Genomic DNA, 56,486 nt, shown 5'->3' with positions numbered 1-56,486 from the left:
CATCGGGGGTGTCGGGCAGCATCAAAAAGATGATGTCGGCTTTTTGCGCCACTTCCTTGGCGCTCGCGCAGGGCTTGCCACCGGCTTGCACCAGAGCTTCGGGCACATCGCCCTTGGTGTTCAGGTAAACAGTGTGACCCGCAGCTAGCAGGTGGCCTGCCATAGGGTTGCCCATGATGCCGAGGCCGATAAATCCGAGAGTAGTCATAGTGTTAAAGACAAGTAGTTAAGGAGAGTGGGCGGCAGAGTGTTCTGCGAAAGTCAAGGTGGAGCCCGAAGGGCGGGGGACATGGAGCAGAGCGCTCTGCCGCCCAGGCCCCGTATTTGCAGACCCGTATGCAGACAGATCTGCAGAAGCTTTAGCCGAGGTAGCGGTCCCGCAAAGCCTGCGTAGCATTGCGGAACAGGCCCAGATCGCTGCCCACAGCCACAAAGGTCGCGCCCATTTCCATGTAGCGGCGCGCGTCAGCTTCCACGGGAGCGAGGATGCCGGTGGGCTTGCCTTGGGCTTTGGCCTGTGCAAACACACTGGCAATGGCTTCTTGCACCTCCGGGTGGTTGGCGTTGCCCAGGTGCCCATAGCCAGCAGCGAGGTCAGACGGACCTACAAAAATGCAATCCACACCGGGTACGGCGGCAATCTCAGCAGTGGCCGTCACGGCTTGCCGGCTCTCAATTTGGACCGCCACACACATGTGCTGGTTGGCTTCCTGAAAGTAATTGGCCACTGTGCCGTATCGGTTGCTGCGCTGCGCGACGGACACACCACGCATGCCCTCAGGCGGGTAGCGTGTGGCGGCCACGGCCTGGCGGGCTTCTTCTGCGGTCTCCACGAAAGGCACGAGAAAGTTGTAGAAGCCGGCATCCAGCAGACGCTTGATCTCTATGGCGTTGTTGCTGGTGGGACGCACGAACGGAGCACTCACACTGTCCTTCAGCGCCATGAGTTGAGGCACAAAAGTGATGACATCGTTGGGCGAGTGTTCGCCGTCCAGCAGGATCCAGTCAAACCCGGCGACACCCAGCACTTCGGTGCTGATGGCGCTGGCCAGGGATGCCCAGCAGCCGATCAGGCGTTTGCCGGCCAGCAGGTCTTTTTTGAACTGGTTGGGGAAAGGGCGGTAAGGGGTGGGGTAGCTCATGGCAGGCCTCGGTGGATTCGGGGGTCAGGTAATAGGTGCCGGGTTGAACAGCACGAGGGAGTTGTGCAACTTCCAGTGTTCAGCCCAGGTTTTTTTGCGGCCGCTGGCGACCTCCAACATCAGGCGGAAGAGTTCCCAGCCCATGTCTTCAATCGTGGCTTCGCCATCGGCAATGCGGCCGGCGTTCACATCCATCAGGTCATGCCAGCGCCGGGCCAGATCGGTGCGTGTGGCGACCTTGATGACGGGCACTTCGGCCAGTCCGTAGGGGGTACCCCGGCCGGTGGTGAACACATGCAGGTTCATGCCGGCAGCCAGTTGCAGCGTGCCGCAGATAAAGTCGCTGGCCGGAGTGGCTGCGTAGTGCAAGCCCTTGTGCTGCAGCTTCTCGCCGGGCGACAACACACCGCTGATAGGCGCGGTGCCGGACTTGATGATGGAGCCCATGGCTTTTTCCACGATATTGGAAAGGCCGCCGGCTTTGTTGCCTGGGGTGGTGTTGGCACTGCGGTCGGCTTGGCCGCGGCCCAGATAGGCGTCGTACCAGGCCATCTCACGGGCCATAGCATCAGCAATTTCCGGGCTGGTGGCGCGGGCGGTCATCTGCTCGATGGCGTCCCGCACTTCGGTGGTTTCGGAGAACATGACGGTCGCACCGGCGCGTACCAGCAAGTCGGTGCAATAGCCCACGGCGGGGTTGGCAGTCACACCCGAGAAGGCGTCGCTGCCACCGCACTGCACGCCAACCACCAGCTCACTGGCTGGGATGGTTTCGCGGCGACGCGCGTTCAGCCGCTCCAGGTGCGGCACCGCAGAGGCCAGGACCGAATCAATCATGCTCATGAAGCCGACGTGCTTGTCGGCTTGCAAGCACACCACATCCAGCGCTTCGTTGGCTTGCAGGGGGATGGCGCCTGGCGGTAACAAGCGCTCCGGTTGCAGCTTTTCGCAGCCCAGACTGACCACCATCACTTCACCACCGAAGTTGGGGTTCTTCGAAATGTTGCGCAGGGTCCGTATGGGAATGATGGCATCCGGTGCATCAATGGCGACACCGCATCCATAGCTGTGCTCCAGGCCAATGACATCGTCCACATTCGGGTAGCGCGGGAGCAGCTGCTCTTTGATGCGTTGCACGGCAAAGTCCACCACGCCAGCCACGCATTGCACGGTGGTCGTGATGGCCAGAATGTTCCGGGTGCCCACGGTACCATCCGCATTGCGGTAACCCTCGAAGGTGAAGCCGGTGAGCGGCTCGGCATTCCATGCCTGCGCAGTCGCCTTGGGCAGGTTATCGAGTGCCCGCGCTTCGGGCATGTGGAGCAAACGCTCATGCACCCAGGCACCGGCAGGTATGTCCTTGAGCGCATATCCGATAGGTACGTTGTAGCGCAGCACGGCGGCGTCTTTGGCAATCGCGGTTAAAGCCACCTTGTGGCCCTGGGGCACGCGGTCCACCAGAGTCACGCCGTCGGGCAGAACGGAGCCGACTGGAAGGCCGCCGTCGTTGACCACTATGGCCACGTTGTCCGCCGCGTGCATGCGAATGCTGCGCGGCAAATCCGGTGGAGATGAAGGGTTCGAACTCATGAAGGCTTCAGTCGGCTTTGATGTTGCGAGCGCTGATCAGCTTCTGCCAGCGGACATATTCGGCAGCCTGGTAGCTGGCAAATTGCTCGGGTGTGTTGAGTACCAGTTCAAATCCCAGCTCCAGCAACTTGGGGGCTACGGCAGGGTCTTTGATAGAGGCCACAATGGCATCGAACATTCGCTTCTTGATGTCAGCGGGCAGGCCTTTGGGTGCTGCCACCGCTTGCCAGGAGTTGACGTTGGCTTCCTTGACACCGCTTTCCTCCAGGGTGGGAACCTCGGGCAGCAATGGGGAGCGTTTGGAACTGGTAATCGCAAGTGCGCGCAGCTTGCCGGCCTTGATCTGGGGTAGCGCCGTGTTGATGTTCATGAACGAACAATCCACCTGATTGCCCAGCAGGTCGGTCATCACCGGGCCGCCACCTTTGTAGGGGACATGCACCCCACTGGTACCGGTCTGTTGCCAGAACAACTCAGCGGTCAGATGGTCGCTGCTGCCGTTGCCGGAAGAGGCAAAGCTCATCTTGTCGGGGTTGGCCTTCAGGTAGCTGATCACTTCCGACACCGACTTGCGCGCGGAGACCGCAGGCACCACCAGCACATTGGGCGCTTGCGCCACGATGGTGATGGGGTCCAGGTCTTTGAGGGCGTCGTAGTTCGCTTTGATCAGGTGCGGGGCAATCACGAACGGCCCGAGAGACGACACCAGAAAGGTGTAGCCATCCGCCGGCGCGCGCGCGACCTGTGCTGCGCCTATGGTGCCGGTGGCCCCTGCCTTGTTGTCCACGATGAAGGTAAAGCCCGGGCCCATCTTCTCGGCCAGCTTGGTCGACAATGCCCGCGCAATCAGGTCGGTAGATCCGCCGGGAGGGAATGGAACCACCAGAGTGATGGGTTTGGCCGGCCAGGTGTCAGCCCGACTCCAGGTAGGAGACGTGGCGGCCACTGCCAGCCCGGCTTGCAGAATTTGTCGACGTTGCATGGTGTGCTTTCAGTGGTGTGTTCAGCGGCCCAACACGAAGTTGGGGAGCCACAAGGAGAACGCCGGGACGTAGGTGACCAGCATCATGCAAGCCAGCAGGGCGCCGTAAAACGGCAAGATGGATCGCATGACCTGCCCTATCGAAATGCCACCGATGGCGCAGCCCACCGCCTGGGTTGTCCCCACGGGAGGTGTGTTCAGACCGAGTGCGCAGTTGAGGAGCATCACCACACCGAATTGGGTAGGGTCCATGCCGAATTTCTGGGCAATCGGCAGGAAGATGGGCGTGCAGATCAGCAGCGTGGGCGCCATGTCCAGAAAAGTACCCAGCACGAACAACGCGATGTTGATCATCAGGAAAATCATCCAGGGGCTCTGTGTAATGGTTCCCATCAATTCGCCGGTGCGCTCGGGCACGTCATACATCGCCAGGAAGTAACCGAAAGCGCTGGAAATTCCGATCAGGAACAACACCACACCCGTCGTCTTGCTGGCTTTTGCACAGGACTTGATGAAGTCATTCCACGACAAAGACCGGTAAGCAACTGTAGTGATCAGCAGCGCCCAAAGCACGGCAGTGGCCGCTGACTCGGTTGCTGTGAACACACCCGACAAGATGCCTACCAGGATGATGACGACGATCAGCAGGCCCGGCAGTGCCGCCACAAAACTGTTGAAAACCTCACCCCAGCCCGGGAAGACACCACGCGTGGGGTAGCCGCGCTTGATGGCCACACCGTAGGCAGCCAAAAGGTTCAGCACGGTCAGCAACAGGGCGGGCACCACGCAGGCGAGCATCATGTTCAGCACGCTCACCGATGCGATGCCGGCAGTAGCCAGGGTGTACAAAATCAGGTTGTGGCTGGTAGGCATCAAGGCTCCGACCAGCGAGGCGTGGGTGGTCACGTTCACCGCGTAATCGGTGTCGTAGCCTTCCTTCTTCATCAGGGGAATCATCACGGAGCCCATGGCAGACACGTCGGCCACGGGAGAGCCGGCTACACCGCCGAACAAGGTACAGCCCAACACGTTGGACATGCCCAGGCCTCCCCGCACATGGCCGACCAGGCTGTTGGCAAAGCGCACGATGCGCTGGGCAATGCCGCCATGCAGCATCAACTCACCGGCAAAGATGAAGAACGGAATAGCCAGGAAGGAGAACACCTGCATGCCTCCCACCATTTTCTGGAACACCACAGCGACCGGCAAACCGGCGGTGATGATGGTGGCGACAGAAGAGAGGCCGACTGCGAAACCTACCGGCACGCCGATGATCAACAGCAAGCCGAAGCTCACACCTAAAACAATCAGTTCCATGCCGGCACCACTTCCTTGCCCTGCAGCAGGGCGATCACATGTTCAATCGAAAAAAGCACCACCAGCACGCCGGCGATGATGAGTGGCACATAGTCCATGCTGGAGGGAATGGGCAGCATGGGTTTCTGGTCGTTCCACTTGAGGGCGGCCCAGATGTAGCCGTTGTAGGCCATCAGTGCGCCGAAGATTCCCACCAGAGCGTGGATCACAATTTCCAGCTTCAAGCGCAGGCCTTCAGGGAGCAGGCTGATGATGGAGTCCATACCGATGTGACCGGCGTCGCGTACGCCGACGGCTACGCCGAGCGCGGTGATATAGAGCACGAGCAGCAGGGCCAATGCCTCTGCCCAAGTGGGCGTGTCGTTGAATACATAGCGCCCCACCACCTGGTATTGCACGCAGGCGATGAGCACGATGAGGCCGGCCACCGCAAGCATCAGACTGAGCTTGGATAGCGTGGCACAGAAGCGGGTGTACATGGTGAGCTCCGGTGAAGAATGAAAACCTCCCGGCCGTCAGGCCGGGAGGTGGTGCAGACGCGAATTACTTCGTGTCTTGCACAGCCTTCACGAGGCGCTTGAGGTCAGGCGTGTTGGCAAACTTGTCGTACACAGGTGCCATGACGTCCTGGAAGGATTTTTTGTCCACTTCCACGAACTCGGTCCCGGCCGCTTTCACCATGTCGAATTCTTTCTTCTCATAAGCAGCCCATGCCTGGCGGTTGAAAGGCACAGAGGCTTTGGCAGCAGCGCGGATCTGGTCTTGTTCAGCCTTGGGCAGCTTGTCGAAGTTCACTTTGGAGAACAACAGCACTTCAGGAGCCATGGAGTGTTCGGTCTTGTTGTAGTACTTGGCTGCTTCGAAGTGACGGAAGCCGGAACCGTAGGAGGGGTAGTTGTTTTCAGCTGCGTCCACCAGGCCCGTCTTCAGTGCCGTCAGCACTTCGCCGGCAGGCATGGGGGTGGGGTTGGCACCCATGGCACCAGCCACGGCGACCCACAGGTCAGACTGTTGCACGCGGATCTTCATGCCCTTGGTGTCAGCAATGGTCTTGACGGGCTTCTTGCTGTAAATGGAGCGGGAGCCGGAGTCGTAGTAGGCCAGCAGCACAAAGCCTGCAGCTTCGCAGTCCTTGGCGATCTCTTCACCGATGGGGCCGTCCAGCACTTTGTGCAGGTGATCCACTGAGCGGAACAGGAAAGGCAGCACAGGGATGTTGGTCTTGGGGCACACCGAGTTCATCGGGCTGATGTTTACGCGCACCATGTCCAGCGCGCCGATCTTCACCTGGTCGATGGTTTCTTTCTCGGTGCCCAAAGCGCCCTTGTTGAATACCTTGATGCTGTTTTTGCCGCCGGAAGCCTTCTTGAGCTCTTCACTCATGAACTTCACCGCGGTGACGGTGGGGTAGTCATCCGAGTTGTGGATGTCGGCGGACTTGAATTCCGCAGCGTGCGCTGCGAGGCTCAATGCAGTGACTGCAGCGGCCAGGACGGTAGGTACCAGTTTCATGTTGTCTCCTCTATGGGATTGGTTGGGGGTTAACGGACGGGAAAACGGGAAAACAAAGGTTCAGGCAGGCCCTGTACGCCTGGCTCCAAGACCAGCAAGGCGCCGTCAAGCGTGGCATCGAAGCCGGGTGCCGGGCTGGCAGGGCGGATGGACGTGACAAACAAGTGGCGGAGTTCCGGGCCGCCGAACGCGCACATGGCCGGTTTGCTGACCGGTACGGCGATGGACTGCAGCAATTCGCCTTGGGGGCTGAAGCGGTGGATCCGGCCTGCGTCGTTGCCGCAGATCCAATAGCAGCCTTCTGCATCCACAGCCGCACCATCAGGCCGGCCGGGCAGGGCTTGCATATCGACCCAGGCGGCTTGAGGGCCCCAGGTGCCAGTGGCAGCGTCGAAGGAGTGCTTCCAGATTTGTTGGCGACTGGGGTGCGAATCGGACAAATAGGCGGTGGTGCCATCGGGGCTGAAGGCCATGCCGTTGGGGGTGATGTAGCCCCCCAGCACCGGGCCGCGCAAGCCGCGCTCGTCCAGACCATAGATACCACCGGCAGGGCTGGCAAGCCCCATGTCGCGGACCATGGTGCCCGCCCAGAAGCGGCCTTGAGGGTCGCAACGGCCATCATTGAAGCGCATGCTTGTCTGCGGATGGTTCACGCTGGCCAACAGGCTGACGTGTGCCACTGGCGGTTCACTCAAGGTGACTTCGAAAATGCCAGTCTCCATGGCCGCTATCAGGGTGCCGCGGTTGCTCATGGCGATGCAGCCCACGCGTTCCGGCAACGTCCACGTGCTTTGGTGGCGATTGACCCAGTTCAACCGGTGAATGAACGGGCCCTCAATGTCGACCCAGTAAATGCATTGGTTGGCTTCCGACCAAACGGGGCTTTCGCCCACTTTGTCTCGGCTGATGCTGATGGCCTCTACGGCTGGGGTGTGGACAGACACGAAAGCCTCAGGCTGACTTTTTGGCGGGCAAGTGGGCGGTCATTGGCTCGCCCTGGAACAGGAAGCCGCCGCCTTGATAAATCACGGCCGGATCAGTCACATCGGGTTCGGGTGTCCGGGCGTAGACAGCCTCGCGGAACGGGTCAGAGCTGTCCTGCGGCACGTAGCCCACGTGGCGGGCCGCGCTGTTGTCGTACCAAGTGACCGCGTTATCCGACATGCCGAAAATCGCGGTGTGGCCCAGTACGGGGGTGGTCAGGCATGCAGTTACCAGGCGGTGCAGGTCGTCAAAGCTCAGCCAGCTCGCCAGCATTCGGCGGTCGCGTGGTTCGGCAAATGAGGAGCCGATGCGTACGCAGGCCGTCTCAATCCCGTAGCGGTCAAAGTACATGCGGGAGAGGTCTTCACCAAAGGCCTTGCTCACGCCATACAGGCTGTCCGGACGGGCAGGGTGGTTCAGGGTGATGGTTTCACTTTGCTTGTAGTAGCCGGTCACGTGGTTGGAACTGGCGAACACCACACGCTTCACGCCATGTTTACGTGCTGCTTCGTACAAGTTGTAAACGCCCAAGATGTTGGCTTGCAGAATGGGCTCGAAAGGGCCTTCCACGGATATGCCGCCGAAATGCACGATGGCGTTCACGCCCTTCACCATGGCGTCCACGGCTGCGGCGTCTGCCAGGTCTGCCAGCATCACTTCTTCACCAGTGCGAGCGGGGCCGAAATCGCTCCGGTCGGAGAGCCGCAAGACCTCGCAATTGGCCTTCAAACGATCGCGCATTGCAGTGCCCAAGCCGCCTGCGGCGCCGGTCATCAGCAAAGTGTGGTGTACTTTGATTGTCATGAAATAGAGAGCTGAATTGTCAGTTGTATGTTGTCTGATGTGTTAAATTGTGGTCATCGTCTCAGACCGCGTCAAGGACTTTTCCATGGACCTAGTGCAAACCCCTAGAACAATTGCAGCGTCAAGCGCAACACCGGAGTCGGCCGATGCATTGCGCCCGCGCCGCTCCAAGGGCCTGGTGAATGAGGTGGTCGAAAGTTTGGCTGCCAGCATCCGCGAAGGCGCCATCAAACCCGGCGACAAATTGCCCACCGAGTCGGAAATCATGGGCCGTTTTGAGGTCAGTCGCACTGTGGTGCGTGAAGCCATTTCGCGCCTGCAAGCCAACCGTCTGGTGGAGACCCGCCACGGTGTAGGCACCTTTGCACTCGCACCGCAAAGCAGTGGGAATTTCCAGATCGCCGATGTGGATTTCGCCACCGTCGCCGATGTGATTGCCCTGCTGGAGCTGCGGATTTCTTTGGAAACCGAAGCGGCGGGCCTGGCGGCACAACGCCGTACCGAAGCCAATTTGCAGGCCATGCAGGCCATGCTGGATGCGTTCCAGAAGTCGATCGAAGAAGACTCGGATGCGGTGCCTTCCGACTTCAGTTTCCACATGGAAGTTGCCAAGTCCACGGGTAACCGCCATTTCGCCGACCTGATGACTTACCTGGGCACCATGATCATTCCGCGTACCCGCATCAACACCGCGAGCAGTGCGCCGGAAGGGCGCTTGGCTTACCTGCAGCGGGTACATGGCGAACACGAATACATCTTCAATGCCATCCGCAATCAGGACGCGGATGCGGCCCGCGCCGCCATGCGAACCCACCTTGCTAACAGCAAGGACCGCTTGAGAAAGTCGCAGGTTGATACGGTTTAGTTGTATGATGTCCTATATGTAGGGGCGCCACCCATCCTTCCATTTAGAGCGCCCCGCTAAGGAGATTGACCATGACCCCGTCTGAAAAACCCTCTGTGCGCGGCGCCCCTGTGGTGACTGCGCTACGCGTCATTCCGGTTGCCGGACATGACGGCATGCTGATGAACCTGAGCGGTGCCCATGCACCTTTCTTTACCCGCAACATCGTCATCCTGACCGACAGTAGCGGCAACACCGGTGTGGGCGAAGTGCCCGGCGGCGAGAAGATCCGCCAGACGCTGGAAGATGCTGCCTCCTTGGTAGTGGGTCAATCCATCGGCAACTACAACGCCATCCTGAACCGCATGCGCGAAGCCTTTGCTGCCCGAGATAGCGAGGGTCGTGGCCTGCAGACTTTTGACCTGCGCGTGGCGATTCACGCAGTGACCGCCGTGGAAAGTGCATTGCTCGATTTGCTGGGCAAATTCCTGGGTGTTCCGGTGGCGGCCTTGCTAGGCGATGGCCAACAACGCAGCAGCGTCGCGGTGCTGGGCTACCTGTTCTATGTGGGCGACCGCCAACAGACCGATTTGCCCTACATCAGCGAGCCGGATCAGGCAGATGACTGGAAGCGCCTGCGCCACGAAAAAGCCATGGATGCAGACGGCGTGGTGCGCTTGGCAGAGGCCGCTTTTGCGCGCTATGGCTTTCAGGACTTCAAGCTCAAGGGCGGTGTGCTGCGCGGCGAAGAAGAAGTGGAGGCCATCCGCGCCTTGCATGCCCGCTTCCCGCAAGCCCGCATCACCCTGGACCCGAACGGTGGATGGCTGTTGAATGACGCGGTGCGCCTGTGCCGCGACTTGCATGGCGTGATGGCTTACGCCGAAGACCCTTGTGGTGCAGAAGGCGTGTTCTCCGGCCGCGAAGTCGTGGCCGAGTTCCGCCGCGCCACTGGCCTGCCCACTGCCACCAACATGATTGCCACCGACTGGCGAGAGCTGGCCCATTCGCTGGCCTTGCAGTCGGTGGACATTCCTTTGGCCGACCCGCATTTCTGGACCATGCAGGGCTCCGTGCGGGTGGCGCAGGTCTGCCAGACCTGGGGCCTGACTTGGGGTTCGCATTCCAACAACCACTTTGACGTGTCGCTGGCCATGTTCACCCATGTGGCAGCCGCTGCACCGGGCAAGGTCACCGCCATTGATACGCACTGGATCTGGCAGGACGGCCAGCGCCTCACCACAGACCCGCTGCAGATTGTGGGCGGGCAGATTACGGTGCCCACCACACCCGGTTTGGGTGTGGAGCTGGACATGGTCGAAGTGGAAAAAGCCCACCAGCTCTACTTGCAGCACGGCCTGGGCGCACGTAATGATGCGATGGCCATGCAGTACCTGATCCCCGGCTGGAAATTCGACCCCAAGCGCCCCTGCCTCGTGCGTTGAGGCTTGAATTGGCCTCTGGCGCCCGTCGATATTGCGCGAGCAGCTCCTATTTCAGGAGCAAACTCGCGCTATTGCCTTTAGCTACTGCGCAGGTGAGGTCAATGGACTGCAGCCGCTGCCAGCTGCAGCGCCAGCCGGTTGTGGCGCTCCATCAGCGGGCCAAGGTCTACCGTTTCCAAGTGACCCTCGCGCACCACCACCTTGCCGTTGACGACCGTGTAGTCCGCCTGCGGACTGGCACACAGCAGCAGGCTGCCGACAGGGTCGTGCACCGCGCCACCGGCAAAGCCCAGCGTATCCAGATCAAACAGCACCAGGTCCGCACACATGCCCACCGCCAAGTGGCCGATGTCCTTGCGGCCCAGTACTTGCGCGCCGCCCCGGGTGGCTACGCTCAGGGCATCCCGGGCCGTCATCTCGGCCGGGCCCAAATCGCAGCCGAAGAAGGTGCGGCGTTCGCCAGTGGGCAACACACGCTCTTCGGGTGGCTGCATGGCGCGGCCCACGCGGGCCAGCAGCAGGGCCTGGCGGGCCTCGTTCACCATGTGGGCCGCGTCATTGCTGGCGCTGCCGTCCACACCCAGGCCTACCGGCACGCCGGCGTTCAGCATTTTGCGTATCGGCGCAATACCGCTGGCCAGTCGCATATTGCTGCACGGGCAGTGCGCCACGCCGGTGCGGCTGGCGGCAAAGAGGCTGATGCCCTCGTCGTCCAGCTTCACGCAGTGGGCGTGCCACACGTCCTCACCCAGCCAGCCCAGGTCCTGGGCGTATTGGGTGGGGGTGCAGCCGAACTTTTCGCGGCTGTAGGCCAGGTCGTGGTCGTTTTCCGCCAGGTGGGTGTGCAGGCGTACTCCCTGACCCTTGAAGTTGCGGGCCAGCAGGGCGGCTTCGCGCATCAGTTCGCGGCTCACGCTGAACGGGGAGCAGGGCGCCAGCGCCACATTCAGCATGGAGCCCCAGCTCGCATCGTGGTGCTGCTCGATCAGCCGTTGGCTTTCTTTGAGAATGAAGTCTTCTTGTTCTACCACCCGGTCCGGAGGCAGGCCGCCTTGGCTCTGGCCCACGCTCATGCTGCCGCGGGTGGCTACGAAGCGCATGCCGATCTCGGCAGCCGCGCCAATGCTGTCGTCCAGCCGAACGCCGTTGGGATAGATGTAGAGGTGGTCGCTGCTGGTGGTGCAGCCGCTCATCAGCAGTTCGGCCATGGCGATCTGGGTGCTCACTTGCACCATCTCGGGCGTCAGCCCGGCCCAGATGGGATACAGCCCGCGCAGCCAGCCGAACAGCTCTGCGTTTTGCACACCGGGTATGGCCCGCGTAAGGCTCTGGTACATGTGGTGGTGGGTGTTCACCAGACCGGGGGTGACCAGATGGCGCTGAGCGTCAATCACCTCATCGGCCTCAAGTGCATGCGGCGGCAGGTCGGCCATAGCGCCAATGAAAGCGATGCGGTTACCCTCGATATAAATCGAAGCGTTGCGCAGCTTGGTGGAGTGTGCCGGGTCAGCGTGGTCGAAAGTGGCCGAATCGAATGTGGCGATGGCGCGCGCGTTGTGGATCAGCAAAGTGCCCATGAATGTGTTTCTCCGTCAAACAAGTCTCCCACCGGCAAAGGTGGCTCCTGTCGAGGCCGAATCCCGCTGGCAGGCCAGATTGGCTGCCAGAGGCGAGCACCACGTTGCCGAGCATCCCGGGCTGTGCTGTTGCGCAGTGCGCCCCTGAATTTTGCCCCATTTACTTTTGCATCAAGCGATGAACATGCCAAGTACTGAAACCCATCCCCAAGCCCCTGCGCATTTCTCTGACATTGCCCCGCGCGAGTTGCTGAGCCAGCTGTACTGGGCCGCAGTGCGCCAGGCGCTACCCGCGCATACGCTCAACCACTACCTGCCTGAGCCGCCCAAGGGGCGCACGCTGGTGCTGGGCGCAGGCAAAGCCGGTGGCTCCATGGCCCATGCGCTGGACGCGCTGTGGCCCCAAGACCTGCCAATGTCGGGTCTGGTCGTTACCCGCTACGACCACACCCCGCCGCTACCGGCAGACGCAGCTCCAGCCCGCATAGAAGTGGTGGAAGCCGCCCACCCGGTGCCTGACGCTGCCGGCTTGGCCGCAGCCCAACGCATCTTGGCCTTGACCCAAGGGCTCACCGAGGACGATTTGGTGATTTGCCTCATCTCCGGTGGCGGCTCTTCCTTGCTCACGCTGCCTGCGCAGTGGGAGGTGGACGGCGTGCAGGGCGGCATCAGCCTGGAGCTCAAGCAGCGCATCAACAAGCTCTTGCTGGAGAGCGGCGCCAGCATTCAGGAGATGAACTGCGTGCGCAAGCACCTGTCCGCCATCAAGGGCGGTCGCTTGGCCGCAGCCTGCTACCCCGCCAAAGTGGTGACGCTGCTGATCAGTGATGTACCGGGCGACGACCCCAGCGTCATCGCCAGCGGCCCCACGGTGCCGGATCCCACCACCTGTGCGGACGCGCTATCAATTTTGAAGCGCCTCGCGCAGGATGCATCAGCGCTGGAGGCCGATTTCGTTCTCAAAGCGCTGGAGTCCGGTGTATTGGAAACCCCCAAGCCCGGCGATGCCGTGTTTGCCAACAACACGGTGCACCTGATCGCCGCGCCCCAGCAGTCGCTCGAAGCTGCTGCCGATCTGGCCCGCAGCATGGGCCTGCATGCCTACATCCTCAGCGATGAGCTCGAAGGCGAGTCCCGCGAAGTGGGCAAGGTGCATGCCGCCTTGGCCCGCACCGCGGCGCTCAAACCTGCTTCGGCTGTGCAACCCTTTGCCAAGCCTTGTGTGATTCTGAGCGGCGGCGAAACGACGGTCAACGTGCGCCCGCGTCGAGAGGGCGCAGCAAAAGGTCGCGGCGGACGGGCCGGTGAGTTCTGCATGGGGCTGGCTCTCGGGCTGCAAGCGCAGCCCAAGGTGTGGGCGCTGGCCGCCGACACCGATGGCATTGACGGGGTAGAAGACAACGCCGGTGCGCTGGTCGCCCCGGACACCCTGGCGCGCGCAGCGGCAGCCGGCGTTTCCCTGAGCGACTGCCTGGACCGCAATGACGCGGTGGGCTTCTTCCAGCCGCTGGGGGACCTGTTCACCACCGGCCCCACGCATACCAATGTGAACGACTTCCGGGCGATTCTGGTGTTGTAAACGGCGCAAGCCCTGCGGTCGGGCACGCGAAAGTTTGATCTGTCTCAAGGCGGCGCCTGCCGACGGCGGGCACAGTGAAGTCCATGTTGGCACCTGTACCTACCGCAATTCAATCGCTTTTGACCCACAGCAACCCCGAGCGCCGGGTCGCTGGCAGCGTGTTGCTGCGGCGTGGCGACACGACTGCCGCAGCCTGGTATCTGGAAAGCGGGCGCGTCATCTTTGGAATCAGCGGTACCCCGGGCAACCGGGATGAACTGCTGGAGCACCAGCTCGGCCAGATGCAAGGGCCCGGTTGGGTAGACCCCACGGCCGCCGTGCTGGAAATGCCGGCTGCCATGGATGTGGTGGCCCAGACCGATGTGGTGCTGCGCCGCATTCCCATGGCGGATTTTCAAGCGGCGTTGGCCGCCAACCGCCAACTCAGCACCACCATGCTCACGGGCGTGGCGCAGGCGCACCGCGAGCAAACCGAGCTGGCAGTGAGCCGCTTGGCCAAGGGCGCCGAGGCGCGTTGTGCTGAATGGCTGCTGCAACATGCCGAATCGAACGACAAAGGCGGTTGTGCGGTGCAGCTGCAACAGCGCAAACGCCTGATTGCCGCCCAGCTCGGCATCGCACCTGAGACGCTGTCCCGCGTGCTGCGCCACCTGCGGGAGCGCAGCCTCATCAGCGGCTCAGGCCGTACGGTGAATCTGGTCGACCCCGGCGGTTTGCGTTCGCTGGCCGGGGTGTAGTTCCACCCTGTAGGCGCTCAGTCCTTGAGCGCTTTCAACACATTCTCAGCCGTGGCCGGCGCCGTGAGTTGCACGGCGGCACCCGGGCCTTTGGCTTGGGCTACCGCATCGCGCAAAGCTTCAAACACGCTGATACCCAGCATGAAAGGCGGCTCGCCTACCGCCTTGCTGCCGAACACGTTGTCTTCGCGGTTGGGTTCGTGCCAGAGGTCCACCTTGAAGTGTTCCGGCACATCCGCCGCGGTGGGGATTTTGTAGGTGCTGGGCGCGTGGGTGCTGAGGTAACCCTTGTCGTTCCAGACCAGTTGCTCCGTGGTAAGCCAGCCCATGCCCTGCACAAAGGCGCCTTCAATTTGCCCCACGTCGATAGCGGGGTTGATGCTGCGGCCCACGTCGTGGAGGATGTCCACTTTGAGTACCTTGCTCTCGCCGGTGAGGGTGTCGATCACCACTTCGGTGCACGCTGCACCATAAGCGAAATAGTAGAAGGGCCGGCCCGTCAGCGTCGTCTTGTCGTAGTGGATCTTGGGCGTGCGGTAAAAGCCGTCGCTCCAGAGCTGAATGCGGTTGGCATAGGCCATTTTCACCACGTCGTCGAAGCTGCGGGTGGTGGTGGGCGAGAACACTTCTCCATGCTTGAAGCGCACGGCCCCTGCGCCGCAACCATCGAGCCCGGCCACAAAGGCGGCCAGGTTGTCGCGCACATTGCGGGCTGCAAACTGGGCCGCGCGGCCGTTCAGGTCGGTACCCGCACTGGCCGCAGTGGCCGAAGCATTGGGCACTTTGCTGGTGTCACTGGCGGTGCTGAGCACCCGGGTGAAGGGAATGCCCAATTCGTCCGCCACGATCTGGGCGACCTTGGTATTCAGGCCCTGACCCATCTCGGCGCCGCCATGGTTCACCTGCACGCTTCCGTCGGTGTACACATGCACCAGCGCGCCAGCTTGGTTAAACAGCGTCGCCGTAAAGCTGATGCCGAACTTGACCGGCGTGATGGCGATGCCGCGCTTGAGCACCGGGCTGGTCTGGTTCCATGCCGAAATGGCCTCTACCCGCCGTCGATACTGCGCGGACAGCTCCAATTTTGATAGCAAAGGCTGGAGGATGTTGTCCTCCACCTTCATCTGGTAGTGGGTGGTGTCGCGGCGGATGGGATTGGCGGTATCAGTGCCGGGGATGGCCTCATCGCTGTACAGGTTGCGCATGCGCACATCCAGCGGGTCCATCTGCAAGGCACGGGCAATGTCGCCCATGACGGCTTCAATCAGCACCACGCCCTGCGGGCCGCCGAAGCCACGGAAGGCGGTGTGGCTCTGGGTGTTGGTTTTGCAGCGGTAGGAGGTGATGTCCACATCCTGCAGGTAGTAGGCATTGTCGGTGTGGAAGATGGCGCGGTCCGCCACCGGGCCGGACAGGTCGGCGCTGAAGCCGCAGTTGACCGCCATTTGCAATTTGAGGGCGGTCAGGCGGCCGGTATCGTCAAAGCCCACGCTGTATTCGTACGCAAAGGGGTGGCGCTTTCCGGTGACCATGAAGTCGTCGTCCCGGTCCAGCCGCAGCTTCACGGCGCAGCGGTGTTTGGCCGCCGCAATGGCCGCCCACACGGCCAGATGGCCGGCTTGCGTTTCCTTGCCGCCGAAGCCGCCGCCCATGCGCCTGCATTCCACCTTGACGGCGTGGTTGTCGATGCCCAATGCGTGGCTCACCCAGTGCTGCACTTCCCCGGGGTGCTGGGTGCTGCTGTAGACCACCCACTGGTTCTGCTCTTGCGGCAGCACATAGGCAATCTGGCCCTCCAGATAAAAGTGCTCCTGCCCGCCGACTTCCAGCGTACCGTGCAGGGTGTGGGGCGCGCTTTTCAGGGCCGCATCCGCATCACCGCGCCGAACGTTGACCGGTGGCAGCACAAAGCTCTTGGCGCGTATGGACTCCTGCACAGACAGGATGGCCGGCAAGGGCTCGATCTTGAGTTGCACTTTGCGGGCGGCATGGCGGGCCTGCATCACCGTTTTGGCAAGCACCACGCCCACCACCTGGCCCACGAACTGCACGGTGTCCAAGGCGAACACCGGCTCGTCGCCGGCAAAGGCGGCCAGCATGGGGTCGCCGGGAATGTCCTCCGCCAGCACCACGTCCACCACGCCGGGCATGGCGCGCGCTGCCGTGCTGTCCACGCCCAGCAGCTTGCCGTGCGCATGGGTGGAAAGAATGGGCGCGGCATACAGGGTGCCTCGCACCTCGGGCAGGTCGTCGATGTAATGCACCGCGCCGGCCACCTGGGCCACGGCGCTCTCATGGAACTGATTGACGCCGGCGGCCGGGCCGCGGGGGGCGGGCACGGCGGCGGCCACCTCGGGGGAGAGCGTAGGCATGAGCGTTGAAATCATGGGGGAGGCAGTCATGCGGCTTCTCCTGTCAGCACGTAGCTCTCTAGATTGATGGCGGTAAGGCCCTGGCTTTCCAGCCAGTAGCGCTGCAGCAGGTTGCCCAGCACCTCCACCCGGTAAGCGCTGCTTGCGCGCATGTCGGAAATCGGGCTGAACTCGCCTCGCAAGGTGGCCTGGGCGGCTTTCACTGTGGCAGCACTCCAGGGTTTGCCCAGCAAGGCTACCTGCGTTTTGAGCGCACGCACTGGTGTGGCTGCCACACCACCCACCCCGATGCTGGCGTGGGTGACTATGCCGCTTTCGATATGCAGGTTCAGCGCGAGGCAGACGGCAGAAATGTCGTCTTCAAAGCGTTTGGAAATCTTGTAGGCGCGTGACCGCTCGTGGGGCAATGTTTTGGGCACCTTGATCCAGGCCAGCACTTCGTCCGGCGCCATGACGTTCTGGCGGTAGCCGGTGTAGAGGTCCTCAAGGCGCAGTTCGCGGTGCACCGCTTTCGCCTTGTTGCCTTTGCCGCGCCAAGCCATCAGCACCACGCTGGCGCCAAGAGCAATCAGCAGGGGCATGGAGTCGCCAATCGGCGAGCCATTGGCCACATTGCCGCCTAGCGTGCCCGCGTTGCGCACCGGAAGGCCGGCAAAGCGGCTGGCAAAAGTGGCCAACTGCGGCCGGTCCGCCACCAGGGCGGCAAACGCATCCGTCAGGGTGACGGCGGCCCCTATGGCGATGTGGTGCGGGTACTGCTCCACGCGCCGCAGTTCGGCCACTTGGGTCACATCCAGCACGCGGGCGAAATCCTTGTGCATCTTGGTGACCCACAGGCCTACGTCGGTGCAGCCAGCGACGATTTGCGCTTGCGGGTACTGGGCCCGCGCCGCCAGCAAGCCCGCTAGCGAGGTAGGCGAAATGTAAGAATAATCGGTCGCTAGCGCCCGTCCCTCCTGCGCGAGAAGCTCCAATTTTGATAGCGTTTCGGCTTCGCGCAGGTCCACGGCGGGCTGGCCCAGCATGGTCTGGGCAGCATCCAGGATAGGGCGGTAGCCGGTGCAGCGGCACAAGTTCCCACTCAGGGCGTGCAGGGCGTCGTCCCGCGTAATGGGGGCACCGGCATGGGCGTGTTGCCGGTACAGGTCAAACAGGCTCATCACAAAGCCGGGGGTGCAAAAGCCGCATTGGGAGCCGTGGCACTGCACCATGGCTTCCTGTGCGGGGTGCAAGCGCCCGTCGTCGGCGGCAATGTCCTCTACCGTCCACAGTGCTTTGCCATTGAGGCTGTGGGCCATCTTGATGCAGCTGTTGACCGCTTTGGTCTGCAGTTCGCCGTTGACGGATTCGCCCACGACTACGGTGCAGGCACCGCAGTCGCCTTCGTTACAGCCCTCTTTGGTGCCCGTGCAATGCAGGTCTTCGCGCAGCACCTCCAGCAGGGTGCGGGTGGGGGGAACATCGTGCAGCGTGACGATTTCGCCGCGGCGTACAAACTTCAGGGGAGTGGTGGTCATGGAGTGTTTCCTCGTGCGGGAGGGTAATCCGGGTGTTGTTCCGTTTCCATACGCATTAGCATATGGGTCCAATTGAACGCTGTGTATGAGAGACCAATCCCTTTTCGACAAGATAGACCTTCATTTGATCAGGGTCCTTCATACCGTGTTAACCGAGCGCAGCGTTTCGAAAGCCGCCATCCGTCTGGGTATGCACCAGCCGGCGGTCAGCGCATCGCTCAAACGCTTGCGGGACTTTGCCGGCGACCCCTTGTTGGTGCGCTCCGGCTCCGGCATGGTGCCCACCGAGACGGCGCTGCGCATGCTCGAGCCCAGTGCCAGCATATTGCGTGCCGCGGAGATGTTGTTCTCGGATGCGCGGGGTTTCGAGCCGGAATCGGCACGCAACACGTTCCGATTGGCAGCCAGCGACTACCTGGACCCCTTGTTTCTGCCCCGTCTGGTGGCCCAGATCAAGGAAAAGGCGCCGATGGCAGAAATCGACATCCATCCCCTGAGTGGCGCGGCGGATTACCGCACCCAGCTGGCGCAGGGCGATATCGATGTGGTGATCGGCAACTGGCCACAACCCCCTGACGACCTGCACCTGGGCCGGTTGTTCGGGGACGAAGTGGTGTGTCTGGTGTCCAACAAGCATCCGGCCGTGCGCCGCGGCTGGGACCAGACCCAGTGGCTGGAAGCTGAGCACATTGCACCGGGCGCTACCCATCCGGGTGCCAAGGGCGTGATCGATGACCACCTGAGCGGTCTCGGCTTGCAACGGCACATCGTGGCCCGTTGCCCGCATTTCAGCCTGATTCCGGGCATGGTGGCATCAACCTTGCTGGTGTTGACTACCGGCCGTCAGTACTGTGAACGTTTTGTGGACACACTGCCGGTCACAATATTGCCTTGCCCTGTGGAGTTTCCCCGCATGATGTACTACCAGCTCTGGCATGCCCGCACCCACACCAGTGCGTCAAATAAGTGGCTGCGTGAGCGCATCAAATCGGTGGCCGCAGAGCTCCGAAAAGAATAATTAAAGAAGACAACACGCCTGTATGGAATCCACTTCGCCTCCGACTGCCGTGCCGCGGCTGCAACTCACCGGCATCACCAAGGCCTACCCCGGCGTGATCGCCAATAGCGATGTATCGCTCACGGTGCTGCCCGGCCAGACCCATGCCGTGCTGGGCGAAAACGGTGCCGGCAAGTCCACCTTGATGAAGATCATTTATGGATCCATCAAGCCCGATGCCGGCCAGGTGCTGTTCAACGGCAAGCCCGCCAATATCCGCAACCCCAAAGAGGCGCGGGCCCTGGGCATCAGCATGGTGTTCCAGCACTTCAACCTGTTTGACACCATCACCGTGGCGGAGAACGTGTGGCTGGGTCTGGACAAGGCGCAAAGCCTGGAACAGGTTACCGCCAGCATCACCGCCAAGGCGGCCGAATACGGCCTGGACATCGACCCCAGCCGCCCAGTGCACACCCTGAGCGTGGGCGAGATGCAGCGGGTGGAAATCATCCGTGCCTTGCTGACCAACCCGCAGTTGCTGATTTTGGACGAGCCCACCTCGGTGCTGACACCCCAGGCGGTGGAGAAGCTGTTTGTGGTGCTTAAAAAGTTGGCCTCGCAGGGCTGCAGCATTTTGTACATCTCGCACAAATTGCATGAGATCCGTGAGCTGTGCAATGCCTGCACCGTGCTGCGCGGCGGCAAGGTCACCGGCGTGTGCAACCCGGCCGAAGAGTCCAACGCATCCTTGTCCCGCTTGATGATTGGCGCAGAACCACCCCAGTTGGAGCATCGCCCCCAACAAGCCGGCTCTCCGGTGCTCACCGTCAAAAGCCTGAGTCTGGCCCGCGAGGACCAGTTCGGCGTTGACCTGAATGGCATTTCTCTCACGGTCCATGCGGGTGAGGTGGTGGGCATTGCGGGTGTATCCGGCAATGGCCAGAAAGAACTGCTGTACGCACTGTCCGGGGAAGATGTGCGCGCACCCAAGGGCAGCGTCACCATGGGCAAGGCGGATGTGTCTTCCTTGCACCCTGGCGGCCGGCGCAAGCTGGGCCTGCACTTTGTGCCCGAGGAACGTTTGGGGCGCGGTGCGGTACCCACACTGAGTCTGGCCCAGAACATGTTGCTGACCCGCACGGAGTCCATCACGGCACCAAAATTTGCCGGCGGCTGGATCCGGGTGCGCCAGTTGGAAGACCATGCCGCGCGCATCATCAAGGCTTTCAACGTCAAGGCCAATGGCCCCACGGCTGCGGCGCGCTCGCTCTCCGGCGGCAATTTGCAGAAGTTCATCGTGGGCCGCGAGATCGATGCAGCGCCCAAGCTGTTCATCGTGTCCCAGCCCACCTGGGGTGTGGACGTGGGGGCTGCGGCCCAGATCCGGGGCGAGATTCTGGCCCTGCGCGATGCCGGTTGCGCGGTGCTGGTGGTGAGCGAAGAGCTCGACGAATTGTTTGAGGTCAGCGACCGGTTGCATGTCATCGCACGCGGGCGCTTGTCGCCGTCCGTGCCGGTGGCGGAGGCTACGGTGGAAAAGATCGGGGAATGGATGAGTGGATTGTGGGAAGGTGCCGGCGCAGCTGCAGCCACCTCTGTGGAGGTGGCCCATGGCTAAAGTCGGTTTGAAACTCGAAGCCCGCCCCCAGCCGTCCAAGGCCTGGGGCTACGGCTCCCCGGTGCTCGCGCTGCTGGTGACGGTGCTCATTGGTATTGTGTTGTTCATGGCACTGGGCAAAGACCCTGTGCGGGGTCTGCTGGTGTTCTTCTGGGAACCCATCAAAAGCGGTTACGCCCTGGGTGAATTGGTAGTCAAAGCCACGCCTTTGCTGGTGATTGCGCTGGGCTTGGCCGTGTGTTTCCGCTCCAACGTGTGGAATATCGGTGCCGAAGGGCAGTACATCATTGGTGCCATTGCAGCAAGCGGCGTCGCCCTGCTGGCAGAGAAGACCACCGGGGGCTGGATCGTCGTACCCGTGGTGCTGGCCGGCATTGCCGGTGGCATGGTGTGGGCCGGACTCACGGCGTTCTTGCGCGATAAATTCAACGCCAACGAGATTCTGGTGAGCCTGATGCTGGTGTATGTGGCAGTGCAAGTATTGGGCTATCTGGTTTACGGCCCCTGGAAAGACCCCTTGGGTTACAACTTCCCCCAGACCAAGACCTTTGAGGCAGCGACCCGTATTCCCCGCTTGTTCCAGGGCTCGCGCATGAGCATCGGCGTGTTGTTCGCGCTGGTAGGTGTGGCCGGGGTGTGGATTTTCCTGTTCCGAACCCGCGCAGGTTTTGCCCAGCAGGTGGGTGGCTTGGCGCCAGCAGCTTCCCGCTATGCAGGTTTTTCATCCCGCAAGGCGCTATGGACGGCTTTGCTGGTGTCCGGGGGCATGGCAGGTTTGGCGGGAGCGCTGGAAGTGGCTGGCCCCATCGGGCAGCTGACACCGTATGTGCCGGCCGGTTACGGCTTTGCCGCCATCATCGTGGCGTATGTGGGGCGTTTGCACCCTGTGGGTATGGTGTTCTCGGCGCTGCTGATGAGCATGTTCTACATCGGTGGCGAATTGGCCCAGTCCCGTTTGGGCTTGCCCAAGTCCCTCACCGGCGTATTTCAGGGCCTGTTGTTGTTCAGTCTGCTGGCCTGCGACACCTTGGTGAATTACCGCCTGAAATGGGTCTCCGCCGCAGGAGGTAAAAAATAATGGATGCATACGCACTGCTGATCGCAGCGACTTTGAATGCCGGCACCGTGCTGGCCATCGCCTCGCTGGGCCTGTTGATCAATGAGAAAGCCGGCATCGTCAACCTCGGTGCCGAAGGCATGATGTTGTGTGCCGCTATTGCCGGTTTCGCCGCCGTCGTGCATACCGGTAGCGATGTGGCGGGCTTTGCGGCCGGCATTGCCGCCGGAGCGGTCATGGCGGCCATCTTCGGGTTGCTGGTGATCTGGCTCAACACCAACCAGTACGCCACCGGTTTGGCGCTCAGCTTGTTCGGTGCGGGTTTCTCGGCGTTCGCAGGGATTTCGTATGTGCAGGAAAAAATGCCGGAGCGGCCCAACTTTGCCATTCCCGGCCTGTCGGACATCCCTTTTATCGGCCCTGCATTCTTCAAGCACCACCCCATGGTGTACCTCACGGTGCTGTTCGCCTTGGGATTGATCTGGTTTTTGTATCGCACCCGCGCCGGCTTGATTCTGCGTAGCGTGGGCGAGAGCCCGGAGTCTGCCCATGCCCTCGGGTACCCGGTGCGCGCCATCCGCTTAGGCGCGGTGGTGTGCGGCGGCGCACTTTGTGGCTTGGCAGGTGCCTATATTTCGGTGATTTACACGCCCCTGTGGGTGGAGGGCATGGTTGCCGGCAAGGGCTGGATTGCGCTGGCCCTGACCACCTTCGCCACCTGGCGCCCGGCACGGGTGTTGCTTGGTGCGTACCTGTTCGGGGGCGTGACCATGTTGCAGTTCCATCTGCAAGGTATCGGGGTAGAAGTGCCAAGCCAGTTCTTGACCATGCTGCCCTATATTGCGACCATTGTGGTCTTGGCCCTGATTTCGCGTAATCCGCGTTGGATCCGGATTAATATGCCTGCTTCCATCGGCAAGCCGTTTTATCCGGGCTCGTGATGCGCGATTGTTTCGTTTCCAACCCTCGTTTTTTTATAAGGAAGTGACATGACAGATTTGCAAAAACGTTCCTTGCTGAGGGTAGCGGCCCTCACGGCCGTTGCTGGTGCAGCACTTGTCGGCTGCGGCAAGAAGGAAGAGCCGGCTCCTGCGCCCGCACCGGCTCCCGCAGCCTCTGCGCCTGCTCCCAAGGCAGAACCCCTGAAAATCGCGTTTGCCTACGTCGGTCCTGTGGGCGACGGCGGCTGGACCTTTGCGCACGACAACGGCCGCAAAGCCCTCGAAAAAGAATTCGGCGACAAGATCGTCACCTCTTTCGTGGAAAACGTGCCTGAGTCTGCTGACGCTGAGCGTGTAATCCGCGAAATGGCCAGCAGCGGCAACAAGCTGATTTTCGGCACCACCTTCGGTTACATGGAGCCCATGCTCAAAGTGGCGCCCGAGTTCAAGGACGTGAAGTTCGAACACGCCACCGGCTACAAGCAAGCCGAGAACATGCGCACTTACGACAGCCGCACCTACGAAGGCGCGTACATGGCTGGCGTGATCGCAGGCAAGATGACCAAGACCGGCACGCTGGGCGTGGTGGCTTCCATCCCAATTCCTGAAGTGATCCGCAACATCAACAGCTTCACATTGGGCGCACAAAGCAGCAACCCCAAGGTCAAGACCAAGGTGGTGTGGGTGAACGGCTGGTTTGATCCACCAAAAGAAACCGAAGCCGCTACCTCCCTGATCAACGGTGGTGCTGACGTTCTGTTCCAGAATACCGACTCTCCTGCTGTATTGAAGACTGCAGAAGCCAAGGGCAAGCGCGCCTTTGGTTGGGATTCCGACATGACAGCCTACGGCCCCAAGGCCCACTTGGCTTCTGCCGTGATCAACTGGGGTCCTTACTACATCTCCGCGACCAAGGCCGCGCTGGATGGTTCCTGGAAGGGCGGCACCGGTTCCTGGTTGGGCGTGAAAGATGGCGCGATCGATATCGTTTCCATCGCTGAAGACGTGCCCGCTGAAACCAAGGCCAAAGTTGAAGAAGTCAAGAAGGGCTTGGCCGATGGCACCTTCGCCATCTGGAAAGGTCCTCTGAAGGACAACACCGGCAAGGATGTCTTGAAGGAAGGCGAAACCGCTGACGACAAGTTCCTCTCCGGCGTGAACTTCTACGTCAAGGGCGTGGAAGGCAAGGTTCCCGGCGCCAAGTAATGGTGACCCGGTAAATGAAAGGGCCGCCCAGTGCGGCCCTTTTTTGTTCATGTGCAGCGTGCACATGGCACGAGACTGGAAAGCAGACCTTTGAAAGAACATTCACTCTGGCACCCCGTGATGGCCAGCACCAGCCTGACCGATGCACCCCTGGCAATCACCTTGCTTGAGCAGGAGCTGGTTCTCTGGCGCGACGCTACGGGTTCGGCACATGCTTGGGCGGACCAGTGTCCGCACCGTGGAGCAAAACTCTCCCTCGGGCGTGTTTGTGCGGGCCGGCTCGAGTGCCCGTACCACGGCTGGCAGTTTGAAGCGGGAGGCCAGTGCGTGCATGTCCCTGCGGTGCCGGCCTTTGTGCCGCCTGCGAGTCATGCGGTGAGCACCCATGCAGTGGTGGAGGCCTATGGCTTGCTCTGGGTGCAATTGCAGCCAGAGGCTGGAGTGCCATTGCCGGCGTTTGTTGCCGAGACCGACACGCAGTTGCGCAAAGTGCTGTGCGGCCCGTATGACGTGGCGACCAGCGCGCCGCGCATTGTCGAAAACTTTTTGGACATGGCGCACTTCGGCTTTGTGCACGAAGGCTGGTTGGGCATGCGCGAAGCCACCTCCATCGACGACTACCGGGTCGAGCCCACGCCTACCGGCTTGCTGGCCACCCAGTGTCGTGCCTGGCAGCCGCAAAGCAATGTGCACTCCACCGCCCCTGCACAGGTGGAATACACCTACGAAGTCGTCGCAGCGTATACCGCTGTGCTGACCAAGGTACCGGATGCGGCCAGTGTGGCGCTGCAGGGCTTCCGCGAGTCCATCGCTTTGTTCATCTGTCCGACAGCACCCGAAACCAGCCGTGTCTGGTTCCGCTTGGCCATGGCGGACTTTGACTCGCCCGACAACAAGCTGCAAGATTTTCAACACACCATCTTCATGCAAGACAAGCCGGTGCTCGAATCCCAACGGCCGCGCCGTCTGCCTTTGGATGTGCGCGCCGAAGTACACACCATGGCGGACAAAGCTTCGTCCGCCTACCGTCGCTTTTTGAAGCAAGAAACAATCACTTTTGGAGTCTGCTGATGCGCACCCATCCCAACGTTCCCACCGTCGCCGCCGATCGCATGCCCGCTCTGTTGCGCGCCATGCCCAAAGCCGAACTGCATATGCACATCGAAGGCTCGCTGGAGCCTGAGCTCATGTTTGCACTGGCCAAGCGCAACAGCGTGCCCCTGCGCTTCCCCAGTGAACAAGCGCTGCGCGACGCCTACGTGTTCAACAACCTGCAAGAGTTTCTGGACATCTACCACGAGGGCACCATGGTGCTGAAGACCGAGCAGGACTTCTACGACATGACCTGCGCGTACTTGGCCAAGGCGCAGGCCGATAACGTGTTGCACACCGAAATCTTCTTCGACACCCAAACCCACACCGGCCACGGTTTGAGCGCCGAGACGGTAATCAACGGCCTGTACCGCGCCTGCGCGGATGCACCCGCCAAGTTCGGCATGACCGCCTCGCTGATTTTGTGTTTCCTGCGCCACTTGAGCGAAGAAGAAGCCTTTGAATGCCTGGAGCAGGCACTACCACTGCGCGACAAGATTGTGGGCATTGGCTTGGCCTCCAGCGAAGTGGGGCACCCGCCCGAAAAGTTTGCCAAGGTCTACGCCCGCGCCCGCGAGTTGGGCTTCCGGTTGGTGGCGCACGCAGGTGAAGAGGCGCCCCCCGCCTACATCTGGAGCGCGCTGGATGTGCTCAAGGTCGAGCGCATCGACCACGGCGTGCAAGCCATCCACGATGCAGCCCTGATGCAGCGCCTGGCCGCTGACAAGATGCCGCTCACCGTGTGCCCGCTGTCCAACCTGAAGCTGCGCGTGTTCCCCACACTGGCCCAGCACAACATCGGCACCATGCTGGACGCCGGCATCGTGGCTACTGTCAACTCCGACGACCCGGCGTACTTCGGCGGCTACCTGAACGAAAACTTCACCCAGACATTTGCCGCCCTGGGCCTGAGCGCCCAGCACGCGTATGCGCTGGCGCGCAACAGCTTTGATGCCAGCTTTATCGACGCATCCCTGCGCCAGAAGTACGTGCAGCGCTTGGATGATGTGTTTGAAACCTTTCGTTAAGGGTATGTTCTGGTACTGGGGGGCCTATGCGTATTGCTGTTGCACTGATCTTGGTAACCATGATGGGACTGGCAGCTGCTGAAGAGAAGGCAGTGAAAACTCATGGTGGAGAACTGCGTTACGGGAAGAACGAAACATCCGGTACATGCTCGATTTCTCTATCGCGGAGAACGCTGGTTCAGTTTGACTGTGCTGACGCCTATTTGCCGGAGTTGATTTTTCAGTCTAGCCAGCATGCAAAAGAGCAAGGTCAGGTTCTGGTTATCCAAGAGAATCCCATGGGCAACGCGTGCAATGGTGGCCCGATCTATGTCATCGGCATCACAGCTGACGGATCAACGGTGACCTCACCCCGTATTGATTTTTGCGGGGGGAAAGCCCCAGTCTTTTCTGAGCAAAAGGAAGGTCTGCGGATCACCTTTCCCGGCGGTGGTCGTAACCACGGCAAGGGCAAGACGCCCGATGAGGTCTGGCATTGGTCGCGGGGGCAACTTAAAAAGATAAAGTAAATCGGCCTCTAGCGCCCGTTCTTTCTGCGCGGGCAGCTATCAAATAGATAGTATTCGCAGCGCTGTATACCGTTGGTAGGCCCGCACGGTAAAATCCACCCCAAGGCCCGCTGCTCCGGCGGGCCTTGCCTTTTGTGTTCCGGAGCCATGTAGAGGACTACCATGTACAAAAACCTCGCCGCCACACCTGTGGCCGCTTGTTGTTTCTCCCGCTCATTCGCTGTGGCTGCGTAACGGCCATGGCATACCAAGTCAAAGAAATTTTCTACACCCTGCAGGGTGAAGGCTCGCACGCAGGGCGCCCCGCCGTGTTTTGCCGCTTTGCAGGTTGCAATCTGTGGTCCGGCCGGGAGCAGGACCGCGCCACCGCCGTCTGCAAGTTCTGCGATACCGACTTTGTGGGCACTGATGGCACGCTGGGTGGCAAGTTCAGCACCGCGCAGGCGCTGGCCGAGCGCATTGCGGCGCAGTGGCCGGCTGGCGACACAGCCCACCGCTTTGTGGTGATGACCGGCGGCGAACCGCTGCTGCAGGTGGACACCGCGCTGATAGACGCATTGCACGCTTTAGGCTTTCAGATTGCAGTCGAAACCAACGGCACCGTGTTGGTGCCTGAGGGCATCGACTGGATTTGCGTGAGCCCCAAAGCCGGCTCGCAGTGGATCCAGCGCCAGGGCCACGAACTCAAGCTGGTGTGGCCGCAGGCCGGCATCACCCTGGAAGAGTGTGAGGCGGCAGACTTCAAGCACCGTTACCTGCAGCCCATGGACAGCCCGCAGCGCGCGGCCAACATCGAGACCTGCATCACCCAGTGCATGCAACGCCCGGCGTGGCGCCTCTCCCTGCAAACCCACAAGATCACAGGCATCCGATGACACAAGCCCCCGCCATTCCGCTCCCCCGCAGCTGCGAGGTCAGCCAGAAGTTCTTCTTTGATGCTGCCCACACCTTGAAGCGCACGGTGGATGACGCCGAAGAGATCGCCGGAAGCCGCCGCATCCACGGCCACACCTACCATGCCGAAGTGACTGTGGCCGGCAGCGCCGATGCAGACACCGGCATGGTGGTGGACCTGGGTCATTTGCGTAACGCCATTCAGGTGCTGCGACCTCAGCTGGACCACCATTTGCTCGACGAAGTGGAAGGTTTGGGCCCCGGAACGCTGGAGAATCTGGCTGCTTTCATCTGGCGCGCCATGGCTGCTGAATTTCCGGGCCTGTCGCAAGTGCGCGTCTGGCGCGACGGCATCGGCGACAGCTGCACGCTGCGCGCCCACTGATTGTCCGCGCTTGGTACAGACATTGCTGCTACGCCACCTCCTGCGTCTTTGAAGCTCACCACCATGAACGCCTACCGCGCCTCTCTCCTCTGGTTTGCCCCCCGCAGCGAGGGCGTGGCCCGTGCCTTGTATGAGCAGGACGGCCTGCTGGTCGTCGGTCCTGATGCACGGGGGCGGCAGGTGGTGCAGGCCATCGGTGCGTACAGCACCGTATCCAAGCAGTACCCGCAGGTGCCGGTACAGCATTTTCCCGGTCGCATCATCGCGCCGGGGTTTATTGACCTGCACATTCACTATCCGCAGATCGACGTGATCGGTTCGCCCGCCAGCGGCTTGTTGCCCTGGCTGGAGAACTACACCTTCCCTGCAGAAAATCGCTTCTCCGCGCCCGACCACAGTGCGCAAGCAGCTGCGTTTTTTATAGCAGAGCTGCTGCGCAACGGCGTGACCACCGCGCTCACCTTTGCCACTTCGCACCTGGAGTCGGTGAACGCTTTGTTCACCGAGGCGCAAGCCCGGCGCATGCGCCTGATCACCGGGCTGGTGCTGATGGACCGCCATGCGCCGGACTACCTGGTGAACCAGGGGCAGGGCAGCGTGAGCGGCACCGAGCAAAGCCTGCGCGACACCGAGTCGCTGATCCAGCGCTGGCACGGCGTGGACCGCCTGGGCTACGCCATCACCCCGCGCTTTGCGCCCACCAGCACCGATGCGCAGTTGCGCGGCGCGGGCGAATTGGCCAAGCAATACGGTGATGTCTGGATCCAGAGCCATGTGGCCGAGAACAAAGACGAAATCACCTGGGCGCGCGAGCTGTTCCCGGCGTCCCGCTCCTACCTCGCCACCTATGACGATTTCGGCCTGATGCGTGAACGCGCCATCTACGCCCACTGCATTCATTTCGATGACGACGACCGCGCCTTGATGCGCGACACCGGCGCGGCCGCGGCCATTAGCCCTACCAGCAATCTGTTCTTGGGTAGCGGTTTCTTCGATTACGAGGGCGCCGACCGCGTGGGCTACCAGTACGGCCTGGCCAGCGATGTGGGCGGCGGCACGTCGTTCAGCCCCTTCCACACCATGCTGGCGGCTTACTACGTAGGCCGCGAAGGCCAGACCAAGCCCGGCCTCTCTTTAACACCCCAACACCTGTGGTGGCAGCACACCGCCGGTGCCGCAGGCGCCTTGGGGCTGGACGGTGCGAACGGTGGACCCGCAGTGGGCAACCTGCTGCCCGGTTGCGAGGCCGACTTTGTGGTCCTCAACCCCCAAGCCACACCGCTCCTGGCCCGCAAGACAGCCTTGGCGTCCAACCTTGACGAGCTGCTGTTCAGCCTGATCGTGTTGGGCGACGACCGTCTGGTCGAGAAAACGGTGATTTCTCAAGCCATTTAAGCCTTTGGCGCCCGTGGATGTTGCGCGAGTAGCTCCTGCTTTTGTAGCGAATGCGCTCCTGCACTTCGCACTGTTCCCAAGGAATTCATGCATTCAAAAGAAGACGCCACCCCGTTGACACGGTTTCAGGTGGTATTGGTCATCCTCGCACTGGCTTGCGGAGGCTTCGGTATAGGTACGGGTGAATTCGCCATCATGGGTTTGCTGCCGGATGTGGCCGCCACGTTTCAGGTCAGCACGCCGCAGGCGGGTTATGTCATCAGCGCTTACGCCTTGGGTGTGGTGGTGGGGGCGCCGCTGATTGCCATTGCCGGCGCCAAGGCGTCGCGCCGTTCCCTGTTGCTGATTCTGATGTCGGTGTTCACCGTGGGCAATCTGGCCAGTGCATTGGCGCCGGATTTCCTGAGCTTTACAGTGCTGCGGTTTCTGACAGGGCTGCCGCACGGTGCGTACTTCGGCGTTTCGGCGCTGGTGGCTGCCTCGCTGGTGCCAGTGCAGATGCGGGCGCAGGCGGTGGGCTACGTGATGATGGGCCTCACCGTCGCGACTCTCCTGGGTACGCCGGTGATGGCGTTTTTCGGGCAATCGTTGAACTGGCGGGTGCTGTTCCTTTCGGTGGGTGCGATCGGCGCGCTCACCGTCACACTCATCTGGCTTTATCTGCCGCGCGACAAGCCCACCGAGGGCGCGGGTGTCATGCGTGAGCTGGTGGCGTTCACCCATCCCCAAGTCTTGCTGACCCTCACCTTGGCGGCAACCGGCTTCGGCGGCATGTTCTCCATCTTTTCGTACATCGCCGGGACCGCCACTGAGGTGGCACACATGCCTGCGGGCATGATTCCGGTGATCATGGCTTTGTTCGGTGTGGGCATGAATGTGGGCAATGTGGTCGGTTCCAAGCTGGCAGACATTGCCTTGATGGGCACCATAGGCGGCATGCTGGTGTTCAACATCGTCGTGATGAGTTTGTTCAGCCTGACAGCAGGTTCACCCTGGATGCTATGCACCTGCACGTTTTTGATCGGCTGCACCTTCGCCGCCGGCCCGGCCATTCAGACCCGCTTGATGGATGTGGCTGCCGATGGCCAGACATTGGCCGCAGCTTCTTTGCACTCTGCATTCAATGTGGCCAATGCGTTGGGTGCGTGGCTGGGCGGCTTGGTGATTGCCTTTGGTTACGGCTACGCCGCCACCGGCTATGTGGGCGCGGTGCTGTCATTCTTCGGTTTGTTTGTGTTCGCAGCGTCTGTCATGCTGGAGCGGCGCAGCAGCTTGGCACTCAGCCAAGCCTGAGCACAACATTCGCCATCCGCTGCCATTCACTCAGGGTTTCACAATCCCTGAGAAGTTCATGTCCTGCATTGGCCCCAGCGGGTTGTGGGTGACCTCCAGTTCATTCACCCACGGTTGGCCACCCCAGGCGCGATAGACGACCAGGTCGTCCACCATCAAGATGGTGGCACTGAAGCGCCAGCCCGTGGTTTCGGTGCGGCGGCTGAAGTTGGTTACATCCTTGAAAAAGCCTCCGGTGCGTGACTTGGTGATCTTGGAGATGATCAACTCGATGCCCCTGCAGTTGCCCCTTGCGGCGACACAGGTCAGGACGCCGGGGTCCAGGTCGTCCCGCGTCAGCATGGTGTTGGGCACAAAGAACTTGCGCACGATGTCTGCCTGCGTCAGGTGCGTCGCGTTGGGGTGGTTGGCGGGGTTGAGGTTTCCCACTTCAATCAGGTGCCAGTTGCTCTGCATGGGCACCAGCACTTCCACCGCCAAGCGCGCTTCGTCAAAGCTCGCAAAGGTGCTGGAGTCGGTTTGCGCACTCGGCAGCATGGCGGTACACCCGCTGCACAGCACCAGGAAGGGGAGGAGTAGGGTTCCGACGCGCATGACGTACCGTAGCGCCGGCGCCCGGACCCGTCTGTTCAACAGCGCACCCTTGGCGATGCGTTGGGCGCCGGATGCTAGACTGCCCAAAACCACTGCTTGCTATGAAAAACGACTCTCTGATTCACTGGCATTCCATGTTCATGGGCGTGGCGCTTCTGGCCGCAGCCCGTTCCAAAGACGCCCGCAAGCGCAATGGCGCGTGCATCGTCGGCCCGGACAACAAGATTTCCGGCGTGGGCTACAACGGCCTGCCGCGTGGCTGTGATGACCACGACGAGCATTACTGGCAGGACGACGACAGCGACCCGCTCAACTCGCGCCACAGCTACATCGTGCACGCCGAGCAGAACGCCATCCTGAACTGCACGTCCTTGCCGCTACATGGCTCCACCATTTATGCAACCCAATACCCCTGCCCGCGGTGCGTGCAGTCCATCATCCAGGTCGGCATCAAGCGGGTGGTGTACCTGGACAAAAAAGCACACCAGGAGCGCGTGAACGCCGCTTCCGAAAAGATGCTGGCTGATGCCGGTGTCGAGATCGAGTCCCTGCAAGCCTTGCAACCCGAATCAGCGGAATGGTCTGCTGAGCTGGCGCAGTTCATTGAAACCTCCACAACAAACCGTTAACCACTGCGGGCGAAAGACAGAACATGAAATGGGAAGGCAACCGCGAGTCCGATAACGTGGAAGACCGCCGCAATGGCGGTGGCGGGGGCTTCCGTGGCGGCAGTGGAGGTGGGCTCGGCCCTTTGGGCGCATTGCTGAGCGGACGCTTGGGGGTAGGTACCATCGTGATTGCCTTGCTGGGCGGATGGGTGCTGGGTATCAACCCCTTGACGATTTTGAGTGCCTTGAGCGGCGGAGCGCCCACGGCGCAGGTGCAGCAGGCACCTGCCCAACGCCCGCCGGCCGATGACAAGATGGCCAAATTTGTGTCCACTGTGCTGGCGGATACTGAAGATGTGTGGGGTGAGGTGTTCTCCAAAGGCGGCGGCACCTACCGTAATCCCAAGCTGGTGCTTTTCCGAGGATCCACACCCACCGCTTGCGGCCAGGGCCAGAGCGCCATGGGGCCCTTTTATTGCCCTGCGGATCAAAAGGTTTATATCGACCTCGGTTTTTACGAGACCTTGCAAAAACAATTGGGCGCGCCGGGTGACTTTGCACAGGCTTATGTGATCGCCCATGAGGTCGGCCACCACGTACAAAACCTGTTGGGCATCAGTGCCAAGGTGCAGGAAGCCCGTGGGCGCGCCAGTGAAGCCGAAGGCAACGCCCTGAGCGTGCGCCTGGAGCTGCAGGCCGATTGCTTTGCCGGTGTCTGGGCGCACCACGCCAACAACGCCCGCCAGCTCTTGGAAGAGGGCGATGTGGCGGAGGCCATGAATGCGGCCGCCAAAATCGGTGACGACGCTTTGCAGCGCGGCGCAGGGCGTGCCGTAGTGCCGGAGAGCTTTACCCACGGTAGCAGCGCGCAGCGCCAGCGCTGGTTCGACAAGGGCCTGAAAACCGGCAGCGTCAAGGGCTGTGACACGTTTTCCAGCCGGTCTATCTAGCCCCCACACTCCACGGGTGTGCGTGGTGGAAATCGGGAACTAGAGGATAATCGGGGTTTGCCCTGACTTCCTTTGGGCGACCCGCTATCGGATGGATAGCACTCTTTATGGCTATGCCTTACCGATTTGATCACTGAATTGACTCCCACTCCCGTGACCTCCAACGAGCTCACCGCGGACACGCCCACCATGGCTTTTGCCCAGCTGCAGCTGGCTGATCCTCTCGCCCGCGCAGTGGCGGAAATGGGCTACACCACCATGACGCCTATTCAGGCGCAGGCCATCCCCGTCGTGCTGACCGGGAAAGACGTGATGGGCGCCGCCCAGACCGGTACCGGCAAAACTGCCGCATTCGCACTGCCTTTGCTGCAGCGCCTGATGAAGCACGAAAACGCTTCCACCTCTCCCGCCCGCCACCCCGTACGCGCTTTGGTGCTGTTGCCAACCCGCGAGCTGGCTGACCAAGTGGCTCAGCAGGTCAAGCTCTACGCCAAGTACACCAACCTGCGCAGCGCCGTGGTGTTCGGTGGCATGGACATGAAGCCGCAGACCCTGGAGCTCAAAGCCGGTGTGGAAGTGCTGGTGGCGACCCCCGGCCGTTTGCTGGACCACATCGAAGCCAAGAACGCGGTGTTGAACCAGGTCGAGTACGTGGTACTGGACGAAGCCGACCGCATGCTGGACATCGGCTTCCTGCCGGACCTGCAGCGCATCCTGAGCTATCTGCCCAAGACACGTACCACCTTGCTGTTCTCTGCGACCTTCTCGCCCGAAATTAAGCGACTGGCGAACAGCTACCTGCAAAACCCGATCACGATTGAAGTGGCGCGCTCCAACGCCACAGCTTCCACCGTGGAGCAGCATTTCTACCGCGTCAACGACGACGACAAGCGCCACGCCCTTTTGCAGATCGTGCGCAGCAAAGACATCAAGCAAGCCTTTGTGTTCGTGAACAGCAAGCTCGGTTGCGCCCGACTCACGCGCGCCCTCGAGCGCGACGGTCTGCGCGCTGCGGCCCTGCACGGCGACAAGAGCCAGGACGAGCGCCTGAAAGCACTGGAAGCCTTCAAAAAAGGCGAAGTGGACTTGCTGGTCTGTACCGATGTGGCCGCTCGCGGACTGGACATCAAGGACGTGCCTGCCGTGTTCAATATGGACATTCCGTTCAACGCAGAAGACTATGTGCACCGCATCGGCCGTACCGGCCGTGCCGGCGCCTCCGGCCTGGCGGTGAGTTTTGTCGGTGGCGGCAACGATGCGCGCCTGGTAGCGGATATTGAAAAGCTGATCAAGACCAAGATAGAGCTGGAAGCCGTGGAGTTTGACGAAGACCGTCCGGACATCCGCAGCCAAGGCCGCATCAATGATGGCCGCCGCATGTACGCCGAAAACGGCGAGCAAGCCCGGGGCCCCCGCAGCGAAGGCCGTGGAGACAGTCGCGGTGAAGGCCGTGGCCGCAGCCATAGCAATGAGCGCGATGACGCCTACCGCACCCGCGCACCCCGCGAATACGGTCGTCCCGCTCCTGCGCCGCGTGATCCCTTCTTTGACAAGCCGTACGAACCCAGCGCCCCTGCGGCTGAAGCACCTGCTCCTTCCTGGGAGTCTGCGGCTAAACCTTCCAGCCGCGGCATTTCTGCCAACATCAAGCCCAAGCGCAAAGTCGCGGCACTGTTCAAGTCCGCCTGACCGGAAGTTTCGTGCTCAGTCCCCGGGAGCCTGGGACTGGGCGCACTTCACTTGCAGCAACTCGGTGTCCAGCCCGCCTGATACAGCGGGTGCCACACGCAGTGCACTGAGGCAACCACCCCACACGCAGCCGCTGTCCAAGGCAAAGGCATCAGGGCGGTTCAACCAGCCCAGCGTGGACCAATGGCCGAAGGCCACTGCATCGCCTGCGGTTTGGCGGTTCGGCGTATCGAACCAGGGCACATAGCCCGCAGGCGCCTCTTTTAGCCCTCCCGAATGCGCAAACTCCATGGTGCCCTCGGGCGTGCAGTAGCGCAGGCGCGTGAGCGCGTTGACGATCACCCGTAGCCTCTCTGCACCTTGCAAGCCGTCATCCCAGGTGTCAGGGCCATTGCCGTACATCTGGTGGAAGAAGCCTGCGGCATCCGGACTTTGAAGGGCAGCTTCGACCTCTGTGGCGAGTGCTATGGTTTTGGTAGCTGTCCACGCAGGTAGAACGCCGGCATGAACCATTAATAGTTTTGTATCTCCCACTTTCTCCAACAGAGCCAGCTTCTGGTGATGCAGCCAGTGCAGCAGGGCAGGGGCATCGTCGGCCAGAAGCAAATCGGTGAGGGTGTCTTTCTTTCCGGGTTTGCGTACGCCGTAGCTCACGGCCAACAGATGCAGGTCGTGGTTACCCAGCAGGCAGCGGGCTGAGGCGCCGTAGCGCATCAGGCGGCGCAACACGTCCGCCGACTCGGGGCCACGGTTCACCAGGTCGCCCAGCAGGTACAGGGTGTCGCGGCTGGGGGAGAAGTCGATCAGTCGGGTGAGTCGTTCCAGTGCGCTGTCGCAGCCCTGGATATCACCGATAAGGTACATTGCCATGGTCTCGATTCTCGCTTGGCTTTCATGGATTTCCTGCTCATTCTTGTCCTTACCCTGTTGAACGGCGTGTTCGCCATGTCGGAACTGGCGCTGACGGCCAGCCGCAAGGTCCGGCTGCAAACCATGGTCGAGACCGGAGACAAGGGGGCCAAGGCAGCCTTGGCCTTGCTGGACAACCCGACGCAGTTCTTGTCCGTAGTGCAGGTGGGCATTACCTCCATCGGCATGCTCAACGGCATTGTGGGTGAGGCCGCGTTCAGTGACGGGGTTGCCCAGTGGTTGTCTCACCACTTCACCATGTCACAGCGGGTGGCTGAGGTGTCTGCCACCGCATTGGTAGTGACCGGCATTACCTTCATCACCATCCTGTTCGGCGAACTAGTACCCAAGCGCATCGGGCAGCTATACCCTGAGACTGTGGCGCGTGCGCTGGCCATTCCCATGACCTGGGTCGCCACCGGCGCCAAACCTTTTGTGAAACTGCTGGCGTACGCCACGCAGGCCACCTTGCGCTTACTGCGCCTGAACGCCACCGACAACCGTGCGGTGACTGAAGAGGAAATCTCGGCCAGCCTGGAAGAAGGCGTGGACGCCGGCATCATTGAAGAGCACGAGCACCAGATGGTGCGCAATGTGTTCCACCTCGACGACCGGCCCCTGACCAGCATGATGCTGCCGCGTGTGGATATCGACTGGATGGAAGCCAACCTCAGCGTCCAGCAGGCTTTGGAGTTGGCTGGTGACACCCGTGACGATCATGGTCACTCCTGGTACCCCGTGTGCCGCGGCTCGCTGGACAACGTGGTGGGTGTAGTCAGTGTGTCGCGCCTGTTGGCCATGGGTGCCGGGTACAGCGGCACCGTGGACTCCTTGGCGGAACAAGCGGTATTCGTACCCGAGACGCTGACCGGTATGGAGCTGATTGAGCAGTTCCGCGTCAAGTCGGCGCGCATGGTGTTTGTGGTGGACGAGTACGGTGTGGTGCAGGGTTTGATGACCCCGCATGACCTGCTGGAAGCCATTACCGGCGAGCTGCAGCCAGATGCGCAGGAACAGGCATGGGCCACCCTGCAACAGGATGGCCAATGGTTGCTCGATGGTCTGATGCCGGTGGGGGAGCTCAAAGTCCGCTTGGACATTGAGGACGAATTGCCTGACGAAGAGCGTGGCCGCTACAACACCCTGGCAGGCTTATTGATGGCCGTCAGTGGTCAGTTACCGCAGCCCGGTGCGCAGATTGTGGTGGGCGAGTGGACCTATGAAGTCGTGACGCTGGAAGGCCGCCGCATCGATCAGGTGCTGGCGCGCAAGGTCATCCCGGCTTAAACCGCGCGGATCTACAGCCGGCCTGTGAGGCGGTAAGCCGCCAGCCCGACCAGCTCATTGAGCACCAGCTGCCAGTCAGAGACACCGCCCAACAGCGAATAGCGGGTCCATACCGTCACGTCTTCGGCGCGGTAGTCCACCGGGTACGCAGTGACATTCCAACCTGCTTTTTCAAATGTGGCCATGGAGCGAGGCATATGCCAAGCTGAGGTCATGAGCAGCCAGCGGTCTTGCGGGTTCACTCCGGGCAACTTGGCCGTGAGCACGGCGTTTTCGTAGGTGTTGCGGGACTCTGCCTCGTAACGCACCTGTACGGCAGGGATACGGAAGCTCTCATAAAACTGCCGGGCACGCGCTGCTTCACTGGGGCCACCGCCCGCCGGATCTCCTTCACCACCGGTATAGACCAAGGGCAAAGCCGGGTGTCGCAATGCCAGCGCTGCAGACACCGCCAAGCGCTCCCCGCCATCGTTGATCAGCGGTTGTAAGTGGCTTTGCTGCAAGCGCCCGGCCGCCGTGCCGCCGCCCAGCACCACCACCCCTGCGTACACGGACAAGTCGGCTGCCGGAGCGATTTCCGGGTAGCGGGACTCCAGGTTCCGTATCAACAGCTCGGGCAAGGGCTGCCATCCGATCAGCGCAAGGAGAAGCCCTGCAACCCCCAATGCACGTCGTGCTAGTACAGGTCGCTTTGCGGAGATAAGCCACGCCAGCGCCAAGCCCAGCAGCAACCAGGTCAGTGGCTGCGTGAACCAGCCCACGATTTTTGAAAAGATGAACATAAAAGCTATTGATTCGAACTGGTGATCTAAAAAATCAATCGAAATGAGTGATCACAGCTAGTGTAAAAATTCGAAATATTTATTAAAGTCTTCAAATACATTGATTTGAATAAATGAAATGAAAAAGACAATTTTGTCCGTTGAGGACGGGGTGGGGCTGCGACGATTAATCCGGATGACTCTGGAATATATGGGCTTTCACGTATTGGAGGCCGCGGATGGAGAGGAAGGCTTGTCAATGGTGCGTGAACATCGCCCTGACCTTGTACTGATGGATATCCGAATGCCGGGCATCTCTGGTCTGACTGCATCAGCCGTTATGCGTTCAGATCCGGAGTTGAGCTCCATCCCAATTGTTATGTTGACTGCCGCAGGCGCCACATCTGACATCGCAGCTGGCATGGCGTCCGGTGCCAAAGCTTATCTAGTTAAACCATTTCAGCCGGTTGAACTTATCGAAGTTGTCACTCGATTGATCGAAGAGGCCGATCCCGCTTTTGCGGCCCTACCCGGCATTGAGTATTGATCCCTTCGTAATTTTGCTGTTTATGGGCTGCGCATGTTGAAAGCCCCATCTTTTGTCAAACCATTGGAGTCAATTATTTGATTATTTTGGTTTTTACATTCATAATTGATTAAATGATTCGAAATATCAATTTCGTTTGTTTGTGTGCTGAGTTTGGCATGCTTTGCAGATCAAATTGCAACTGGAGCACCTAGATATGACCGTAGAACGCGACGTTTTGACGACCCAGCAGGCGGCCAAGCTCTTGGGCTTGTCGACCACCTCCGTCCAGAAGATGGTGATCAATGGGGAGCTGGACGCCTGGATCACCCCCGGTGGCCACCGGCGCATCTTCCGTAGCAGCGTCGATCAACTGCTGAACTCGCGCAACGCCGGTTTGGCAGGCGTGACCGGGAATCGCCCTCTGCGTATCCTGCTGGTCGAAGACGACCCGGTGCAGATTGCGTTTTTCAAAGCACTGCTGGCCCGCATAGGCCACTCGGTGCAGCTCACCATCATCAACCAGGCAGAGCAGGCGCTGGACCATATCCGCGCCCTGCGTCCTGACTTGCTGGTGACTGATCTGGTGATGGAGCCCATGGACGGATTTACCCTGGTGCAGGCCGTGGGTGATGAGCCCGGCCTCGAAAGGCTGGACGTAATTGCCCTGACCGCCATGTCCCCACAGGAAATCACTGAGGATGCCCGGCTGCCCACGCGCGTGGTGCGCTACCAGAAGCCATTGAGCGCCGACCGCCTATGCGGCTATCTGGATGCCCTCACCGTGAAGCTGCTGGAACAGGAAGCACTTTGCGTTTGAAGATTGCTATGGTTTTGGTAGCTGCTCGCGCATATTCCACGGGCGCAATTCATCGAATTGACTATAAAGACTGACCAGAAACCCACCGGCACCTACGCCATGACACCGACCTGCCCCCACAGTACCGTCAGTCCTTTGCAGGGCGCGGTAGACGCTGGCCTGCTGCTGTGTGAGCAGCCCGAAGTCCATGCGGAAGTGGAGTCCCTGCGCGCGCAACTAGGGCTTATGCAGAGCCTGCTGGATGCTGGTGACCAAGCGGTGTTGACACTGGCCAGCGCCGGTGAGTGTGTACCCGCCAATTCCCAGGCAGCCATGTGGTGGCCACAGGCCAGCCTGCAGGAGCGGGCTGAGTTGCAGCAATGGGCGCTGTCGACACCTGGCACGATTGCCGAGTGCACGCGGGTCTGGACCCATGGCAGCCGCAAGGTGCTGGCAGTTAAACGCGTACAGGTGGCGCCTGCGGTAGTGGCGCTTTACTTGCGCGACATCACCCAAGCCCACGATATCGATCGCATGAAGTCGGACTTTTTGTCCGCTGCGGCCCACGAGCTGCGCACACCTTTGGCCAGCATTTACGGCTTTGCCGAGCTGATGCTGGTCCGTACGTTGGGGCCTGAAAAACAGAAAGAACTGCTGGGCACCATCCACCGGCAGGCCAAGTCCTTGATTGATCTGATCAATGAGTTGCTGGACCTCTCCCGCATCGAGGCCCGTCAGGGCAAAGACCTGAACATCGTCTCCTGCCCCTTGGCCGCGTTGGTGGACAGTACTGTGGGCGGGCTGCATTACAAAGCCGAGAAGCACCTCCTTGTGTGCGATCTGCGCCATGGTGCCTTCATGGTGATGGCCGACCCGGAGAAGACCCGCCAGGCCCTGCTCAATGTGCTCTCGAATGCGGTGAAGTATTCCCCCCAGGGGGGCACGGTCACCATCTCTACAGCGCTGCGTGGCGTGGGGGGGCAGCAGCAGGTCGGCGTGCAGGTGCGCGATGAAGGCATGGGCATGGACGAAGCCCAATGCAGCCGCGCATTCGAACGTTTTTACCGAGCCCATCCGCTGGGCGATATCCCCGGCACCGGCCTGGGTCTGAGCCTGGTGCAGGAAATCATGCAATTGCAGCAGGGCGAAGCCGAGCTGAGCAGCGCCCCCGGCGCAGGCACCACCGTCACTTTGTGGCTACCTTCGCAAGAGCTGTTGCCGGATGACTGTGCTCCTGCCGAACCCCATTTGATGCATTGAAAAGCCATGCGAAAAATTCCCAGTAATGATGAACTCATGACCACCCGCGAGGTGGGCGAGGTGCTGGGGGTGGCCGTGCGTACGGTGCAGCTGTGGGTGGAGTCCGGCGTGTTGCCTGCCTGGCGCACCGCCGGTGGACACCGCCGCATTGCCCGTAGCGCAGTCGACCGGCTCACCCGTGAGCGGGCTGACATGCTGGCCCCCGTGGTGCATGGTGCTACCGCGCCACCCACGCGGGCTTTGCGCCTTTTGGTGGTGGAAGACGATGCCGATTTGCGGCAACTTTTTTCCATGATGGTCGAGGGCTGGCGTTTCCCTGTGGAGCTCAGTACCGCGAACGACGGTTTTCAGGGGCTGGTGCGCATCGGCCAGTGGATGCCTGACATGGTGGTCACCGACCTCAACATGCCAGGCATGAATGGTTTTGAGATGGTGCGCTCGCTCAAGATGGCGGGTGCAGATTACGCTAACCTGCAGGTGGTGGCAGTGACCGCGCTGAGCGCAGGCGATGTGGCCGACCGGGGTGGACTGCCCGAAGGCACTGTGGTGTTTCAGAAACCGGTGGACTTCTCGGCAATTGAAGACTTGGCCCGCAACCGGCAGATGACCCTGCGCTGAACCTTCTGCATCGGTAACGACCTGCCGCGCGTGGCTGCGGCATTGCCATCAGGCCTCAGCGGCTTTATCCCGTATCTCTTATGCCTCTGCGAGGGGAATCCACAAACTAGCAGTGGTGCCTTCGCCGAAGGTGCTTTGCATGGTGGCGCGGCCTTTGTGCAATTCGGCGATTTCCTTCACCAGACTCAAGCCCAGGCCCGTACCCGGAATATTGCCTGAGGCATCTGCGCGATAGAAGCGCTCGAATGCGCGCTCCAGTTGCTCCGGTGTCATGCCTATGCCTTGGTCACGCACATCAATGACGGCATAGCGCACGCCCTCGTCCTCCTCCGTGCGCACGGAGAGAGACACATCGCCCCCTTGAGGTGAGTACTTGAACGCATTGGCCAGCAGGTTGGTCAGGGCCTGTTGCATTTTCTCGGGGTCCATCAGTACCTGCAGGGAGGGCAATGTGTCGTGCAGCACCGGGCGGTCGGTGTCTTTGAGCATCAGCCCTTTGATGCAGTACTGCACCGTTTCATCCAATGGGTGGGCGTTGATTTGCATGTCCAAGCCGCCGCGGGACTCGATGCGTGCGAGGTCCAAGAGTTCATTCAGCATTTTGACCAGCAGGCCTGATTGGCGGTGAATGGTCTGCAGCATGTCGGTCTGACGCTCGGGCGTGAACTTGCGGCGTGTCAGCAGCTCGGAGAAGCCAAAGATGCTCACCATGGGTGTACGCAGCTCGTGTGCCGCTGCGGTCAGGAACTCGCTCTTCATGCGGTCCACCTGGTCTTCGTGCGTCACGTCGCGGAAGTAAAGAATGGTCTCGCGCCTTCCTGCTTCGTTGCGGCGCGAGCGCGCCTGGACCACGCGGCGCTGGGGCCGCGCGAGTTGCAGCTTTTCTTCCCAGGATGCATCGGGCTGGTCGCCCCGCATGGTCGGGAGTGCTTGGCTTTCATCGCACAGGGAGAGCAGTTGTTGTTCAAACTGCGAGAGGCTCACAGGTGTGGATGCATGCTTGCCCAGACCGGTCATGCGCTCAAACGCAGGGTTGGCAAACACCAGTTGGTCGTGTGCATCAAACATCACAAAGCCGTCCGGGCTCAGGCTGAAGATGGCGTCCAGCTGGGCACGGCGTTCCGCCATGGCCTCTTCGGCGCGGACCCGTGCGGTGATGTCCGACACGATACCTACAAAGTGCGTCAACGTGCCTTTGTCTGACATCACCGGCGACAAGGACACCTCAGCGATTTGCACTTCGCCGTTTTCGAGCTCGCGGTGGATGGTGACGTTGGCGTTGCGGTGTTCGCGCACAGCCAAGGTCAGTTCGCGCACCCCTGGATCGTCGGCGTTCTTGCCGCGCAGCAGCGCCAGGCTTTCGCCCAGAATGTCCCAACGCGGAAGGTTCACAAACTTCTGGAACGCATCGTTGATATAGACGATGGGCTGGTGTTCCATCTTGCCATTGGTGATGAACACGGCGTTGTGGCTACTGGCCAGCGCACGTTCGTAGAGTTCGGAGGTTTCCTGGGCGGCCCGTTCGTCGGTCAGGTCTCGCACGATGCAGGCATAGCGCAGGGTCTTGTCGTTCTTGACCTCACCCAGACAGATTTCTACCGGGAACAAGGTCCCGTCCGCACGGGTACCCATGAAGTCGTGGCGTGTGACCCGGCTGATACTGAGAATGTGCTCCATGCCCTGGCCGAACATCTCGTGCAGGGCCTGCTCGTTCAGACCGGGTACGCAGCATTCGATGGTCTGCCCCAGAAGTTCGTCTTCTGAACGTCCGAACATGCTGGAGGCAGCCGGGTTGGTGGTGGTCACCCGGCCGAATTCATCCAAGCCGATGATGGCCTCCGCAGCCGTATTCACAATGGCCTGCACCCGGTTCACTTGCAAGGCCATGCCACGGCTGGCCTGGTTGATGGCGGCTTGCAGCTGACCCACCTCCACGCTGGCTTTGGGCAGGTTTACTTCGTCGCCCATGCGCAGGGGAATCTGGGCAGCAAACTCGGTGAGCTCACGTACCGGTGCCAAAGCCTTGCGGATGATGATGTGCAGGCACAGCATGACGACACCGGTCAGGATCAGAGCCATCCAGAACGACTGCAACCACAAGCGCTGCAATTCGGCGTCTCGGTCCTCCAGGCTGTAGTCCACCCGCACCCAGACGTTGTTGAGTGTGTTCTCTTTGTCGACTTCCTGCCAGGCTACAAAGTGGTCGCTTTCGAGTCCACCTTCGGGCAACCCGCTGGCCACAAGGCTGGCGCCCAGGTGCTTGCCGGTGTCCACATGCACGCCATCGCGTGCCCGCGTCACTTCCATCAAGTTCACACCGTCGGGCTTGTAAATGCTGATGCGGTCAATGCCGGGCAGCTGCACTGCATCAATGGCGTTGGCCTGCAGGGTGTTGAGGCGCTCGGCAATGAGCGCGGCGGAGCTGCTCCCCGCCACCATGCGCGCTACTGAGGTGGCATTGGTCTGTGCGACCCGCAGGGTCTCGCCGGCAATGCGGTGGTAGGTGTAAGCGCTGTACACCACGGTCAACAACACCATGACGGCCAGAGTGGCCCCCATGATGATGGTGCTGATGCTGAAGGGCGCCGCCAGATGACGGCGGACCTTTGGCAACCAATCCGTATGACTCATGGCGCAGCGCCTTTTGCTTATGGGACCAGGCGGTCTACGGTGTCGAGCAGCTCGATCGGACTGAAGGGTTTGACAAGGTAGGCATCGCAGCCGGCTTCGTGCCCCCGTTCAATGTCAGTTTTCTGGCCGCGTGCAGTCAGCAGGATCACCTTAGTGTTGCCGGCCAATGCAGGATCGGCTTTCACCTTTTCACAGACCTGGTAGCCGTCCAATGCGCCGGGCATCATCACATCCAGCAGGATGAGCTGGGGGCGCAGTTTCTGGGCCACGATCCATGCGGTTTCGCCGTTGTCGGCCTCATAGAGATCGAAGTCCTCGCTCTCCATGGTCATCATGATGAGTTTGCGGATGTCGGGCTGGTCATCCACGATCAGGGCTTTGCGTTTCATGTTGCGTCTTCCTTCTTGCGACGTTGCATCAACTGGGCGAGGTCTGCGGCGTAACGCTGGGCCTGTTCCATATCCAAATTTGCCTGTCCGCGCTGGGGCGCACCGGTAGGGAATTCGATCATCACGCGGGTGTCTTCACCATCCACGATGGACATGCGCATGTTGCCGCCGTGCAGCCCCACAATGCGGTTCACCAGCGGCAGCCCCAGGCGGCCATTGGCTTGGGTGGGGCTGCGGGCGGCAAACAGGTCGCGGGTTTCAATGCCTTTGTCTTCAGGGGCAATAGCCCCCTGGTTGCGCACACTGATCAGCACGTGTTCGCCGGTGAGCGTGTAGCCGATCTGCACCGCGCAATCCACACCACCTTTGACCTCGCGACGCGAGTGGGTGAGGGCGTTGTCAAAACACTCATACAAAGCGCGTTTGATCAGGCGGGCATTGCCATAAATGGGCGGCAGGGTGCCATTGGGCGGCTTGACCTCAAAGCGCACTTTGGATTGCAGCGCCTTGGGTTTGAGGTCCTCCAGGGTTTGAGTCACCAGCATGCCAAGGTCCATGCGATCGTCCATCATCATGGCTTCCTCGCCGAACACGGCCAGCAAGTCCGCTAGGCGGCGCAGGCGCTCTTTGAGCTCGTCCGCAGCCAGCTCGAGGCGGTTGCCTTCTTCGCTTTCAGGCAGTGAACCCAGCATGCCGGTCAGCTTGCGCATGGGCGGGCCGACTTCGTCCTGCAGGAGTTCAATGATTTGCTCCAGGTCCATGCGGCTTTGCACGCCGGGACCGGCTTGGGCCTCTTCCTTCTCTTCAGGTGTCGCGACGAAGGCGATGTCCAGGCCGGAAGGGCCTGCCATGAATTGCCCTTTGAGTTTTTTGCCGTCGGCCACGCCGACCTCGGCGGCGTAGGGCAGTTTGATCTTGCCCAAGGTAATGGCCTGAGCCAGGTTCTTGATGACGATACGCCCGCTCATGGCTTCGACAGGCTTGCCCGGATGCAAGCGTGCTGCACGGTTGGCAAATGTGGCCACACCGTTGACACCGAACGTAATCATGGGCAGCGGCATCGCGTCAAAGAGCGCATTCACCGACGGTTGATGGAAGTTGGTTGCCATGGTCAGGGTCTCTAGTAAGAGGCTTGTTTTTCGCTAATGTATCAAATTTATCAAAAAATACAAGAAAAATAAAAATAAACGTTTCGGCCATTTTTGCCGATCAAGAATCTGATCCGCAAGTGATCACCCTGCAAGATTGTTGTTTTTTTGTGTTTTAAATATTTATACCAATTAAGTTGTATTTGGCGTATTATTGGATATATTTCGTAAAAAGGAGTGATCCCATGCGTACCTTGTTGTCCCGTTGCGTGATGTTGTCTTTGTCCGCTGTGCTGATGGTTGGCGCAGCCTCTGTGCAGGCCTTGGAGCCCGCCAAAGGCAAAGTCATTCTGACCATTTCCGGCAAAGTCGGGGAGAAGAATTCTCCTGATGCGGCAGTGTTCGATCTGGCCATGCTCGAAAAGCTGCCCCAGCAAAAGTTCAGTGCCCAGACCCCTTGGGATAAAAAGCCCATCGCCTTCCAGGGCCCCCTGCTGCGTGATGTGCTCGCTGCGGCCAAGGCCAGCGGCACGACGCTGAAGGCTGCTGCACTGAATGACTACCAGACCACCATTCCCGCAGACGATGCCAACAAGTTCGATGTGATCCTTGCCTACAAGATGAATGGTGAGTTGATCCCTGTGCGTACCAAGGGTCCCTTGTTCATCGTGTACCCGTTTGATAGCAAGGCGGAACTGCGCTCCGCAACCTACTATGAGCGCTCGGCCTGGCAACTCAAGTCTTTGACCGTCGAGTAAGTGGCTTCTAGCCCGCACTAAACAGGAAGGAGCCCCCGTGCTCAAGCCCACCACCATGCACCTCAGGCGTATCTGGCTTTTGCTGGCTACAGTGCTGTCGGTTGCGATCGTGGGCTTCCTGATTGATCAGGCGATGAATGAACTGCGGGACGCGCGCAAACGCCAGTCCGAGTTCACCGAATCGTTTGTTCCCTCGGTCTTCCAGCTGGAGCGGGAGTACCTGCGGTTTGCGAATCGGGTAGAGATCGCATCCCATGATCATGGGGTGCCTGATGTCAATGCGCTTGGCATGGCGCTGGACCTCGTGATGAGCCGTGTCGAGGTGGTGGACAAATCACTGGCCGCAGCAGAGTTCCGCAACACCGAGGTTTTTGTAGCGGCGCGCAGCCAATTGCAGCGTGTTCTGCAGGAGGCTGATGCTGCCATCAGCCAGCAAGCCCAGGACGCACAAGTCTGGGCCGCAATATCGAAAGAGTTGCAAGCACTGGCTCCGGCCATGAATGCGCTCACCATGCGCTCCTCCCTCATGATGAGCACCCAACAGGAACAGGTACTCGCGCGCAGCGTGGAGAGTGCAGTTGCCAAGCTGCGCCTGATGTCCGGCTTGTTGGTCTTGTTGTTGGTGTCCGCGGCGGTCATCGGGGTGCGCCAAGGTCGGGTGGAACGCGAGCGCCAGCGCTTGGAGCGCATGCACGAGCAGATGCGTGTGGCCAATGAAAAAGCGGATGCTGCTAATGCCGGCAAGTCGCAGTTCCTGGCCAATATGAGCCACGAGCTGCGCACACCACTCAACGGCATGCTAGGCATGCTGAGCCTGTTGGAGTCGACACCGGTCAACGCGCAACAGGACGACTACATCCAGACGGCCAACCGCTCTGCCAAGCATTTGCTGAGTTTGCTGAACGACATTCTCGACGCCTCCGCTCTGGAAGCTGGAAAAATGACGCTCAAACCCGAGAGCGTGCACTTGCCCTCACTGGTAGGCGATGTCCAGGCCTTGATGCGCCCTGTGGCGCTGGAGAAGCGTCTGGTGTTGAGCGTGAAGGCGGATAAAGACCTGCCCCGTTGGGTGCTGGCTGATGGCACGCGGGTCAAGCAGATCATGCTGAATCTGGTGTCCAACGCGCTCAAGTTCAGTGAGCACGGCACGGTTTCGGTGGAAGTGTTTTCACCGGCTGGTGAAGAGCTCAAAGCCGGGGATGACGTAGCCCTCAAGATCCGCGTCACAGACGAAGGCATGGGCATGTCTGCCGATGTGCTGGCCAAGTTGTTCCAGCGCTTTGAGCAGGGCAATGCCAGTAGCGCACGGCGCCATGGTGGCACCGGCCTGGGGTTGGAGATTTCCCGTAGCCTGGCCCGCCGCATGGGGGGCGACATTGAAGTTAGCAGCGTGGAAGGCAAGGGCAGCGTGTTCACCGCGACCTTGTGCCTGCCACTGAGCAGTCCACCGAACGAGCAAACCACCGATGCCATCACCGCGCGGCGCGAGCCGGGCACACCAGGCTTGAACCTGGTGGTCGCTGAAGACAACGCCATCAATCGCAAGTACATGGCGGCCCTGTTGGGTAATATGGGCCATACGGTGCGTTTTGCGGAACACGGTGGCATTGCCATGCAGGAAATCCAGAAAGAGGTGCCCGATCTGGTGCTCATGGATTTGCACATGCCGGAGGTGGATGGCCTGCAAGCCACTGAAGCGATCCGGCAGTTGCCAGCACCCTATTGCGAGCTGCCCATCATCGCGCTGACAGCCGATGTGTTTGAGGAGTCCAAGGACCGTGTGAATGCCGCCGGCATGGACGGCTTTTTGTCCAAGCCGGTCAACGTGCACGAGCTGGAGAAACTGCTGGTGCGGCGTTTCGGGCTGCGCGGCGCCTCATTGGCCATGCCGGCAGCGAAAGCGGCAGCCAAAGCACAGCCTGCGGTCGCGGTCGCGCCTGCACCAGCACCAGTACCTCAGGTCGCGGACACTCCCACCCCCGTGCAAGCTGACGCAGCGCCCACCGGCATCACACCCGTGGCTGAGGAGCCTGTGCCCGCGCCTGCACCCGCACCGCGTCAGCCGCGCCGGCGCTTCCGCCCTGGAGATGTGGCAGAGCATTTGAATATGGCCATGATCGGCGAGCTGTGCGTGGGCGTGACCTTGCAGGGCTACCAGTCGCTGCTGGACGGTGCCATGCGTACTGATGCCCATTGCTACGCGGACCTACAGGCGGCTCTGGAGCAAAACAACACAGCTGCCTTGCTCGAACTCGGCCACTCCTTCAAAGGTGTGACCGCCAGTCTGGGGCTGGCCGCCCTGTCCCGCCTTGCACTGACGATCGAGAAGCAGGGCCATGGATTCACCGCCGACGAATGCAAGCAGCACGCAGAAAGCCTGCGTGAATGCTGGAACACCACCAACGCCATCTGTGCCCGCATGGGCCTGATTGTTTCTTCCTGAAAGCGGGGTGGCTGTGAGTGCAGTTCTTGCGGGTGCGCGTGTGCCCACAATTCTGGTGGTGGACGACAGCGTTTCTGTGCGCCAGTTGACCGCCAGTGTGTTGCGTCGCGAAGGCTTTGTTGTGTTGGAGGCGGGTGACGGTCGCGAAGGGCTGGACACCGCTTTGCGCGAGCAGCCGGATGTGATTCTGTGTGACATTCACATGCCGGTGCTGGATGGTTGGGACCTGGTGAGAGAGGCCCGGAGTAGCGAGTCTCTAGGGACCACGCCGGTGCTGATGCTCACCTCTGACAACGACCGCGTCAGCGTGCGCCGCGCCATGGCTGCGGGCGCAGATGACTACCTCACCAAGCCTTGGACGCAGGCAGAGTTGCTCTCCGCTGTCACTTCTTTGCTCGAAAAAGCGAACCGCTACAAGGCGGATGCAGACCGGGCCCAGGAGCAGTTGCGCTCTGCGGTACTGGCCACCATTCCGCATGAACTGCGCACGCCCATGGTCAGCATATTGGGCTCTACGGAACTGTTGTTGACCCGGCGTGACCGCTACTCGCCCGAGCGCGTGCAGGGCATGCTGGAAGACGTGCACCGTAGCGCCAAAGCACTGGCGCGCACCATCAGCCGCATGATGGACTGGGCTGAGCTCAGCGCCGCCCAAAGCCATGCCGATTCCGGCAGCCCCTCGCACCGGCTCGACATCGCCTCTGCAGTGCAGGAGGTTTTGGCCAGCCAGGCCTTTGCGAGCGAAGTGCAAGCCGTACTCAAGGTGCCGGCGGAAATTGCGCCTGGCGTGTTTGCGGGGCATGCGGTACAAACCCGCCTGGAGCCCGGGCATGTGCAATGCTGGGCGCCGGACTTTCACAAAATCCTGACCGAGCTGCTGGTGAATGCCCTGCGTTTTTCTAAGCCGGGTCGCCCTGTTGGCGTGACCGGCAAGCCGCTGGGGCAGGAGGCCTACCAGTTAGAGATCGCCAACCTTGGTGTGGCCATGCCCGAGAAGTTCATGGCGCAGATCGGCGCACTCTCACAGGCGGACCGTGAAGTGCATGAGCAGCAGGGCATGGGTCTGGGTCTCGCGATCGGCCAACTGGCAGCACGGCGCAATGGTGCATTGCTGCAAGTCACCCGCTTTGATGGCATGCCCACCGTGGTGCGACTGACATTCCTGCAGCACGGGGTTGAACAGAAAAACCTGTTCTAGCGCCCGCGTAATATGCGCGAGCAGCTATCAAAAATATAGCAAACGTTCTGACTCAGGTCGGCCACATTGGGGCGCTTTGGGCCACGCGTGGGCTGCTGCCTTCTACGACTTGAACGACCACCTTGTGCACCACATAGCCTTCGGGCAGGTCCAGGTAACCGCGGGTGTTCAGCAGGCGTGACACTTCCACTTTGGGCTTGGCGTCTGCCAAGGCTGCGGGTTGGTCCAGCGGCATTTCGCGCAGCTCGCCGTTTTGTTCGCCCACCACCATGAATTGCAGTTTGCCCACCAACTTGCGACCTTTGTTGCTCAGTCCCAGTTCGTAACGCAAGCGGTTGGGATAGCCCGAGACTGCGCCAATCCGGAAATTGTCGATACGCAGGCCTGCCGTGTCTTCTGGGGGCAAGGCATTCAGCACCACATCAGCGGAGGGCGCTTCGCCCCCTTGTCCGCCCAGGCTCACCTTCTCGGATTCTTCCAACGCCGCGTTCACGGCAGAAAATGCAACGGGCGCTGCCGGGGAGGTGGACGAGGCGCTCGCATAGGCGCCAAACCAATACCAGGCTAGAGAATAGGCTGCCAGGATCAACAGCATGCGCACGTGCTTGAGCGCTTGGTGCCAGCGGGGTTCAATCGTCCATTCCGCCAGAACGGTGGGAGCGGTCAGCCACCGGGGAAACGCCGAAATGGCGTGCCAGATGCTGGCCGCGGTCAGAGTTTTGCTTGCGTCTGCAGAGATATTCATGGCACACCTGCTAGATGAAATGTTATTTAATGATTTTATTGTTTTAATTAAATAAGTGCAAATTCATCGAGTGCCTATAGGCAAGCTACAGCGAAGGGCGTCGCCCCACAGACACAGTGGGCACCGGAAAGCGTTCCACCCCGGGGTTCACGCGTGCGTGGGCCAGTTCACCGCCCACGTAGACCCGAAGCTCGCCGGTCTGGAGTGCTGTCCAAGGCTCATCCACTGTGAGCGGCTCAGTAGCAACCACCACCATGCGGTCGTTCGTGCCATTCACGGCGCTGAGGTCCATCTCCACATCCACGTCCACCAGCCGGGCTTTGGGGAAGGGGTGTTGCCGGTTCACCTCGTACAGCGAGCTGGAGCAATGTACAAAGAGGGCGTCGCCGTTGGTCAGGGTGAAGTTGAAGTTGCCATGCCGCGTGATGGGCGCTATGGCCTCAAACAACACTTCGGCAACCTCCGTCCAAGCCGGAGGGCGCACGCAATCCTTGAACGCCCGTGACAGCACCTGCATGAGGTAGCAGAAGGCACGCTCGCTGTCGGTGCTGCCGATGGGGAAGTAAGGGCCGCTCAGCTCGGGGTAGTAATTGCGCAGATCACCGTTGTTGGCAAAAAACCAGGTCTGACCCAACCACTCTCGCTGGAAAGGGTGGCAATTGGCCAGGCCCACTTCGCCCTGGGTTGCCTTGCGGATGTGGGCGACTACGGTTTTGCTTTTGATCTCGTAGCCCTTCACGAACCGCGCCAAGGGGGATTCATAAGCCGGCTTGTCGTCGATAAACAGGCGGCTTCCCGTGGGCTCGTAGAACGCAATGCCCCAGCCATCCACATGATCTGAGGTGTGCCCGCCGCGCTCAGAAAAACCGGTGAACGAAAACTGGATGGATGCAGTGTTGTTGCAATTCATGCTGAGCAGCTGACACATGGCGGAGGAGCACCTTCTGTTGGTCGGAATGGCGATATTTTCATGCTCCGACCATGAAATAAACAGGCTTTCCATTGCGGTCATTTGCCTTATTTGAAGACTGATCATTCTCTTTGCATGAAAGCAATGTGGCTGTGACGCTATCGGCAAGCCACATGATGTTCCGGAGAGCTCGAGTGAACGCCTCTCAAGATCGGGTAAATTCCTTGCAGAGCCAGGCACTGGCCGATCTGTCGTTGGCAACAACTACACAGGAGACATATTTTGAGAGCCAACTTTCTGGCAGTTTCGGTTTTTGCGTGCGCAGTGTTTGCACAAGGACAACTAGCCCATTCCAGGGAATTGTTTGATGATGACAAGGCACCGGACATGTCTGCAGGCCAAGGGGTCTACGCAGATGACACCATGGGTAACTACCAGCTGTACGCTGGAAATGGTTCTTGGCAATTTGAAGACGCCTCCATTTCCTGGTCAGGTGGACGCGCGGACAGTATTCCCATGGGTGTTTTGCGACTGACACGATGGGAAGGAGATGAGATCGTTGCAGCCCAAACGGTGATTGCCAATCTAAGGGCAAGTAACGGAGCATTCTGGTCAGGCGCGCCATGTGAGGGCGACTACCTGCATACCCGTAAGCGGGGGCGAGGACGCTATGACGATTGCATGGCGATCGGTGTGAACACCATATCAGTGGGCGCCAAGCAGGAAACATTTTTGAACGTGACCACGGTGCAATCGAATTCCGGTGGACGCTATTACAGCGCGACCGTTTTCTTCAATGTGTCCTATCTTGGTTTCCGGTCCTCGAATGCCGCAGATTGGACCGCCCAGACCATTAAGACCGACCCCGAAAAGGCCAGCGTATTTGCCAAACTGATGAATTGGGCCGAGCGATACCAAGATGCAGCTGCGGCCCAGATTGACTATCGCAAACCTGCAGACACCTTCGCTGCGGTGCCCAAGTTGAAAGATGCGCGTTCTGACAAAGCACAAATGGAAACCGCCAAGCCGAGGGTGCCCTTGGTGAACGGGCGCTCTGCATCCTATGTGTTTTGTGAAGCTACGAAGCGCATGGAACTCGAAGGGACAGACGCCTGCCCTGGCATGTAAGCAAAGAAAAAGCCTCTTGTCGTGAGACAAGAGGCTTTGGTTCTTGTGGTGCCGCTTGACGGAATCGAACTGTCGACCTTCTCCTTACGAAGGAGCTGCTCTACCGACTGAGCTAAAGCGGCTTGCCGAGCCGAACATCAATTCGGCTAAGACCCTTTTAGGCTGTGTGCTCAGCGTGGTAACGGACCAAGCGTTCCACCTCGTTCTTCGAACCTAGCACCACGCTCACGCGCTGGTGCAATTGGGTGGGCTGGATGTCCAGAATGCGCTCGGTGCCGGTAGAGGCTGCTCCGCCGGCCTGCTCGATCAGCCAACCCATGGGGTTGGCTTCGTACATCAGGCGCAGCTTGCCGGGCTTGCCGGGTTCGCGCTTGTCCCAGGGGTACATAAAGACACCGCCACGGGTCAGGATGCGGTGCACATCGGCGACCATGCTGGCAATCCAGCGCATGTTGAAGTCTTTGCCGCGCGGGCCTTCCTTGCCTTCCAGGCATTCGTCGATATAGCGCTTCACCGGGGGAGCCCAGTGGCGCATATTGCTCATGTTGACGGCGAATTCCTGGGTGTCTTCCGGCACGCGGACGTTTTCCTGGGTCAGCACAAACGAGCCTTGCTCGCGGTCCAGGGTGAACATGGCCACGCCATCGCCGACCGTCAGCACCAGCGTAGTCTGGGGGCCATAAATGCAGTAGCCCGCCGCGACCTGGCGGTGACCGGCTTGCAAAAAGTCCTGCTCGCTGACGGTGGGGCCTTCGGGGTCTTTGACCAGCACGCTAAAAATGGTGCCGATGCTCACGTTCACATCGATGTTGCTCGACCCGTCCAGCGGGTCAAACATCAGCAGGTATTCACCTTGCGGGTAGCGGTTGGGCACCACGTAGATGTCTTCCATCTCTTCGCTGGCCATGGCGGCCAGGTGGCCGCCCCATTCATTGGCTTCAATCAGCACTTCGTTGGCAATGATGTCCAGTTTCTTCTGGATTTCGCCTTGCACGTTTTCGCTCTCGGCCGCGCCCAGCACACCACCCAAGGCGCCCTTGGTGACGGCGAGGCTGATGCTTTTGCAAGCGCGTGCTACCACTTCCAGCAGCAGGCGCAGCTGGGGCGGAATGGTGCCCTGGCCGCCAGCGTCCTGGCTGCCGCGCTGCTTCTCAATGAGATAGCGCGTGAGCGAAATGCGTTGTGTCATGTGAAGTCCCTTGAAGTTTTGAAAATCAGTCGGCCAGCGCGCGGTCAATGACCTCGCGCACGTCATTGCTCAAGTCGGTCTTGGCGGCCACGCGGGCCAGCGCTTCACGCGCAGCGCTGCGGTAGGGCTCGGCCAGTTTCTTCCAGCGGTCCAGCGCGCGCGCCAGTCGGGCGGCGACTTGCGGGTTGATGGCATCCAGCTCGATAACCCGGTCGGCCCAGAACACATAACCGGCGGCATCTGCGCGGTGGAAACCACCGGGGTTGGCACTGCAGAAGCTGAAGATCACGCTGCGGGCGCGGTTGGGGTTCTTGAGATTGAAGTCCGGGTGGGCCAGGAGCTGGCGCACAGCGGGCAGCACCTGGCCACCGCGGTCGCTCGTGCCTGCCTGCAGGGCAAACCACTTGTCCAGCACCAGGGCCTCGTCCTTGAACAAGGCGTGGAATCGTGCCAGTGCATTGGCAGCCAGTGCGTGGCCACTGTTCACCAGCGCCTGCAGGGCGTTGAAACGGTCGGTCATGTTGCCGGCGTCCTTGAAGCGCTGCAGCGTCTTGCCGGGCCAGATCTCGTCGCCGCTGTGCGTGGCTGCCAGGCACAGGAAGTTGAGCGCCATGCCGGCAAGGGCACGGCGGCCGCTGGAGACCGGGTCGGGGCGGTAGCCACCATTGTTCTCGTGGACGGAAAAGGCCCATTCCCAGTCGGCGTGCAAGGCGGTGGCCAGTTGCATGCGCATGGTTTCGCGCACCGCGTGAATGCGCTGCGGGTCCACCACGTCCAGCTGCTCGGCGATGTAGGTCTCGGACGGTAGTGTCAGCACCAGTTCCTTGAACGCAGCATCCAGCGTGGGGTGACGCAGCACGGCACGCATGGCTTCAATGTAAGCATCATTCAGCGGCTTGGCGCCCGTGGAATCTGCGGGAGCAGCTATGGAATTGATAGCGCTTCGCAGGGCCAGGCGTTGACCGGCTTCCCAGCGGTTGAACGGGTCCGGGTCATTGGCCAGCAGGGCCAGCAACTGGGCGTCGGTGTAGAAAAAGTCCAGCACCACCGGTGCGGAGAAACCGCGCAGGATGGAGGGCACAGGCTCTTCCGCCACGTTCTGGAAGGTGATGCTCTGGCTGGCTTCGGTCAGCACAAACAGGTGGCTGTCGCCCACGGTCTGGCTGTCCAGCGTCAAGGGCAGGGCAGCGCCGCTGGCAGCACCCACCAGACCCAGGCTCACCGGAATGACCAAGGGCTCTTTGACCGGCTGGCCCGGCGTGGCTGCGCAGCTCTGGCTGAAGTGCAGGGTGTAGGTCTGGGCCGCAGCGTCGTACTCGCCGCGGGCTGCTACGCGAGGTGTGCCGGCCTGGCTGTACCAGCGCTTGAACTGGGGCAGCAGCTTTTCCAGGGGGGAGTGCGGGTTGGCTTCGGCGATGGATTGCGCGAAGTCGTCGCAGGTCACGGCCTGGCCGTCAAAGCGCTCGAAATACAGCTTCATGCCGCGCTCAAAGCCTTTGCGACTGGTGAGCGTCTGCATCATGCGCACGACCTCGGCACCCTTTTCGTAAATGGTGACGGTGTAGAAGTTGTTGATTTCGATGTAGCTGTCAGGCCGCACCGGGTGGGCCATGGGGCCTGCATCTTCGGGGAACTGGGCCGTGCGCAGCACGCGCACGTCTTCGATACGCTTCACCGCGCGCGCGCTGGATTCGGCGCACAAGTCCTGGCTGAATTCCTGGTCGCGGAATACGGTCAGGCCTTCCTTGAGGCTCAGCTGGAACCAGTCGCGGCAGGTAATGCGATTGCCGGTCCAGTTGTGAAAGTACTCGTGCCCCACCACGCTTTCGATGTTGGCGTAGTCCACATCGGTCGCCGTGGCTTGATTCGCCAACACGTATTTGGTGTTGAAAATGTTCAGGCCCTTGTTCTCCATGGCACCCATGTTGAAGTCGGAGGTGGCGACGATCATGAAACGTTCCAGGTCCAGCGGCAGGCCGAAGCGGGCTTCGTCCCAGGCCACGCTGGCCATCAGGCTGTTCATGGCGTGTTCGGTCTTGTCCAGATCGCCGGGGCGCACAAACACTTGCAGCAAGTGGTCTTTGCCTGCGCGGCTGGTGATGCGCTGCTCGCGCGCCACCAGTTGGCCGGCCACCAGCGCAAACAGGTAGCTGGGCTTTTTGTGCGGGTCTACCCACTTGGCAAAGTGGCGGCCGTCTTCCAGATCGCCACTGTCCACCAGGTTGCCGTTAGACAGAAGCACCGGGTACTTGGCTTTGTCGGCACGCAGGGTGACGGTGTACATGGCCATCACATCCGGGCGGTCCAGGAAGTAGGTGATGCGGCGGAAGCCCTCGGCTTCGCACTGGGTGAAGAAGGAGTCGTTGCTCACATACAAGCCCATGAGCTTGGTGTTTTTCACCGGCACGCAGGTCGTGAAAATCTCCAATGCAAATGGCTCGTTGCCTTCAGGCAGGTTTTCCAGCACCAGCTGGTTGCCATCCATTTTGAAACTGGTGCCCTGGCCGTTGACAAGCACACGCGCTAGGTTCAGCTCCTCGCCGTCCAGACGCAGCGGCTGGGCCTGCACGTCGGGGTTGCGGCGCAAGGTCATCTTGTTGAGCACGCGGGTCTTGGAGGGGTCCAGGTCAAAGCTGAGATCGACGGTGTCGATCCAGAATGCGGGGGCGGAATAGTCGCCGCGGTGAATCACGGCGGCAGGGCCCGAGGCCTCACGAAGATGCAACATGGTGGGTCTCCAAAAAACGGGATGCGATCAAGGCGTTGTAATCAGGAACGATGGCCAGCACGTGCGGGCCCGTCAGTTCATCAGGGTGGTGGCTGCTGGCAATGCCTACGGCACGCATGCCGGCGCGTCGGGCCGCTTCGATGCCCAGCGGCGCGTCTTCAAACACGATGCAGCGCGAAGGCTCCACGCCCATGCGGCGTGCAGCCTCCAGAAAGATGGCCGGCTCCGGTTTACCCGGCAGACCTTCGTCACCGCCCACGGTGGTGAGCGGCGCAATCGGCATTTGCAGGTGCTGGTAGGCAAAGGCCTGGTTGTGGCGGTCGCCCGCCGTACCTACCCCCAGCTTGAGGCCGCGGCCATGTGCCAGGTTGAAAAACGCTTTGAACCCCGCTACTTCCGCAAAGATGGGCGAGAAGATTTCGCGGTACACCGCTTCTTTCTCATGCACGTGAGCCATAGCG

At 60.9% G+C, this 56,486-nt stretch carries 51 protein-coding genes and 1 tRNA gene (2 of these 52 cut by a window edge); 28 read left to right on the top strand and 24 right to left on the bottom strand.

From position 1 onward, the window contains the following. The 9 genes from ACOAP0_RS04995 to ACOAP0_RS04955 form a co-directional block, all read right to left on the bottom strand. Positions 1-208, bottom strand: partial view of a 2-hydroxy-3-oxopropionate reductase gene (locus ACOAP0_RS04995; protein WP_498375333.1) — the beginning only. It extends 680 nt beyond the left edge of the window; only the first 208 of its 888 coding nucleotides appear in the window; it begins with the start codon at positions 206-208; its stop codon lies off the left edge, out of view. Positions 209-359: 151 nt separating this feature from the next. Continuing rightward, positions 360-1,142 carry a 2-dehydro-3-deoxyglucarate aldolase gene (garL, locus tag ACOAP0_RS04990; protein ID WP_313867413.1) on the bottom strand — a complete coding sequence of 261 codons (783 nt, stop codon included), beginning with the start codon at positions 1,140-1,142 and terminating at the stop codon, positions 360-362. A 24-nt stretch (positions 1,143-1,166) separates the two neighbouring features. After that, entirely contained in the window at positions 1,167-2,732 is a 1,566-nt protein-coding gene (gene garD / locus ACOAP0_RS04985) for a galactarate dehydratase (RefSeq protein WP_498375334.1), read from the bottom strand. A gap of 7 nt (positions 2,733-2,739) precedes the next feature. Then, entirely contained in the window at positions 2,740-3,714 is a 975-nt protein-coding gene (locus ACOAP0_RS04980; RefSeq protein ID WP_498375335.1) for a Bug family tripartite tricarboxylate transporter substrate binding protein, read from the bottom strand. 21 nt (positions 3,715-3,735) lie between these two features. Continuing rightward, complete coding sequence (locus ACOAP0_RS04975) at positions 3,736-5,031, bottom strand: TRAP transporter large permease (RefSeq protein ID WP_087494779.1); 1,296 nt, start codon at positions 5,029-5,031, stop codon at positions 3,736-3,738. Then, on the bottom strand, positions 5,022-5,510 hold the full coding sequence (locus ACOAP0_RS04970; protein WP_087494778.1) for a TRAP transporter small permease: 489 nt from the start codon (positions 5,508-5,510) through the stop codon (positions 5,022-5,024). Before ACOAP0_RS04970 ends, ACOAP0_RS04975 begins: the two co-directional genes overlap by 10 nt. A gap of 64 nt (positions 5,511-5,574) precedes the next feature. Continuing rightward, on the bottom strand, positions 5,575-6,543 hold the full coding sequence (locus ACOAP0_RS04965) for a TRAP transporter substrate-binding protein (protein WP_087494777.1): 969 nt from the start codon (positions 6,541-6,543) through the stop codon (positions 5,575-5,577). A 29-nt stretch (positions 6,544-6,572) separates the two neighbouring features. Beyond that, positions 6,573-7,487 carry an SMP-30/gluconolactonase/LRE family protein gene (locus ACOAP0_RS04960; protein ID WP_498375336.1) on the bottom strand — a complete coding sequence of 305 codons (915 nt, stop codon included), beginning with the start codon at positions 7,485-7,487 and terminating at the stop codon, positions 6,573-6,575. A gap of 7 nt (positions 7,488-7,494) precedes the next feature. Beyond that, positions 7,495-8,331 carry an NAD-dependent epimerase/dehydratase family protein gene (locus ACOAP0_RS04955; protein ID WP_498375337.1) on the bottom strand — a complete coding sequence of 279 codons (837 nt, stop codon included), beginning with the start codon at positions 8,329-8,331 and terminating at the stop codon, positions 7,495-7,497. 85 nt (positions 8,332-8,416) lie between these two features. On the opposite strand from ACOAP0_RS04955, the gene ACOAP0_RS04950 reads away from it, so the two are divergent. Continuing rightward, positions 8,417-9,196 carry a FadR/GntR family transcriptional regulator gene (locus ACOAP0_RS04950; RefSeq protein ID WP_498375338.1) on the top strand — a complete coding sequence of 260 codons (780 nt, stop codon included), beginning with the start codon at positions 8,417-8,419 and terminating at the stop codon, positions 9,194-9,196. Between the two features lie 71 nt (positions 9,197-9,267). Next, the gene (gene gudD / locus ACOAP0_RS04945) at positions 9,268-10,620 is read left to right on the top strand and encodes a glucarate dehydratase (RefSeq protein ID WP_498375339.1); all 1,353 of its coding nucleotides are present in this window, start codon (positions 9,268-9,270) and stop codon (positions 10,618-10,620) included. A gap of 98 nt (positions 10,621-10,718) precedes the next feature. Here gudD and ACOAP0_RS04940 read toward each other — a convergent pair whose 3' ends face one another. Continuing rightward, positions 10,719-12,197: an 8-oxoguanine deaminase gene (locus ACOAP0_RS04940; RefSeq protein ID WP_498375340.1), complete on the bottom strand. Its 1,479-nt coding sequence runs from the start codon at positions 12,195-12,197 to the stop codon at positions 10,719-10,721. A gap of 178 nt (positions 12,198-12,375) precedes the next feature. Between ACOAP0_RS04940 and ACOAP0_RS04935 the strand changes: the two genes are divergently transcribed. Next, positions 12,376-13,776 carry a glycerate kinase type-2 family protein gene (locus tag ACOAP0_RS04935; RefSeq protein WP_498375341.1) on the top strand — a complete coding sequence of 467 codons (1,401 nt, stop codon included), beginning with the start codon at positions 12,376-12,378 and terminating at the stop codon, positions 13,774-13,776. Between the two features lie 83 nt (positions 13,777-13,859). After that, complete coding sequence (locus ACOAP0_RS04930; protein WP_481872744.1) at positions 13,860-14,513, top strand: Crp/Fnr family transcriptional regulator; 654 nt, start codon at positions 13,860-13,862, stop codon at positions 14,511-14,513. 17 nt (positions 14,514-14,530) lie between these two features. On the opposite strand, the gene xdhB is transcribed toward ACOAP0_RS04930, so the two are convergent. Beyond that, the gene (gene xdhB / locus ACOAP0_RS04925) at positions 14,531-16,900 is read right to left on the bottom strand and encodes a xanthine dehydrogenase molybdopterin binding subunit (protein WP_498376092.1); all 2,370 of its coding nucleotides are present in this window, start codon (positions 16,898-16,900) and stop codon (positions 14,531-14,533) included. An 11-nt stretch (positions 16,901-16,911) separates the two neighbouring features. After that, positions 16,912-18,402 (bottom strand): xanthine dehydrogenase small subunit, encoded by a 1,491-nt coding sequence (gene xdhA / locus ACOAP0_RS04920; protein WP_498375342.1) that lies wholly within the window; start codon positions 18,400-18,402, stop codon positions 16,912-16,914. A gap of 85 nt (positions 18,403-18,487) precedes the next feature. On the opposite strand from xdhA, the gene ACOAP0_RS04915 reads away from it, so the two are divergent. The 12 genes from ACOAP0_RS04915 (at position 18,488) to ACOAP0_RS04860 (ending at position 30,817) form a co-directional block, all read left to right on the top strand. Continuing rightward, positions 18,488-19,420, top strand: coding sequence for a LysR family transcriptional regulator (locus ACOAP0_RS04915; RefSeq protein ID WP_498375343.1), 933 nt, complete (start codon positions 18,488-18,490; stop codon positions 19,418-19,420). A 22-nt stretch (positions 19,421-19,442) separates the two neighbouring features. After that, positions 19,443-21,017: an ABC transporter ATP-binding protein gene (locus ACOAP0_RS04910; protein WP_498375344.1), complete on the top strand. Its 1,575-nt coding sequence runs from the start codon at positions 19,443-19,445 to the stop codon at positions 21,015-21,017. After that, on the top strand, positions 21,010-22,095 hold the full coding sequence (locus ACOAP0_RS04905) for an ABC transporter permease (RefSeq protein ID WP_498375345.1): 1,086 nt from the start codon (positions 21,010-21,012) through the stop codon (positions 22,093-22,095). The genes ACOAP0_RS04910 and ACOAP0_RS04905 overlap by 8 nt, the downstream gene beginning before the upstream one ends. Then, complete coding sequence (locus ACOAP0_RS04900) at positions 22,095-23,015, top strand: ABC transporter permease (protein WP_087494766.1); 921 nt, start codon at positions 22,095-22,097, stop codon at positions 23,013-23,015. Before ACOAP0_RS04905 ends, ACOAP0_RS04900 begins: the two co-directional genes overlap by 1 nt. 48 nt (positions 23,016-23,063) lie before the next feature. After that, positions 23,064-24,221, top strand: a complete 1,158-nt coding sequence (locus tag ACOAP0_RS04895) for a BMP family ABC transporter substrate-binding protein (RefSeq protein WP_498391334.1) — start codon at positions 23,064-23,066, stop codon at positions 24,219-24,221. Positions 24,222-24,311: 90 nt separating this feature from the next. Beyond that, positions 24,312-25,292 carry an aromatic ring-hydroxylating dioxygenase subunit alpha gene (locus ACOAP0_RS04890; protein WP_498375347.1) on the top strand — a complete coding sequence of 327 codons (981 nt, stop codon included), beginning with the start codon at positions 24,312-24,314 and terminating at the stop codon, positions 25,290-25,292. Next, the gene (locus ACOAP0_RS04885; RefSeq protein WP_498375348.1) at positions 25,292-26,341 is read left to right on the top strand and encodes an adenosine deaminase; all 1,050 of its coding nucleotides are present in this window, start codon (positions 25,292-25,294) and stop codon (positions 26,339-26,341) included. The genes ACOAP0_RS04890 and ACOAP0_RS04885 overlap by 1 nt, the downstream gene beginning before the upstream one ends. Positions 26,342-26,367: 26 nt before the next feature. Beyond that, positions 26,368-26,850 carry a hypothetical protein gene (locus tag ACOAP0_RS04880; RefSeq protein ID WP_498375349.1) on the top strand — a complete coding sequence of 161 codons (483 nt, stop codon included), beginning with the start codon at positions 26,368-26,370 and terminating at the stop codon, positions 26,848-26,850. A gap of 239 nt (positions 26,851-27,089) precedes the next feature. Next, entirely contained in the window at positions 27,090-27,725 is a 636-nt protein-coding gene (gene queE / locus ACOAP0_RS04875; protein WP_498375350.1) for a 7-carboxy-7-deazaguanine synthase, read from the top strand. Further along, complete coding sequence (locus ACOAP0_RS04870; RefSeq protein ID WP_138514644.1) at positions 27,722-28,129, top strand: 6-carboxytetrahydropterin synthase; 408 nt, start codon at positions 27,722-27,724, stop codon at positions 28,127-28,129. Before queE ends, ACOAP0_RS04870 begins: the two co-directional genes overlap by 4 nt. Before the next feature lie 63 nt (positions 28,130-28,192). Then, complete coding sequence (gene guaD, locus ACOAP0_RS04865; RefSeq protein WP_498375351.1) at positions 28,193-29,524, top strand: guanine deaminase; 1,332 nt, start codon at positions 28,193-28,195, stop codon at positions 29,522-29,524. Positions 29,525-29,611: 87 nt separating this feature from the next. Further along, a complete protein-coding gene (locus tag ACOAP0_RS04860) occupies positions 29,612-30,817 on the top strand; it encodes an MFS transporter (protein WP_498375352.1) in 1,206 nt (401 codons plus the stop codon). 30 nt (positions 30,818-30,847) lie between these two features. Here ACOAP0_RS04860 and ACOAP0_RS04855 read toward each other — a convergent pair whose 3' ends face one another. Further along, entirely contained in the window at positions 30,848-31,498 is a 651-nt protein-coding gene (locus tag ACOAP0_RS04855; protein WP_498375353.1) for a hypothetical protein, read from the bottom strand. Between the two features lie 14 nt (positions 31,499-31,512). Between ACOAP0_RS04855 and ACOAP0_RS04850 the strand changes: the two genes are divergently transcribed. The 3 genes from ACOAP0_RS04850 (at position 31,513) to ACOAP0_RS04840 (ending at position 34,658) form a co-directional block, all read left to right on the top strand. After that, positions 31,513-32,040 (top strand): deoxycytidylate deaminase, encoded by a 528-nt coding sequence (locus tag ACOAP0_RS04850; RefSeq protein WP_087497232.1) that lies wholly within the window; start codon positions 31,513-31,515, stop codon positions 32,038-32,040. Positions 32,041-32,063: 23 nt separating this feature from the next. Then, positions 32,064-32,969: a KPN_02809 family neutral zinc metallopeptidase gene (gene ypfJ / locus ACOAP0_RS04845; RefSeq protein WP_498375354.1), complete on the top strand. Its 906-nt coding sequence runs from the start codon at positions 32,064-32,066 to the stop codon at positions 32,967-32,969. A gap of 189 nt (positions 32,970-33,158) precedes the next feature. Next, the gene (locus ACOAP0_RS04840) at positions 33,159-34,658 is read left to right on the top strand and encodes a DEAD/DEAH box helicase (RefSeq protein WP_498376093.1); all 1,500 of its coding nucleotides are present in this window, start codon (positions 33,159-33,161) and stop codon (positions 34,656-34,658) included. 15 nt (positions 34,659-34,673) lie between these two features. Here the strand turns inward: ACOAP0_RS04840 and ACOAP0_RS04835 are convergent, their stop codons facing one another. After that, positions 34,674-35,528, bottom strand: a complete 855-nt coding sequence (locus ACOAP0_RS04835; protein WP_498391333.1) for a symmetrical bis(5'-nucleosyl)-tetraphosphatase — start codon at positions 35,526-35,528, stop codon at positions 34,674-34,676. A gap of 24 nt (positions 35,529-35,552) precedes the next feature. Here ACOAP0_RS04835 and ACOAP0_RS04830 point away from each other — a divergent pair, with 24 nt between their 5' ends. Then, positions 35,553-36,854 (top strand): hemolysin family protein, encoded by a 1,302-nt coding sequence (locus ACOAP0_RS04830; protein ID WP_087494755.1) that lies wholly within the window; start codon positions 35,553-35,555, stop codon positions 36,852-36,854. 11 nt (positions 36,855-36,865) lie between these two features. Here ACOAP0_RS04830 and ACOAP0_RS04825 read toward each other — a convergent pair whose 3' ends face one another. Next, entirely contained in the window at positions 36,866-37,636 is a 771-nt protein-coding gene (locus tag ACOAP0_RS04825) for a YdcF family protein (RefSeq protein WP_498375356.1), read from the bottom strand. Positions 37,637-37,754: 118 nt separating this feature from the next. On the opposite strand from ACOAP0_RS04825, the gene ACOAP0_RS04820 reads away from it, so the two are divergent. The 4 genes from ACOAP0_RS04820 to ACOAP0_RS04805 all read left to right on the top strand — a co-directional run bounded on the left by ACOAP0_RS04820 (position 37,755) and on the right by ACOAP0_RS04805 (position 40,818). Continuing rightward, positions 37,755-38,162 (top strand): response regulator, encoded by a 408-nt coding sequence (locus ACOAP0_RS04820; RefSeq protein ID WP_498375357.1) that lies wholly within the window; start codon positions 37,755-37,757, stop codon positions 38,160-38,162. 196 nt (positions 38,163-38,358) lie between these two features. Next, complete coding sequence (locus ACOAP0_RS04815; protein WP_498375358.1) at positions 38,359-38,961, top strand: response regulator; 603 nt, start codon at positions 38,359-38,361, stop codon at positions 38,959-38,961. 57 nt (positions 38,962-39,018) lie between these two features. Next, on the top strand, positions 39,019-40,200 hold the full coding sequence (locus tag ACOAP0_RS04810) for a sensor histidine kinase (RefSeq protein WP_498391331.1): 1,182 nt from the start codon (positions 39,019-39,021) through the stop codon (positions 40,198-40,200). Positions 40,201-40,206: 6 nt separating this feature from the next. Next, the gene (locus tag ACOAP0_RS04805; protein WP_087494740.1) at positions 40,207-40,818 is read left to right on the top strand and encodes a response regulator; all 612 of its coding nucleotides are present in this window, start codon (positions 40,207-40,209) and stop codon (positions 40,816-40,818) included. Between the two features lie 78 nt (positions 40,819-40,896). On the opposite strand, the gene ACOAP0_RS04800 is transcribed toward ACOAP0_RS04805, so the two are convergent. The 3 genes from ACOAP0_RS04800 to ACOAP0_RS04790 are packed head-to-tail and all read right to left on the bottom strand — an operon-like array spanning position 40,897 to position 44,947. Next, entirely contained in the window at positions 40,897-43,449 is a 2,553-nt protein-coding gene (locus ACOAP0_RS04800) for a sensor histidine kinase (protein WP_498375361.1), read from the bottom strand. 17 nt (positions 43,450-43,466) lie between these two features. Continuing rightward, positions 43,467-43,838 (bottom strand): response regulator transcription factor, encoded by a 372-nt coding sequence (locus ACOAP0_RS04795; protein WP_087494738.1) that lies wholly within the window; start codon positions 43,836-43,838, stop codon positions 43,467-43,469. Continuing rightward, positions 43,835-44,947: a sensor histidine kinase gene (locus tag ACOAP0_RS04790; RefSeq protein WP_498391329.1), complete on the bottom strand. Its 1,113-nt coding sequence runs from the start codon at positions 44,945-44,947 to the stop codon at positions 43,835-43,837. The genes ACOAP0_RS04795 and ACOAP0_RS04790 overlap by 4 nt, the downstream gene beginning before the upstream one ends. 224 nt (positions 44,948-45,171) lie before the next feature. On the opposite strand from ACOAP0_RS04790, the gene ACOAP0_RS04785 reads away from it, so the two are divergent. Genes ACOAP0_RS04785 through ACOAP0_RS04775 form a run of 3 tightly spaced genes read left to right on the top strand, consistent with a single transcriptional unit; the run spans position 45,172 to position 49,325 of the window. Further along, positions 45,172-45,684, top strand: coding sequence for a putative pterin-binding protein (locus tag ACOAP0_RS04785; RefSeq protein WP_198301909.1), 513 nt, complete (start codon positions 45,172-45,174; stop codon positions 45,682-45,684). A gap of 37 nt (positions 45,685-45,721) precedes the next feature. Further along, a complete protein-coding gene (locus ACOAP0_RS04780) occupies positions 45,722-48,127 on the top strand; it encodes an ATP-binding protein (protein ID WP_498375363.1) in 2,406 nt (801 codons plus the stop codon). 13 nt (positions 48,128-48,140) lie between these two features. Further along, on the top strand, positions 48,141-49,325 hold the full coding sequence (locus ACOAP0_RS04775) for a hybrid sensor histidine kinase/response regulator (RefSeq protein WP_481872778.1): 1,185 nt from the start codon (positions 48,141-48,143) through the stop codon (positions 49,323-49,325). 52 nt (positions 49,326-49,377) lie between these two features. On the opposite strand, the gene ACOAP0_RS04770 is transcribed toward ACOAP0_RS04775, so the two are convergent. Then, the gene (locus ACOAP0_RS04770; RefSeq protein WP_498375365.1) at positions 49,378-50,070 is read right to left on the bottom strand and encodes a hypothetical protein; all 693 of its coding nucleotides are present in this window, start codon (positions 50,068-50,070) and stop codon (positions 49,378-49,380) included. Between the two features lie 85 nt (positions 50,071-50,155). Next, complete coding sequence (locus ACOAP0_RS04765; protein ID WP_498375366.1) at positions 50,156-50,998, bottom strand: class II glutamine amidotransferase; 843 nt, start codon at positions 50,996-50,998, stop codon at positions 50,156-50,158. Between the two features lie 369 nt (positions 50,999-51,367). Here ACOAP0_RS04765 and ACOAP0_RS04760 point away from each other — a divergent pair, with 369 nt between their 5' ends. Next, complete coding sequence (locus ACOAP0_RS04760) at positions 51,368-52,108, top strand: hypothetical protein (RefSeq protein WP_498375367.1); 741 nt, start codon at positions 51,368-51,370, stop codon at positions 52,106-52,108. Between the two features lie 46 nt (positions 52,109-52,154). On the opposite strand, the gene ACOAP0_RS04755 is transcribed toward ACOAP0_RS04760, so the two are convergent. The 4 genes from ACOAP0_RS04755 to ACOAP0_RS04740 form a co-directional block, all read right to left on the bottom strand. After that, positions 52,155-52,230: transfer RNA gene (locus tag ACOAP0_RS04755), tRNA-Thr, on the bottom strand. A 35-nt stretch (positions 52,231-52,265) separates the two neighbouring features. After that, positions 52,266-53,297: a class 1 fructose-bisphosphatase gene (locus tag ACOAP0_RS04750; RefSeq protein ID WP_498375368.1), complete on the bottom strand. Its 1,032-nt coding sequence runs from the start codon at positions 53,295-53,297 to the stop codon at positions 52,266-52,268. Between the two features lie 25 nt (positions 53,298-53,322). Continuing rightward, positions 53,323-56,025 carry an aminopeptidase N gene (gene pepN / locus ACOAP0_RS04745; protein WP_498375369.1) on the bottom strand — a complete coding sequence of 901 codons (2,703 nt, stop codon included), beginning with the start codon at positions 56,023-56,025 and terminating at the stop codon, positions 53,323-53,325. After that, on the bottom strand, positions 56,009-56,486 hold the 3' portion of the coding sequence (locus ACOAP0_RS04740) for an HAD family hydrolase (protein ID WP_498375370.1). It continues 203 nt past the right edge of the window; the window shows 478 of its 681 coding nt (coding positions 204-681); its start codon lies off the right edge, out of view; it ends in the stop codon at positions 56,009-56,011. Before ACOAP0_RS04740 ends, pepN begins: the two co-directional genes overlap by 17 nt.

The sequence above is a fragment of the Curvibacter sp. Hmag1.1 genome (genome assembly GCF_059769165.1).
The sequence above is the reverse complement of the archived record's forward strand: the minus strand, read 5'-3'. Positions and strand labels throughout refer to the sequence as shown.

Bases quoted from the DNA above. Each gene is read 5' to 3' on its own strand.
- garL (WP_313867413.1), bottom strand. From the start codon at position 1,142: ATGAGCTACCCCACCCCTTACCGCCCTTTCCCCAACCAGTTCAAAAAA.
- garD (WP_498375334.1), bottom strand. From the start codon at position 2,732: ATGAGTTCGAACCCTTCATCTCCACCGGATTTGCCGCGCAGCATTCGC.
- ACOAP0_RS04980 (WP_498375335.1), bottom strand. From the start codon at position 3,714: ATGCAACGTCGACAAATTCTGCAAGCCGGGCTGGCAGTGGCCGCCACG.
- ACOAP0_RS04975 (WP_087494779.1), bottom strand. From the start codon at position 5,031: ATGGAACTGATTGTTTTAGGTGTGAGCTTCGGCTTGCTGTTGATCATC.
- ACOAP0_RS04970 (WP_087494778.1), bottom strand. From the start codon at position 5,510: ATGTACACCCGCTTCTGTGCCACGCTATCCAAGCTCAGTCTGATGCTT.
- ACOAP0_RS04965 (WP_087494777.1), bottom strand. From the start codon at position 6,543: ATGAAACTGGTACCTACCGTCCTGGCCGCTGCAGTCACTGCATTGAGC.
- ACOAP0_RS04955 (WP_498375337.1), bottom strand. From the start codon at position 8,331: ATGACAATCAAAGTACACCACACTTTGCTGATGACCGGCGCCGCAGGC.
- ACOAP0_RS04950 (WP_498375338.1), top strand. From the start codon at position 8,417: ATGGACCTAGTGCAAACCCCTAGAACAATTGCAGCGTCAAGCGCAACA.
- gudD (WP_498375339.1), top strand. From the start codon at position 9,268: ATGACCCCGTCTGAAAAACCCTCTGTGCGCGGCGCCCCTGTGGTGACT.
- ACOAP0_RS04940 (WP_498375340.1), bottom strand. From the start codon at position 12,197: ATGGGCACTTTGCTGATCCACAACGCGCGCGCCATCGCCACATTCGAT.
- ACOAP0_RS04935 (WP_498375341.1), top strand. From the start codon at position 12,376: ATGAACATGCCAAGTACTGAAACCCATCCCCAAGCCCCTGCGCATTTC.
- ACOAP0_RS04930 (WP_481872744.1), top strand. From the start codon at position 13,860: ATGTTGGCACCTGTACCTACCGCAATTCAATCGCTTTTGACCCACAGC.
- xdhB (WP_498376092.1), bottom strand. From the start codon at position 16,900: ATGATTTCAACGCTCATGCCTACGCTCTCCCCCGAGGTGGCCGCCGCC.
- xdhA (WP_498375342.1), bottom strand. From the start codon at position 18,402: ATGACCACCACTCCCCTGAAGTTTGTACGCCGCGGCGAAATCGTCACG.
- ACOAP0_RS04915 (WP_498375343.1), top strand. From the start codon at position 18,488: ATGAGAGACCAATCCCTTTTCGACAAGATAGACCTTCATTTGATCAGG.
- ACOAP0_RS04910 (WP_498375344.1), top strand. From the start codon at position 19,443: ATGGAATCCACTTCGCCTCCGACTGCCGTGCCGCGGCTGCAACTCACC.
- ACOAP0_RS04905 (WP_498375345.1), top strand. From the start codon at position 21,010: ATGGCTAAAGTCGGTTTGAAACTCGAAGCCCGCCCCCAGCCGTCCAAG.
- ACOAP0_RS04900 (WP_087494766.1), top strand. From the start codon at position 22,095: ATGGATGCATACGCACTGCTGATCGCAGCGACTTTGAATGCCGGCACC.
- ACOAP0_RS04895 (WP_498391334.1), top strand. From the start codon at position 23,064: ATGACAGATTTGCAAAAACGTTCCTTGCTGAGGGTAGCGGCCCTCACG.
- ACOAP0_RS04885 (WP_498375348.1), top strand. From the start codon at position 25,292: ATGCGCACCCATCCCAACGTTCCCACCGTCGCCGCCGATCGCATGCCC.
- ACOAP0_RS04880 (WP_498375349.1), top strand. From the start codon at position 26,368: ATGCGTATTGCTGTTGCACTGATCTTGGTAACCATGATGGGACTGGCA.
- queE (WP_498375350.1), top strand. From the start codon at position 27,090: ATGGCATACCAAGTCAAAGAAATTTTCTACACCCTGCAGGGTGAAGGC.
- ACOAP0_RS04870 (WP_138514644.1), top strand. From the start codon at position 27,722: ATGACACAAGCCCCCGCCATTCCGCTCCCCCGCAGCTGCGAGGTCAGC.
- guaD (WP_498375351.1), top strand. From the start codon at position 28,193: ATGAACGCCTACCGCGCCTCTCTCCTCTGGTTTGCCCCCCGCAGCGAG.
- ACOAP0_RS04860 (WP_498375352.1), top strand. From the start codon at position 29,612: ATGCATTCAAAAGAAGACGCCACCCCGTTGACACGGTTTCAGGTGGTA.
- ACOAP0_RS04850 (WP_087497232.1), top strand. From the start codon at position 31,513: ATGAAAAACGACTCTCTGATTCACTGGCATTCCATGTTCATGGGCGTG.
- ypfJ (WP_498375354.1), top strand. From the start codon at position 32,064: ATGAAATGGGAAGGCAACCGCGAGTCCGATAACGTGGAAGACCGCCGC.
- ACOAP0_RS04840 (WP_498376093.1), top strand. From the start codon at position 33,159: ATGGCTTTTGCCCAGCTGCAGCTGGCTGATCCTCTCGCCCGCGCAGTG.
- ACOAP0_RS04835 (WP_498391333.1), bottom strand. From the start codon at position 35,528: ATGGCAATGTACCTTATCGGTGATATCCAGGGCTGCGACAGCGCACTG.
- ACOAP0_RS04830 (WP_087494755.1), top strand. From the start codon at position 35,553: ATGGATTTCCTGCTCATTCTTGTCCTTACCCTGTTGAACGGCGTGTTC.
- ACOAP0_RS04825 (WP_498375356.1), bottom strand. From the start codon at position 37,636: ATGTTCATCTTTTCAAAAATCGTGGGCTGGTTCACGCAGCCACTGACC.
- ACOAP0_RS04820 (WP_498375357.1), top strand. From the start codon at position 37,755: ATGAAAAAGACAATTTTGTCCGTTGAGGACGGGGTGGGGCTGCGACGA.
- ACOAP0_RS04815 (WP_498375358.1), top strand. From the start codon at position 38,359: ATGACCGTAGAACGCGACGTTTTGACGACCCAGCAGGCGGCCAAGCTC.
- ACOAP0_RS04805 (WP_087494740.1), top strand. From the start codon at position 40,207: ATGCGAAAAATTCCCAGTAATGATGAACTCATGACCACCCGCGAGGTG.
- ACOAP0_RS04800 (WP_498375361.1), bottom strand. From the start codon at position 43,449: ATGAGTCATACGGATTGGTTGCCAAAGGTCCGCCGTCATCTGGCGGCG.
- ACOAP0_RS04795 (WP_087494738.1), bottom strand. From the start codon at position 43,838: ATGAAACGCAAAGCCCTGATCGTGGATGACCAGCCCGACATCCGCAAA.
- ACOAP0_RS04790 (WP_498391329.1), bottom strand. From the start codon at position 44,947: ATGGCAACCAACTTCCATCAACCGTCGGTGAATGCGCTCTTTGACGCG.
- ACOAP0_RS04785 (WP_198301909.1), top strand. From the start codon at position 45,172: ATGCGTACCTTGTTGTCCCGTTGCGTGATGTTGTCTTTGTCCGCTGTG.
- ACOAP0_RS04770 (WP_498375365.1), bottom strand. From the start codon at position 50,070: ATGAATATCTCTGCAGACGCAAGCAAAACTCTGACCGCGGCCAGCATC.
- ACOAP0_RS04765 (WP_498375366.1), bottom strand. From the start codon at position 50,998: ATGTGTCAGCTGCTCAGCATGAATTGCAACAACACTGCATCCATCCAG.
- ACOAP0_RS04760 (WP_498375367.1), top strand. From the start codon at position 51,368: ATGTCTGCAGGCCAAGGGGTCTACGCAGATGACACCATGGGTAACTAC.
- ACOAP0_RS04750 (WP_498375368.1), bottom strand. From the start codon at position 53,297: ATGACACAACGCATTTCGCTCACGCGCTATCTCATTGAGAAGCAGCGC.
- pepN (WP_498375369.1), bottom strand. From the start codon at position 56,025: ATGTTGCATCTTCGTGAGGCCTCGGGCCCTGCCGCCGTGATTCACCGC.